This window comes from Pseudomonas viridiflava (genome assembly GCF_900602065.1).
Classification (GTDB): Bacteria; Pseudomonadota; Gammaproteobacteria; order Pseudomonadales; family Pseudomonadaceae; genus Aquipseudomonas.
Genome location: NZ_UWFN01000350.1, coordinates 343,803 through 401,473, shown reverse-complemented (window position 1 = coordinate 401,473; position 57,671 = coordinate 343,803). Strand labels below are relative to the sequence as shown.

The following is a 57,671-nucleotide window of genomic DNA, read 5'->3' as shown; positions in this document are numbered from 1 at the left end:
CTGCCGTAAGCAGAATCGGCCGACGGCGATGCTGGGTGGCTTCGGCCACGGCATCCCACGGCAAGTATCCATCACGCTCATAGGCATCGATCTGCGTCACCAGAATCACCGAGTTACGGATGATGATGCCAATCAGCGCCAGTATCCCGAGGATCGCCACAAAGCCCATGGGCGTACCGGTCGGGATCAGCGCCAACACCACGCCAATCAAACCCAAAGGCGCGACGCTGGCGACCAGGAACATCTTCTGCACACTGTGCAGTTGAATCATCAGGAACGTCGCCATCAGGAAGATCATCAGCGGCACGACACTGGCAATCGGTCCTTGAGCCTTGCCGCTTTCTTCAACGGTGCCGCCAGTAGCAACCTTGTAGCCAGCCGGCAAACCGGCAGCAAACTTGTCGATCTCAGGTTTGAGCTGCTTGACCAGATCCGTCGGCTGCATGTCATCCGCTACCGCTGCTTTAACCGTGATAGTCGGCTTGCGGTCACGACGCCACACCAGCGGCTGCTCCAGCTCGTAACGTACCGTCGCAAACGCCAGCAACGGAATGGACGTGCCGCCCGGCGTCACAATCTGCAGGTTCTGCAGGGTTTCCGGCGAGCCTCGTTCAGCGTCTTCAGCGCGCCCAACCACATCGATCAGGTAAATATCATCGCGCACCTGAGTCACCGGCGAGCCGCTGACGATGCTGTTCATCAGCTTGGCCACGTCCTCGGATGACAAGCCTAACTGACGCGCCTTGTCCTGATTGATGTCGATACGCAGGACTTTGCCCGGCTCGTTCCAGTCATAAATCATCTCGCCGACATGCGGATTGGCGTCCAGCAGCGTAGCCAGTTCGATGGCGTGCTGGCGGACCTTGTCGATGTTTTCGCCACTCACCCGATACTGCAGCGGACGCCCCACCGGCGGCCCCATTTCCAGTGCCTGCACGAAGCTGCCGATGCCGACGAAGTCTTCACGCAGACGCTTGGTCAAGCGCTCACTTAACGCGGCGCGCTGCTCCAGGCTTTTGCTGACGATGACCAACTGCGCGTAGTACGGATTTTCCAGTTGCTGGTCTAGCGGCAGGTAGAAGCGCAGAGCGCCCTGACCGATGTAAGTGCTCCAGCGCTCGATGTCCGGATCGTCCTTGAGGGTTGCTTCAAAGCGATCGACTGCCTTGCGGGTTTCGTTGATCGAAGCGTTTTGCGGCAAGTTCAGGTCAACGAGGATTTCCGGGCGGTCCGAGGAAGGAAAGAACTGGTTCTGCACGAACTGCATGGCGAACACCGCCGCCACAAACATCAGGATGGTGAAAATAATGGTGATCCAGCGGTGCCGCATCGCCCAGAACATGCTGTTGTTGAAACCGCGGGCAATGCGCCCTTCCTTTTCTTTTTCGTCCTTTTTCTTGATGTTGGCGCTCAGGATATGCACACCAATGACCGGCGCAAACAGCACCGCTACCACCCACGACACCAGCATCGCCACGGCAATCACAGCAAACAGCGTGAAGGTGTACTCCCCCGCCGAACTGGCGTTGAGACCGATGGGCACAAACCCGGCGACAGTGACCAGCGTACCGGTCAGCATCGGGAAGGCCGTCGAGGTATACGCGTAAGTCGCCGCCTGCTCTTTGGTTTCGCCCATCTCCAGGCGCGTGACCATCATTTCCACGGTGATCATCGCGTCGTCCACCAGCAAGCCGAGGGCGATGATCAATGCTCCGAGGGAGATCCGCTGCATGGTGATGCCGCTGTATTCCATGAACACAAAGACCATGGCCAACACCAGCGGGATCGAACAGGCGACCACCAGCCCGGCGCGCACGCCAAGGCTGACAAAGCTGACGATCAACACAATCACCACCGCCTCGAACAACGCGCTGGTGAAGCCGCCGACCGCCTTCTCAACCACTTCAGCCTGATCCGAGACGTTGTGTACGCCCACGCCGACCGGCAGGTTGGACGTCGCAGCATCCATGCGCCCGTGCAGGGCCTTGCCGAACTCCTGAATGTTGCCGCCCTTCTTCATCGCGATAGCCAGGCCAATGGCTGGCTTGCCGTTGAAGCGGAACAGCGGTTTGGGCGGGTCAACATAGCCACGCGTGATGTCGGCAATGTCACTCAAGCGGTAGAAGCGATCGTTGAGGCGCAGATTGACCTCAGCCAGATCCTTCTCCGACACAAACTGACCTGAGGTCCGCACCGAAATACGCTCCGGCCCGGCCTCGATGACACCCGCTGGCGTGACCGCGTTCTGCGATTGCAGGCTTTGCACCACCTGGCTTTGATCCAGGCCCAGCGCCGCCAGCTTGCGGGTCGAGAAGTTCAGGTACAGCACTTCGTCCTGCTGGCCGATCATCTCGACCTTGCCCAGCCCTGGCACTTCGCGGATTTCCGTGCGCACCTGCTCGACGTAATCACGCAGCTGACGCATGGAAAAACCATCCGCCGTGAACGCGTAAATCGACCCGTAAACATCACCGAATTCGTCGTTATAAAACGGCCCTTGGGTGCCTTGCGGGAATTGCGCGCGGATGTCGTCTATCTTCTTGCGCACTTGATACCAGATCTCCGGAATGTCCTTCGCGGAGGTGGTGTCGTGCAGGAAAATCATGATCGTTGACTCACCCGGACGCGTGTAGCTTTTCACGTAGTCCAGCGAGTCCAGTTCTTCGAGTTTCTTCTCGATGCGGTCGGTGACTTGCTCAAGGGTTTCGTCCACCGTCGCGCCCGGCCAGCGGGTTTGTACGACCATGGTTTTGATCGTGAAGGACGGGTCTTCTTCACGCCCAAGATTCATGTAGGAAAACACGCCCATCAACAGCGCGACGAACATCAGGTACCAGACAAATGACTGATGCTTGATGGCCCATTCGGACAGGTTAAAACTCCCTTTCATCGCGGGCTTTCCTCATCGACTTTAACTTTCTGGCCCGGCTTGAGGCTGTTGACCCCGGCACTCACCACCCACTCGCCGGGTTTGATCCCGTTGCTCAATACAAAACTGTCGTTGCTGCGGCTGATGACGTTCACGGTCCGCGGATTAACTGTCTGGTTTTGCCGGTCGATGATCCACACCTGCGCCTTGCCATCCACTTCCTGCAGCGCATTGATCGGTAGCTCAGTGCGCGAAGCAATAGCCGAACTGAGGCTGACGCTGATCGCGGTGCCCAGGCGGAACGCTTCAGGCGTCTCTTTCAGGGTCAGTCGAGCACGGCGTGTACGCGTGGTGCGCTCGGCTTGCGGCTCGATTTCGCGCAGCGTTGCGGTGGTGTTGATCTGCGGGTCGAGTTGGCTGGCGACTTTGAACTCGACGCCTTCGGGCAACTGGTCCGCCAAGGTGCCAGGCAAATCGATCACCGCTTCTTTGACGTCCGGACGAGCCAGCGTCACGACCTCTTGCCCGGCGGTGACCACCTGACCGGCTTCAGCCTGCCAGCGCGTAACGATGGCGGCGTGATCAGCGCGCAATTCGCTGTAACCCAACTGATCCTGGGCCTGGCTTAGCGCTGCGCGTGCTTGTTCCAGCGATGAGTTGGTGGTTTTAAGATCGGTCTGCGCGACGTCCAGGTTCGCCTGAGCACCCACGCCCCGATCAAACAACTCCTGCTGACGCCGGGCATTGGCTTGCGCGTTGATCCACTGCGCCTGAATGCGTGCCAGATCGCCCTGACGAGCGCGCACATTGTTCTGCTGATCAGTGGGATCCAGCGTGGCTAGCAATGCGCCTTTGGCGACTTCACTGCCGACGTCGACGCTGCGTTGAGCAATTCGCCCGGCCACCCGGAAACCCAGGGTGCTTTCATAACGCGCTTCGATGTTGCCGGCAAAACGGCCGAGACTTTCTTCAGAAATCGCGTTGGCTTCGACATGCAGCACGGGGCGTACCGGCTCCGGCGCAGGCTCTTCCTTGCTGCACGCGGTCAAGAATGGCAGCAACAGTAACCACGACAAACGCTTCATGGCTGCACCTTCGCGGTTTTCTGTTTCTCGCTGGCGGCGATTTCCACCTGCATGTCCGGGTGCAGCAACTGCCCACCGGCCACCACCACTTTCTCACCGGGTTTCAAGCCATCGGTGATGATCACTTTGGCGGTCAGGTAACGGCCAACCGTGACGGCCCTGAGATTGGCCTTGCCCTGATCGTCCACCACCCACACTGCGGGCTTGCCCAAGTGATCGCCCAAACCTTTGGTCAGGGCGGCCCATGGCAGTTCGATGCTGGCTTTGCCCGGCGTGGTCAGCGCGCCGCTGACCACCGAGCCAAGGTCCATGCCATCGGGTAATTTCTCGAGGGCGATTTTGACTTGCACGGTGCCGGTTTCAGCTGACACGGCCGGGGTCACTTCACGGACTCTGCCGATCGTTTTGATTTGCGGGTTATCAAGCAGCGTCACCACCACCGGCTCATCACCGGACGCCTGGGCGAACAGTGACTCATAGACGTTGAACACCGCGTCACGCTCACCATCCCGGGCAAGGCCGAAAATCGGCACGGTAGCCTGGACCACTTGCCCGACTTCCGCCTGACGCTCAGTAATCACACCCGGTGCATCAGCCACCAACGCGGTGTAGCTCAATTGCTCGCGGGCGTTCGCCAACTGAGCCTGCGCGGCGTTAAGCGCACTTTGACTGCTGCGTAATGCGGCCTGCGCGGAATCGTATTCGCTGCGGCTGGTGTAACCTTTGGGCAGCAGTTTTTCCTGTCGCACAAAGGCTGCTCGGGTCTGCGTCACACGGGCCTGTTCTGCAGCAACAGCGGCCACGGCGGAATCGACGTTGGTCTGCAAGTCTTTAGGGTCTAGCCGGGCCAGCACTTGCCTGGCCGTGACCCGATCACCCACATCCACCGTGCGCTGGATAATCTTGCCGCCTACGCGGAATGAAAGCTGAGTCTGTACGCGGGCCTGAACGTCACCGGTCAAGGCGACCTGAGCGGCGTAATCAGCGGTTGCGACTTCCTGCACATAGACTCTAGGCAGGTTGGCGTCAGCAGGTTTTTCCTCGCCGCAGCCGGTGAGAATCGCCAGGGACAACGTCAGGCCAAACAACGCCAATCTTGGGGGGAAAGCGGGCATGCAGACTCCTTATGCGGATGCCGTGCGCGTGCCTCGCTGTAAACAGTGGGTGGCACCGTGACTATGCGACTCTAAGCGTAGATCAGGGTTCCTTGAGGTGCGTGATTGGTTGTGCAGAACACGGTGGATTCTATGTTGGCCTGCAAACACAATTCCCGTGGGAGCGAATTCATTCGCGAAGAGGCCGGTGCATCCGCAGCCTTTGTATTGCCTGAACTACAGCTTTCCCGAATGAATTCGGTCCCACCGGATGGCGAAAAACCTGTGGGAGCCGGGCTTGGCGGCGATAAGGCTGGACGCGGTTGACCTGATAACTGCGGTGCCTGTATCGCGGGCAAGCACCGCTCCCACAGAGATAGCGTTTCAGCCTCAGAATTGAGTTGATATGCGGGCTTCAGTTGGGTTCGACGCGTTCCAGTGAGCGGTCGAGTTCGGCTTTGGCCATGGCGATCAGGTGGACAACCGAGAAGGCCAGGTCGCGTTTGGGGCCGTTGAGGGTGTCGCCGGTTTCATAAGCGGTGGCGGCTGCGCAGCGCAGTAGGTCGCTGACGTGCAGCAGCGATTCTTCGAGGGTTGGCAGCGGTGGATCTGGTGTTAATTTTTTCATCGTTGATTCCTTTTGTTGAAGGAGCCACCGAATGTTCGCTGCTAAACAAATAGAAGGTGGCGGCTTTGTCGCGGGTTAGCAGACCGGTGGAATCAACAAGACCGGCGCACCCGAAGATGCCCCACGCAAAGCCGCCATAACGCGGTACTTGCGCTGTCAATTCACGAAGCAGGCTGCTAAACCCGATCACTGATGAGTCAGTGACGGACGCAGCCTAGTGTCCGAAATTGGCACGCGCAAGGGCTCAGGATTTTCTAGGAAAGTTCGCACAGAAGAAAGGGAAACAGCCGCAGGAAACAGCCTTCAAAGGTGGGTTTTTCGTGAGGTGAAGTTACAAAACAGCCGCGCCCCCCTCTCCCCGTGGGAGCGAATTCATTCGCGAAGGCTGAATAACAGACGACGAATTTCTGTCGGCTGTACAGGCCTCTTCGCGAATGAATTCGCTCCCACGGGGAGAGTAACTCTGGTTTGGTATCGCTTAGCTACCCGCACCACCATGCGCTTCTTCGAAGAAGTAATCCTTCCAGCTCGCCGCTTTGTTTTTCAGCACGCCCAACTCTTGCAGTTTTTCTGCATAAATAAAGGTGCGCTGCGGGGTGATGGTGAAGTCGATTTCCGGATCGGAAACGATTTTCTCTACAAATGGCAGCGCCAGCTTGGATTGCTCTACACGGATGTAAGTCTGTGCAGCGGCAGGCTTATCGGCTTTGATGATTTTCTCCGCTTCAGCCAGTGCGTCGTAGAACGCTTTGTAGGTTTTCGGGTTTTCGTCGTGGAATTTCTCGGTGGTGTACAGCACGTTGAACGTCGCCTGACCGCCCAGCACGTCGTAAGAACTCAGCACTTTATGCACGCTCTTGTTTTCCAGCGCCTGGTACTGGAACGGCGGGCTGGAGAAGTGCGAATTGATTTCGGAGCCGCCCGAGATCAACGCAGAGGTCGCGTCCGGGTGTGGCAGGCTCACCGAGATGTTGTCGAATTTCTTGAAGTTCTCGTTACCGAACTCTTTGGCGGTCTCGATCTGCAAGGTGCGCGACTGGAAGCCCACGCCAGCGGCTGGCACGGCGATGCGGTCTTTGTCGGTGAAGTCCTTGAGGGTTTTCACGTTCGGGTTGTTGGTCAGCAGGTAGTTGGGCATCGAGCCCAGCGACGCGATAGCTTTGACGTTCTGTTTGCCTTTGGTGCGGTCCCAGATGGTCAGCATCGGCGGCACGCCTGCGGACACCACGTCCAGCGCGCCAGCCAGCAGCGCTTCGTTCATGGCGGTCGCGCCGGAAATGCTGTTCCAGTCGACCTTGATGTCGAGGCCCTGCTCTTTACCGTGCTTTTCGATCAGTTTTTGATCACGGACCACGTCCAGAATCAGGTAACCGATACCGAATTGCTGAGCGATGCTGATCTTGCCTTCGGCCTGTGCGCCGCCGCTGAGTAGCCCGATGGTTGCGGCGAGCGCGACGATGGCTGAGCGCTTGAAAGGAATTGCCATTTGAAACCTCACGAGAGTTCGAATGTTTGTTTTTGATCTTGTGGGAGCGGTGCTTGGTCTGGGCGGCATTCCGACGATAAGGTCTACGCGATCTAAAGTGAACCGCGCTCAGCCTTATCGTCGGAATGCCGCCCAGACCAAGCACCGCTCCCACAGGGGAATTGCATTTCAGCGCTGCATACCCCAGCGCTTGACGGTCAGGCGCTCGACGTTGGCGAACAGCAGGTTTTCCACCAGCAGGCCGATCAGGATGACGGCAGCCAGGCCAGCAAAAACTTTGTCGGTGTACAGCTCGTTGCGGTTCTGGAAGATGTACCAGCCCAGACCACCCTTGCCGGACGATGCGCCGAAGACCAACTCGGCCGCGATCAGGGTCCGCCAGGCGAACGCCCAGCCGATTTTCAGACCCGCCAGAATCGACGGCAGCGCCGCAGGGATCAGGATGTGCCAGACAAAGCGCAGACCTTTGAGGCCATAGTTGCGACCGGCCATGCGCTGGGTTTCCGAAACGCCGAGAAAGCCCGCATAGGTATTGAGCGCCAGCGCCCACAGCACCGAATGCACCAGCACAAAAATCAGGCTGTTCTGCCCCAGCCCAAACCACAGCAGCGCCAGTGGCAGCAGCGCAATGGCAGGCAATGGGTTGAACATCGCGGTCAGGGTGCCGAGCAGGTCACGACCCAGTTGGGTAGAGACCGCCAGAGTGGTCAGGGCAAAGGCCAGCACAATGCCGATCAAGTAGCCCTGAATCAGTACCGTCAGGGAAATCCACACCTTGCTGATCAGCTCACCAGAAAGAATGCCGTCGTAAAAAGCAGCAGCAGTCTGCAGAAAGCTGGGCAGTAACAGGTCGTTGTTCTGAATCCGCGCGGCGACTTCCCAAAGGATGGCCAGCACGATCAGGATCACGGTTTTACGGACCCAGCTGACTTGCCAGATGCGTTGCACCAGCGGGATGTCACGGGCCAGGTCTTCCTGAGTGAAAGGCTCCAGCGTGACTTCGTATTCTTGACGGATGTTCATGGTGTGGCTCTCTCGGTATCTGTTCGCGCCAGATCCCTGTGGGAGCCGGGCTTGCCCGCGATGAGGCTGGATGCGGTTCACTTTAGATCGCGTCCAGCCTTATCCCGGGCAAGCACCGCTCCCACAGGGGATCAGCGCCAGCAGGCAGAAATTAATAAGCGATCCGGATGTCCTGGAAATTCAGCTCGCGGTCAACCGACTGCTCTTCGCCTTCGTCGAACAACAACCGGTGAATACGCTGGGCGGTGTGCTGGAAGCCAACGCCGCCGAGGCTCTTCAGGTCGTATTGATGGCTGTTGATTTCAGCGCGAACGCGGCCCGGATGCGGCGACAGCAACAGGATGCGATTACCCACCACCAACGCCTCTTCGATGGAGTGAGTGACAAACAGCAGGGTGAAGCGCACTTCTTCCCACAGCTCCAGCAGCTCTTCCTGCATCTTGCGACGGGTCAAAGCGTCGAGAGCGGCGAACGGTTCGTCCATGAGCAGGATTTTCGGCTGCATCGCCAAGGCACGGGCAATCGCTACACGGGCTTTCATACCGCCAGACAAGGTATGCGGATAGGCATCGGCGAACGCGCTCAAGCCAACTTTCGCCAAGTAATAGTGGGCGCGCTCCAGTGCTTCCTTGCGCTTCAAAGTACGCGAGGCGAGCAAAGGGAAAATCACGTTTTCAATGACGGTTTTCCAGGGCGGCAGTTGGTCGAACTCCTGGAACACCACGATGCGGTCCGGGCCTGGCTCATGGACTTCGGTGCCCGCCAGACGGATCTGCCCTTCGCTGGGTTTGATGAAACCCGCCACAGCCTTGAGCAAGGTGGATTTGCCGCACCCCGAAGGGCCGAGCAATACGAAGCGATCCGCAGGATCGACTTCAAAACTGACTTGATGAGTCGCCCGCACCACACGCTCGGGCGTGCGGTATTCAAGGCTTACATTCTGGACTTGCAGCAGGGCTTCAGCAGCGGGCTGGTCGACCTGTTGCGCAATCGAGTTTGCGCTAGCCGTGTGGCTTTGCAGAACAGTCATTAAAAGCTCCCGGTATTAAAACGGCGCATCGCCCTGGATGGTGGTGCGGTGCAGGCGGCGACGCAGATGGTCTGGGGTGCCGCCCGCCAGATGGATCAGCGAGCGGTTGTCCCAGAAGACCATGTCGTTCGGTGCCCACTTATGGCGATAAACCCCTTCTGGTCGAACGCTGTGGGCATACAGCTCGTTGAGAATCTGCTGACTCTCGTCTTCCGGCAGGCCGACGATGTGCGTGGTGAAACCTTCGCTGACAAACAGCGCCTTACGACCGTTTTCCGGGTGCGTGCGCACGATCGGATGGCTGACCACCACGACTTGCGCCAACTGCTCGGCAGTCAGGGTCGGGCGCCAGTTTTGCGCGTTGTGCCCGTCGCGATAACGCGAGGTGTAGCTGTGCACGGCTGAGCGGCCTTCAACGGCTTTGCGCAGATGCTCCGGCAGGGTGTCCCAGGCCTGGTGCATGTCGGCGAACAAGGTGTCGCCGCCTTCGCTTGGCAGTTCTTGCGCGTAGAGCATCGAGCCCAGGCTCGGCAGTTCTTTATAGGAAAGATCGGAGTGCCAATACTTGCCCGCGTCGCCCAGGCCCAGCGGCTGACCGTTTTCCACAATGTTGGAAACGATGAGGATTTCCGGGTGGTTGGCCAGCAGGAATTGCTTGAGCACGTGGATCTGCAGCACGCCAAAACGGCGGCTGAAGTCAATCTGCTGTTGCGGGGTGATCTGCTGATCGCGGAACACCACGACGTGGTAATCCAGATGCGCGCGGTAAACACGGGCGAAGTCTGCGTCATTCAGCGGTCGGGACAGGTCGAGCCCAACGATTTCAGCGCCCACTTTCTCGGCGAAAGGACGCACCTCAAACTGTTGAGATGCAGCTTGAACAGATGATGAGGCGAGGGACGCTGCTGACATGGCTCGGACTCCAGAAGACTGGTGGTAATGAGCCATGACTTTATAGGTATAAGAACTTAAATTTAAATATCGTTATTGCATATAGATAGTTCGGTTTGAGCTAGGGGCTTGTGAAAGGCTCAACCCTGCCACAGGAGTTTGCGCCAGGCGCGATTGAAGCAACTGGATAGCCCGGATGGAGCTGGGGGTTAGTGAAAAACTCAACCCTGCCGCTGATCCTGTGGGAGCGAATTCATTCGCGAAGGCGATTTTCAAGATCCATAAAGATGCAGCGGATTTACTGGCCTCTTCGCGAATGAATTCGCTCCCACAGGATTTGTGCCAGGCGCGTTTAAACCACACACAAAAACGCCGACGCTGTTACCAGCGTCGGCGTTGGGTATTACGTGTTCAACTCAGCAATCAGAACGCTGGCAGTACTGCGCCTTCGTACTTCTTGTTGATGAAGTCTTTCACTTTCTGGCTGGTCAGCGCCTTGGACAGTTTCTCGATCGCGTCGGTGTGAGCGTTATCGGAACGTGTCACCAGGAAGTTCACGTAAGGCGAATCAGCACCTTCGATGATCAGCGCGTCTTTAGTCGGGTTCAGCTTGGCTTCCAGCGCGTAGTTAGTGTTGATCAAAGCCAGGTCAACCTGCTTCAACGTACGCGGCAATACAGCTGATTCCAGCTCCTGGAACTTGAATTTTTTCGGGTTGGTAGCGATGTCTTTAGGCGTCGCCAGTGCATTGGTCGGATCTTTCAGCGTGATCAGGCCATTCTTCTGCAACAGCAGCAGGGCACGACCGGCGTTACTGCCTTCGTTAGGGATGGCGATTTTTGCGCCTTCAGGCAGCTCGGAGATCTTCTTCCACTTGCTGGAGTAGCCACCGAACGGTTCAACGTGAACGCCAACACCGGTGACCAGCGTCGCGCCTTTACCTTTGTTGAAGCCATCCAGATAAGGCTTGGTCTGGAAGTAGTTGGCGTCCAGACGTTTTTCATTGAGTTGTACGTTTGGCTGCACGTAGTCGGTGAACACCTTGATTTCCAGATCCACGCCTTCTTTAGCGAGGTCTGGCTTGATCAGCTCAAGGATTTCCGCGTGAGGAACTGGCGTAGCACCGACCACCAGTTTCTCGGCTGCTTGAGCCACGCTTACCGAAAATACGGCCGCCAGAGCGGTCAACAGCAATGTCTTTTTCATGCAATGTCCTTAGAGAAAATTGAGGTCGGTCTTTACGACAGCTCTTCAATGAGTTGCCCCTGACGCAGGGATGCAGTCGGGGGCGTGGAGCGGACATTACCGATATTTTTTATTCCAAGACAATACTTTTTTAGCAATTGCTTATGCTTTTTTGTCGATTGGAATTAAACCAACGCTCTCTGAGTTCCGCGTCAAGGCAACGCGCGAATGCTCCCTTCGTGCTCTCCTGATGAAACATAGCTGTCCGCATTTCCACTCATATGGGGCTGCCAAGTCTCGCTGCCACCCGTATTTGGGGGGCTCAGGTAAGGAATGACATAATCGCGCGCCACATCCAGCCCGCTCATCGCGTATTTGGCGTATTTGAGTCCCGACAGAGCATCGGATGCATCATTCAGATGGCTGACAGCCTTCAGCGATTTACGAGCTGATCGATAAAACTCAGAAACCTCGGATGCGCTTTTCACAATCCGCGTATTAGCAATCCTGGAAATATTTCTTCGCACCAGCTTGGTAGGCGATAGTACTTTGCTCTTGCCTAATAGCCCACGCCCCAGGACGAAAGATACTGCACCGAACCCAAGACTGAATTTGTCTAGCGCATCACCTGTCGGAGAGTCCGGTGCGAGGTTTTTCACAACCTCGCTACCAATACCAAGTACATTGGACGCGATGTCAGTGATGGCAGCAAAAGCCACCGGGGCGGAAAAAGGAACAATGGCGAGGGTTGCGACAGCGACTGCAATTGCAGCAACAGCCGTGATGATTCTGAAAATCGATTTAAACGAAAAATGCCCTGTTGGATCGCTCAGGTTAATGGGATCTCCTACGCAGTACGCATAAGGATTAACACCACCTGCTCCGAAAGGGCTCATGTTGTCCGGACTTTGAAAACGCATAAGCCGCGGGTTGTACGCACGATAGCCATTACCCAATAGATAGCAGCCCGTTACAGGATCAGGCTGTTCGCCGTTTAAACCGATCAGGCTATCGAAGCCGACATTACTGGAGCGGTGGCCGTACGGTGTGTACCCAAACGGCTGCGGTACTTTACGAGTATGTGCTTCTAAGACAGTCCCTTGCTGATTGCTCGCAAACAGGGTGCCGGAATAGCTGTTGCCCACTCGTCGGCAGTAGCCGAAAGTCTGGTCGTCATGTTCAAGAAAAACGGTGGTCTGATCACCCTGAGTCTCTGAGGAAACATGCCCATGGCTATAGAGTCTGTTCGTGTTGCCCGTGCCGGGCATGTCGAACCCGATTAAACGATCCATGGCGTCATAGTGATAATTTATTAAAGCGTCCCTGCTCATTATTATGCTCCTGTTACAGTGGTGAGACGACCGAGTTCGTCATAAATCATCTTGCGGCCGCGATCATCATTGAGCTGATTGCCGTCCGCATCATAGGTGAAGTCAGCGTTCTGGCTAGCGTAGTCTGGATGAGTATTAGACACTCGGGTCAACTGGGTTTCGTCCTCATTAAGATAATGATAGCGTGCGTCATTGAAACCCGAACGGCCACTCGCAAAGACAGTCCTTACCCGGGTGATATTATCCAGTTCGTTATAGAAGTAGAGTTGGCTCGTTATTGTTTTACCCGCCGCATCTACGGGTGCTCTCGGCCCTGAACACTCGTAGCCCCAGAGCCGACCACGAGGGTCGTACTCAAAGGTTTCCTTCAGCAAGAGCCCCTGCTCGTTCGATAGAACCCTTTCAAGCAACTTGTCCACCGGACTGTATGTTTGCGTCAACTCTCGCCAGCCGTTGGTAAACACTGTGATGCGCCGTTTTATTTCCCGGTCAAAATCATCGTACTCTAGCTGGCTGGTCACTATTTGTTGGCCGACCGACTCCCGAGCCGAAATCCTGCTGACTCGACCGTGACGGTCGTATTGGTAATCGACTTTCATGGGGTTGCGAACGACATCTCGAATCCGCAGCGCACTATCGTAGCTGATCGTCTTGGTAAAACCGTCCGTGGTTTCATACTCTAACTCAAGCCCGTTTAGAGAATGACGATAGTGACCACCCGCCTGCACGCCAGACTGGTGAACGTTATTATCCTTCAACTGCCCTGACGAGAAATATTCCTGTGACTGCTGACTACTGCCACTAGAGGCCTGGACCAAGCCAGCGTGCACGTTATCGTATTGAAACCTGGAAGCGGGTATGGCGCTTCCCGACACTTCGCGCTTCACTAGTTGGTTATCAAGTGCAGGTTCATATTTGTATTCAATAACTTTTCCACTGGCCTTGGTGTGGCTTGCGGGCCAGGTCTGCGCGCCTTCATAACTGAAGGTTTCTGTGCGGCCACCGACCGTCAGGCTAGTCACGCGGAGTAAACCGTCATATTCACGCTCGCCAGCCATATAATCGTTTACCCAAATCTGGGTCGCTAGATCATCCAGGCTGTGCTCCACGTACTCTTTCTCGACAACAGTTCCATCGGGTAACGTCGTGGATGACAATCGACCTGCAAAATCGTAGCTGAAAGTCGTAACCAACCCCACTGCATCGTTTTTTTCAGTGCACCGACCCAGGCCGTCATAGGTATAGCTCGTTACACCATGAGACTCTCCATGTCTATCGAACCGTTCGACCTGGCTGTCCTTTGCAAACAGATTTTTGGTCGTGACGATTTTGCCGCTTCCCTCGCGCCATTCGCTGTGCTTTAGAGAAACAGGGTCCTGCTGGGCGTAGCGAGTAACGTTGTCAGGGCCAGTCGTCGCCATGCGCTGCCCCCAGTCGTCATAAGTATGGCGGGTGACCAGTGGGTAGGCTTTACCGTCGAGCCAGTCAGTATGGGTTTCCTCGACTAGTTGCCCAAAGCTGTCATATTTCGCGTTGTAGACCACGCGCATCGGCTGTTTGTCTGCGTCCATATCCTGACGCTGCACCCGCACCTCTCGGCCCAAGCCATCCATCTGCGTCTCCGATCGCGCACCATTGGCGTGAGTGACTGTGCGCTCAACCGGATCCAGATGAATGTCATGTAACTTGTAGCTATAACCGCGCGTGGCTTCCTGTGGGGTTTCAGGCGAAACAGTCTCTTGAGTGATACGCCCCAGTTGATCAAACGTCCGGGTTGTCACGACTCCCAGACTATCAACAGACCGAACCTCATTACCGCTTACGATATCCTGCCAGGAAACGCTCTCACTGCTCGCCTCGCCTTTGCCTTTTACAGTGGTCGTGCTAATCAGAATATTATCCTCGATCGCGTAAGTGTATGTGGTGGTGTTAGGAACACCTCCGACACGCTCGACCCTCTCGGACAATCGGCCCGCAAAGGCATTGAAGTTGGCTTCGTATTTAAAGTTGACGGTCATCCTTGAGTTACGCTCCGTCCCCACGTACGTACTCTCTTGATCCAGTACATGAAACCGTGCCGGTCTACGTCGCACATTAGGTTCGGTGACGTAGCGATAACGCGTAATCAACGTTGGTTCGGTCCCGTCTCCAGGTGCTGGGGATACGGTCTTCTGCTTAAGCCAGCGCTCAATTCGCACAAAATCAGCAGGGCAACCGTCAGAGCTGGTAATCGGGTAATACTCAAACGTTTCTGTCACACCTGATGCGGATACCTGCTTCAAGAGATTGCCATTGAGATCGTATTCGGTAAGGGTGGTTTCCTTACGCTTCTCGGTGGGTTTGGCAGTATCGAAGTACGTGGTATCGACCTGCGTGGGCAGCTGGAAATTTCTGGGCTGGCCAGAAAACTGGACATCTTTGAGCACGGGATACTGGATCTCACGCTCATTAGTTTTACCGGACTGTGTGGTCACTTCTTTGATTAACAAGTGAAACCGATTGTAGGTGCGCTTGATCGAGCGCCCCGCCCCGCTGCCACGAGTCATGATCTCCGTTGTGTCGTACTCGTAGTTGGCGTGAGTAGAATAAAGGTTATCCCGGCCGGGTGCCCAAGTCACACCGCCGCCGCCCAAATAATTATTGGAGGAGTAATGGTATTCCCTTCGAATGGTTGGCTGGCTCAGACCGGGAAGAATCAAGTAGCTTTCCACTGCCGGTACCGTTGCAATGGGAGCGCCTTGCGGGAGACTTAAACCGTTGCGCCGATAGTTGATTTGTTCCGTCGCCCCTGTGGGCAAGCGCACAACAGTCAGCACGGCATGGTGACTGATCGCTTCATAGGTAAATCTCCATGAAGCAATGGGCTTTATGCCTCTATTCGCCTCCGTGCGGATTGATACCGCTCTCAACCATCCATTATTGTCCAAATCGTAGATAAGTTTCTTGGCGGGATCGTCTGGCCAAAACACTATTGAGTAGCCTGTTCGCCCTTTCCACTCGGTCGCCATAAGGCGCCCGTTTTCGTCTCGAATCTCATTCAACCTGACCTTGCCGTACAGGACTTGGCAGTTGACACTTACCTCTCGCCCTTCTGGCGAGTTGATCCTGGAAACGACCCAAAGATCCGACTTGATTTCAGTCAGGGTCTCAATGATCCCCGTCTTGTGAATGATTCGGATGGTTTTGTGAGCATTTGAAACTTCGCCTCTAAAATCAGCAAGCTTATTCCTGAGCAGTTGAAGGGACGTGCCGGTACTTCTTGCCTGAAAGGTTTCCCCGGTGGACAGCTTGAGTAAGCCAGCCTGGGTATCAAACTGAGTCAACGGAAGATCCCAGTTAATTCCAAAGCCGATATCTTCACCCCCGGCAAGCGGGTCGTAATGAATGCCCAGCCTTATTACTGGGCCCATCAAGTTGTTAGCATTCAATTCCGGAAAAGGAATTCTACAGCTATAAGTACCTGTACGAGGATCAACGCCAGATTCTATAAAGCTCAATTGATTTCGGGCATCAGAATAGGTGCCCATCATGGGGGAAAATGTCATAAAAATAGCCTACATAAATGAAAGGTAATATCAATTTGTAATGAAGAGTTTATTAACTTAACAATAACGCGACGCCTAAAAACAACAGGTCTTACATAACGTTGAAACCAGCGTGGACTAAAGTTTTTACCCTGTCTAGCAGTTGAAATCAGCGGTAATAAACAGCAGCTGGAATTTGCACTCCTAGAAGAAAAATAATAGGCAAGGCAACCTCACCATGTAAGAAACTTCCCCGTTCCATGTAAGCTATCTTGAAGGCATTAAATTTGGAGCAAAAAAAAGCTGCGACCCAAGTGAAGGTCGCAGCTGCCGAATCTTGAAGCGTTAAGCCTGAATGAAGGTGTAAATTGACTAGAAATGAATCCCCTCAACCAAACGCCTCAATGCAAAGAGTTGTTCAACCTTTGCATCAACAAGAACTTTTCCTACAAGGCGTTCAATTTCTACCAACGGATCGACGCTGACAGGCAGGTTCAGATGCTCCGGCAAAATCTCGTCACCACTGCTGACCAGCAGCGCAAAGTGGATGACGTTCTCCAGTTCCCGGGTGTTGCCCGACCAGATGTGGGCTTCGAGGACCTGCTGCGCCGCTTCACTGATCAGCGGCACAGCCAGGTTCAAGCGCTGGCTATAGATGCCAAGAAAATATTCCGCCAGCGGCAGGATATTGCCTGGTTGCTCGCGCAAGGGCGGTAGCTCCAGATTGCCTTCGCTAAGGTAATGAAAAAGCCGCTCGTGGAATTTGCCAGCGGCTACGGCTTGCGCCAGATCAATGCTGGTAGCGGCAACCAGCCGCACGTCTACCGGGCTCGGTTGATGCGCGCCGACGCGGGTAACTTCGTGATTCTCCAGAGCAGCCAGTAACTTGATCTGGATCGGTAACGGCAAGTCGCCTATCTCATCCAGATAAAGCGTGCCGCCATTGGCTGAACCAAACCATCCCGCGCGACTGCTGGCCGAACCACTGTGGGCACCGGCGGCATAGCCAAACAGCTCGGCGTCAGCATAGGTCGGGCTGATCGCGCCGCAGTTGACCGAGACGAACAACCCCGTGCGGTCGCTGCCACGATGGATATGTCGCGCCAACAGCTCTTTACCGGTGCCGGACTCGCCACGAATCAATACCGGCAGCGCCCGGGGCGCCAGCTGTTCCATTTCCTCACGAAGCTGACGCGAACGCGGATCGATAAATACCAGCGCCTTGGCACGGATGCTCAGCGGGCTTTTTTCTGCATCGGGGAAGGTCAATAACGGCTGACCGAAGGTTTCATTAAGGCTCATGACAAACTCCCGCCTGAGCCCTTGCGACGGCTCAAACGTTAAAAAATAAAATGGATCGTGGAAGCAAGCGCGATACGTTTCGCGCTGCATAGGTTCATGCGCGACGCCGTGCGTGATGTTCCATTCGGCTCTGCAGGCGATACAGGTAAGCGAAGCCTTGTTCCCAGCGGCGATGCCCTGACTTGACGTTGATGTGCCCGGCCTGGCTGAGAATGCCGGTTTCGGCGCCCCAGTCCCGGGCCATCTCAAGGGCCCGCTGAGTGCTGACCGCAGCGTCGTTATCCGAGGTGACGATCTGGGTCGGGAATGGCAGCAGATCCTTGGGGATCGGCGCGAAGTTGCGCAACGCAGGCGAGCAGGCAGGCCGCTCGACATCAGCAGGCGCGACCAGCAGAGCGCCCTGCACCTGACGCAGCGACTCCAATGGAGCCAGCCGCGCCCAATGCGCGACGGTGATGCACCCCAGACTGTGAGCAATCAGAATCACCGGCGTGCTGTCCGCCGAGATACTGCGTTGCAGCTCTCCGACCCAGTCTTCGCGACGCGGCTTGAGCCAATCGGCTTGTTCGACGCGAGCGCTATTAGGCAGGCTGTTTTGCCAATGGGTTTGCCAATGCTCATCGCCTGACCCTTGCCAGCCTGGCACGATCAAATAGCGGATCGATTCTTTATGCATAGGGTCGGCCTCCTGCATGGATGCATTCATTGAGCGCAGTATAAGGAGGCGACATATATCCGTTAAGGAATAAGAAGCTATCAAGCAATAGCTAAAAAGAATATACAAGGCAAAAAAAGGGGTCGTCCCCTGCCTAAGGAACAACCCCGATAAAAACTGCTGTGTGATGCCCTCCATCAGTGGGCACGGTTGAAGGTACTCAAAGTTTGTTACAGATAGGCGACGGAGGCTTATCTGTAGGAGCTGCCGCAGGCTGCGATGGTAGCGGGACAGATACATCGCCATCGCAGCCTGCGGCAGCTCCTACAGCGATTGGGTTTACAGAAGGACGGATCAAGCCGTCGGCAAAAGCGGCGCACCTTCCGGATGAACGGTTTCAGCTGGCTGCGGTTGCTTCGGCAGTTCCCGGGCCACATTCCAGACCACGATGGCCGCTACGATGTCGAAGATGGCCAGCACTACAAACAGAGGGCTGTAGCCGATTTTGGTGACGAGCACGCCGAATACCAGGGTAAACGCCGCCGCGCCGAGATAGCCGAACATGCCACCCATGCCGGTAGCCGTCGCGACTTCGTTTTTGCCAAACGAGTCCGAAGTAATGGAGTAAAGCGCGCCGGACAGCGTTTGATGCGCGAAGCCCCCGATGCAGAGCAGAGCAATAGCCGTGTAAGGGCTTTCAACCAGACCAATACATGCAGGGCCGATCATGCAGGACGCGCCGAACAGCAACACCAGTTTGCGCGAGGTGAACAGCGAAACCTTGAGATGCTTATGGAAAAACGGGCTCAGGTAGCCGCCCAGCACACAACCGATATCGGCTGCGAGGAATGGCAGCCAGGCGAACATGGCGATTTCTTTGATGTTCATGTGCCGCTCAGTCATCAAGTACAAGGGGATCCACGCGTTGAAGGTCTGCCAGGCTGGCTCGGACAGGATCCGTGCCGAAGCGATCGCATAAAAATTACGGCTGGTGATGATCTTTTTCCAGCTGCCCTTCTGCGTCGGTACATCTTTGAAGTGTGATTCCTGGCCACTGAGGATGTAGTCGCGCTCGGTTTCACTCAAACGCTTCTGATCACGCGGGTGCTTATAAAGCACCAGCCACAGGCCGCTCCAGACAATACCCAGCCCGCCAACGATCAGGAACGCCAGTTCCCAGCCGCTTTGCAGAATCGCCCAGACCACGAGAGGCGGCGCCAGCAGCGCACCAATGGAAGAACCGATGTTGAACCAGCCGATGGCTACCGAACGCTCTTTGGCCGGAAACCACTCAGTGGTGGCTTTGACACCCGCAGGTAAGCCCGCCGCTTCGGTAAGACCGAGCATGCCGCGGAAAATCGCCAGGCTCTGCCAGCCTGTGGCGAAAGCGGCGGCAGCACAGGCGGCCGACCAGGCGACGGCAAAAATCGCGAAGCCCATTTTGGTACCAATGGCGTCGATGATGTACCCGGCAACCGGCTGCATCAGCGCGTAACACACTTGCCAGGCAACGACGATGTGCGAGTACTGCTCGGTGCTGATGCTGAGCTCGCTCATTAGCGTCGGCGCAGCCACGGACAGCGTGTTACGGGCCAGGTAGTTAACGATCAGGCCGGCTGTGACCAGCCCGACCATCCACCAGCGAATTCCTTTTATTTTCATCTCTTCACCTTTGTTATTGGAGTGGCGGCGAGTCAGCGTGCGAGAAACGGGTTTACGACAAAGCAGCCGTGAGTGAGGTGCGCAGCGACACCCTTTGCGCGCATGCGCAGGGTCGTCGGGACACGGTGGGGGCAGCGAAGTGCGGGATCGGATGTCCACATGGAGGCGAAACAGGAGTGCTCATCGGGCTGTTACTCTTTGTATTATTTTTATAGTTGCGAAAATCGAGATTTCGCCTAGTCATCGTATAACTAAGCGATTTATAGACACACCTTGTAACACTGTCAATGGGATGACGAGGGGGGTTAGACCATTGGATATGGGCTATTGGGGCGTCGTTTGGGAGATGGGTGTATTTCACGGCGTCATATGACGACTAATGACTTGGCGGTCATTTTCGGGGCTATGACCGGCGCCGATGCCGCAAATCACTTCCCGCGCTTGAAACTCGAACCCTGTGGGACCGAATTCATTCGGGAAGCGGTATTTCAGGCGATACGGAAGCCGCGGATGTACCGGCCCCTTCGCGAATGAATTCGCTCCCACAGTTCCGCGCTTGAAACTCAAACCCTGTGGGACCGAATTCATTCGGGAAGCGGTATTTCAGGCGATACGGAAGCTGCGGATGTACCGGCCCCTTCGCGAATGAATTCGCTCCCACAGGGCGGGCGTTTGCAGGCCAACATAGAATTGCTCACAGGACTGCGTTCCACATCCAGCCAGCGGCTCACCGCAAATCAAACGCCTCGACATCCAGCAATGCCAGTTGATAGTCTTCATCGCCCACGGCATGAATCAGTTTGGGAAGGTAGCGCTCGTCGATTTTGGAGCGCAGGCGCTGGATGGCAACAGTGACCGGCCGCAGGTCGTTGTCGAAGATTTCTGCTGCGATGTGGGTCCGGGAGATGACTTCACCCTGACGGCGGGCAAGCAACTGCAATAAGGCAAACTCTTTCTCGCCCATGGAAATGCGCTGACCGCCACGGCTGACGCGTTGCAGTGCCATGTCTATTTCCAGATCGGCAATGCTGATACTGGCGGCATCGCCCATTGGGCCGCGACGCAGCAGTTTGCGCACACGGGTCTGCAGTTCTTCGTAACTGAAGGGTTTAAGCAGGTAATCGTCGACGCCGAGCTCCAGGCCACGCAGGCGATCTTCGATGGCATCCGGAGCGGTCAGGAACAGCACCGGCGTTGCACCACGCTGGCGGATCAGTTGCAACAGCTGCCAGCCGTTGAGGCCTGGCAGCATCACATCAAGAATGATCAGGTCGTAGCATTGCTCTTCTACGAAGTGGCGACCGTCCAGGCCATTGAGCGCCACATCCAGCGTAAAGCCCGACTCGGCAAAGCCTTCAGCCAGCTCGTTCGCCGTCCTGGCATCGTATTCCACTAACAGCAGCCGCATGACTCACCTCGATCATTAAGGCGTCAAGCATAACGACTTGGCGCGCTGGGTGTTGGCCGCCTTGCGCAGTTTGATCACATCGAAGATCTCTACCTGCTCGTCGCCCATGCGCAAAATCTTGCGTTGATGCAGGTCCTGCAGCACGTCAAGCAACTCTGACGGTGACAGATCTGCCGTGCGTTGCGCGTCTATTTCATCAAAACCGATCAGACGCCGCGCATGACTGAGATGACCATAGCCTTCGGCAAGCATCAACAAGCGCCACGCCACCCGCGCCTTGGGAGTCAGCAATTTGATGCAATCAGGACGCAGCAGATTGACGCCCATTTTCTGGCTGAGAAGGTCAGCGAAGGGACGCCAGTGAGCCGGGTTTTCCTCCAGCAGTTCGTTGAGGACCGACTGGGGCACATGAAGAAAGATGCTCTGCTCCATGGAATAGACATCGAACCGGCGCGGCATGCCGTCAAACAACGAGACCTCTCCAAACCAATAAGGTGTGCGGACGTGCTCAAGACGTGGCACCAGACGTTGATCAAGGGCGCCGCCAACGCGCACCGAACCCTCTACAAGCGCATATAAACCACAGGGTTCATCGCCCTTTTCGAACAAAAATTTGCCCGGCGTTTTTCGCGTCTGGCGAGCCGCGCCCAACAAGCTATCCTGCAAAGCGGCAGGCAGATGACCGAACCAAGGGTCGTTCATCAGGCGCGAGTGCCATCCAGCTCCATTTGTCATCTAGTGCTCCCTGTTATTACTGATCGCATCGCGTTAAAGACGAAACCGTAGCAGAATCGTTTATCGCTAAAAGAGGAATAATAATGAAAAACCTCACAGACCATCTCAGTCAATACGCCGCCTACCACCGCGACTCGCGGAATATTGCGACACACTTTGTAGGAATTCCGCTGATCGTCATCGCGGTGGCGGTCCTGCTCTCACGCCCCGGCTGGATGATCGGCGGCGTGTGGATGTCACCCGCCGCGCTGGTCGCCCTGGCATCGACCGTCTTCTATCTGCGCCTTGATCGGCCGTTCGGTGTGTTAATGGGCGTATTGCTGGGGCTGTGCCTGTGGGCTGGAGCCGGTCTTGCGCAGCAAGCGACCATGATCTGGCTCAGCGCCGGAGTGGGCTTGTTCGTGGCGGGCTGGATCATCCAGTTTGTCGGTCACTATTACGAAGGCCGCAAACCAGCGTTCATCGATGACGTGAGCGGCCTGATCATAGGCCCGTTGTTTGTGGTGGCTGAGTTGGCGTTTCTGATGGGGATACGCAAGCCGTTGCAGCATGCGATTGAAGAAAGAGTCGGGCCGGTGCGCAAGCGGGATTTGAAGCAGGCGGTTTAAACACATCGAATATCTGTAGGAGCTGCCGAAGGCTGCGAAAGCTGTGGGTCAGACACACCGCTCTTCGCAGCCTTCGGCAGCTCCTACAGGTGGCTTAGTCCTTAGATATTCGCGACCTTCTGCCAGACCTTCGGCTTGAAGAACAGCGTTTCACCCCGCGCCAGACCGGTCAGGCTGTCGTGATCTTTCACCACTTCGGCTTCGATCAGTTCGCTCTGCCCTTCCACTCTCAGCGTGATACGGGTGGTTGCGCCCAGTGGCCGAATGTCCCGGACTTCGGCTGCGTGGTGGCCTTCCAGCTCGGAGCGTGACAGCGACACTTCATGCGGACGGAACAGCACATGCTCTTCGCCCACATGCAGACGGTTGGAGTCCCCCAGGAAGTGGTAAACGAAATCGCTGGCCGGGTTTTCGTACACTTCGCCCGGCGAGCCGATCTGCTCGATCACCCCTTTGTTCATGACCACAATGCGGTCGGCCACTTCCATGGCTTCTTCCTGGTCGTGGGTCACGAAAACCGAGGTCAGGTTGATGTCTTCGTGCAGACGCGCCAACCAGCGACGCAGCTCTTTACGCACCTTGGCATCCAGCGCACCAAACGGCTCATCCAGCAGCAGCACTTTGGGCTCTACCGCCAAGGCACGGGCCAGGGCGATACGCTGACGCTGGCCACCGGACAGTTGCTCCGGATAGCGATCAGCCAGCCAGTCCAGTTGAACCATGTTCAGCAGTTCGTGAACCTTGACCGCGATCTGGCTTTCATTCGGGCGCTGATTCTTGGGTTTCATACGCAGACCGAATGCGACGTTGTCAAACACGGTCATGTGGCGGAACAGCGCGTAGTGCTGGAACACGAAACCGACGTTGCGATCACGCACGTCATGGCCGGAAACGTCTTCACCGTGGAAAACGATGCTGCCGTCGTCGGGTGTTTCCAGGCCGGCAATAATGCGCAGCAAGGTAGTCTTGCCGCAGCCGGACGGGCCTAACAACGCCACCAGCTCGCCACTCTGGATGTCCAGATTGATGCTGTTCAGGGCCTTGAAGGCATTGAAGTTCTTGCTGACATTACGGACTTCGATCGACATGAATTATTCCTCCGCCGCACTTTGGCGCAGACGGTTAATGCGCGCTTCGCTCCACTGCTTGAGCAGCAGGATAAACAGCGCAAGGATCAGCAACAGGCTCGCCACGGCAAAGGCTGCAACGTGGTTGTACTCGTTGTAGAGAATTTCGACGTGTAGCGGCAGGGTATTGGTGACGCCGCGAATGTGCCCGGAAACCACCGACACCGCCCCGAACTCACCCATGGCTCGTGCGGTACAGAGCACCACGCCATAGATCAGGCCCCATTTGATGTTCGGCACGGTCACATGCCAGAACATCTGCCAGCCATTCGCACCCAGCAGCCGGGCCGCTTCTTCTTCCTGCGTGCCCTGCTCCTGCATCAGCGGGATCAGTTCACGGGCCACGAAAGGCACGGTAACAAAGATGGTCGCCAGGATAATGCCTGGCAAGGCGAACACGATCTGGATGTCGTGATCCTGCAGCCACGGTCCAAAAAAGCCTTGAGCACCGAACATCAGCACGTAGACCAGACCGGCAATGACCGGCGAGACCGAGAACGGCAGGTCGATCAGCGTCACCAGGATGCTTTTGCCACGGAACGAGTACTTGCTCACGCACCAGGCGGCACTGACGCCGAACACCAGATTGAGCGGGACCGAGATCAACACGGCGATAACCGTCAGCTTGAGGGCTGACAGAGCGTCTGGTTCCAGGATCGCCGTAAAGAACGCTCCGAGGCCGTTTTTCAGCCCCTGAGACACCACAATGAATAGCGGCAAACCCAGGAACAGTAGAAACACCAGCCAGCACAGGATGATCAGAATCCGGCGCGACACCGCGCTACCACGACGGGCGGCGTTGGCTGAGGCGGCGGCTGAAACAGATGAATGGGACATGTTCTGCGCCTCCTCAGGATGGGGTTTCGATACGCCGCTGCAGCAAGTTGATCAGCAGCAACAGAATGAAAGAAACCACCAGCATCATTACGCCGATCGCCGTGGCGCCGGTGTAATCGTACTGGTCGAGCTTGACCATGATCAGCAACGGCAGGATTTCGGTTTTCATCGGCATGTTGCCCGCGATGAAAATCACCGAACCGTACTCGCCCACACCTCGGGCAAACGCCAATGCAAAACCGGTCAGCCACGCAGGCAACAGTGCTGGCACAAGGATGTGTCGAAACACTTGCAGCGGACGCGCGCCCAGGCAGGCAGCAGCCTCTTCGACCTCACGCGGGATATCGGCCAGCACGGGCTGCACGGTACGCACCACGAAGGGTAACGTGACGAAGGTCAGCGCGAGGGTGATACCCAGCGGCGTGTAAGCGATCTTGAAGCCCAGGTCCGTGGCGAATTGCCCGACCAGACCGTTAGGCGCATACAGCGCGGTCAAGGCGATACCGGCAACAGCGGTGGGCAGGGCGAACGGCAGGTCGATCATTGCATCGATGATCTTGCGACCGGGGAAGGTGTAACGCACCAGCACCCAAGCCAGCAAAACACCGATCACACCATTGATAACAGCGGCGTAGAACGCCGTACTGAAGCTCAGCTTGAGAGCCGCCAGCACGCGCGGTGCAGTGATGATTGCCCAGAATTGATCCCAGGTCAGCTGCGCGGCATGGATGAACATCGCCGCCAGCGGGATTAACACAATAAGACTGAGGTACACCAAGGTGTAGCCCAGCGTCAGCCCGAAGCCGGGTATGACGGGGGAAATACGTCGCGACATAAAAGTCCTTGGTTAACACACCGAACCCGCAAACGAGTGCGGGTCCGATAGTTCAGCTACATGCATCTCTGAATTGAAATGCTTTACCTGCGCGGGCCCTCGTGTGGGAGCGGATTCATCCGCGAAGAGGCCAGTACATTCGACCGATCTCTTGCGCCTTGAAATGCCTTCGCGGATGAATCCGCTCCCACAGGTCCCAGGTTTTTTGACGATTACTGCGCCTGGTAGATCTGGTCGAAGATGCCGCCGTCATTAAAGAATTTCGGTTGCGCAGTTTTCCAGCCGCCGAAGTCTTTGTCGATAGTCAGCAGATCCAGTTTAGGGAACTGTTTTTCGTACTTGGCAGCGACTTCAGCGTTACGTGGACGGTAGAAGTTTTTCGCGGCGATTTCCTGACCTTCTTTGCTGTACAGGTGCTTCAGGTATTCAGTCGCAATCTCGGTATTGCCCTTCTTCTCGGCGTTCTTGTCGACAACAGCGACAGGGGGCTCAGCCAGGATCGACAGCGAAGGTACGACGATGTCGAACTTGTCCGCGCCGCCGTCTTCTTTCAGTGCCAGGAACGCTTCGTTTTCCCACGCCAGCAACACGTCGCCCTGACCGTTGTTGACGAAAGTAATGGTCGAACCGCGAGCGCCGGTGTCCAGAATCGGCACGTGCTTGAACAGCTCTTTGACATATTCGTTGGCTTTGGCTTCGCTGCCACCGGTTTTCAGACCGTAGCCGTACGCCGCCAGGAAGTTCCAGCGAGCACCGCCGGAGGTTTTCGGGTTGGGCGTGATGACCGAAACGTCTTTCTTGATCAGGTCGCCCCAATCCTTGATGCCTTTCGGGTTGCCCTTACGCACCAGGAACACGATGGTGGAGGTGTAAGGCGTGCTGGCGTCCGGCAGGCGGGTCTGCCAGTTCTCCGGCAGGGTTTTGCCCAGTTTGGCGATTTCGTCGATGTCACCGGCCAGCGCCAGGGTCACCACGTCAGCACGCAGACCGTCGATTACCGAACGGCCCTGCTTGCCCGAACCACCGTGGGACTGTTTGATTTCAACTTTGTCGTCCGGATGGGACTTCTTCCAGAAGTTGATGAACTCGGCGTTGTACTCCTGATACAGCTCACGCGTCGGATCATACGAGACGTTCAACAGCTCGTAATCCTTGGCAACAGCGGAACCGGCAAACACGGCACTGGCGAGTGCGGCCAGCGCATAACGGCGAATGGACATGGGTCAAGCTCCTGGAAAATCTGGTTATGTTGTTGGCTTTTTCTAATTTTTGGTTTGAAGCTTTTCTGTAGGAGCTGCCGAAGGCTGCGAACAGATCTGAAGGCCATTCGCAGCCTTCGGCAGCTCCTACAAGGATCGAGGTGAATCAGCTCGGTTTGTTACCCGGGTTCTGCAAACGAAACTTTTCCTTGCGCTCGATCTGGACGACCTGCGCGTTGTGCACAGTGATTTCCACCGCCCCGAAACGCAGATCGCGCAGCGCGCTCTGAATCTCGCGCAGAATCGCTGCTTCGTCCTGACCGTCAACGCTACGCAGAGATGCGCTCATGATCGTGCTCCTTGAAATAGATTGGCCTGAAGAACCCGTTCGCGAGGTTTCTACTTGTGGCGTGGAGGCAATCTTAGAGACGCACGGATATTCTTAAAAATACTATTTAAGAATCTACATATAACCAAAATGAATTTACTGCCTCACCAGGTCCTACGGGCGTTGATGAGCCGTGACGTTTGTCGAGTGATTGATTCCCCCCTGTAGGAGCGAGCTTGCTCGCGATAGCGGCCTTGCAGTCACAAGATATTTGCTTGGCAGACCGCTATCGCGAGCAAGCTCATTCCGGAGGGCTTACTTCGATTGGCTAAAACCCCGGCGCATGGGACCAATCAATCTGCTCAGCCGGCATCGGCCGCGCAAACCAATAGCCTTGGCCCATCGCGCACTCGTTGGCCAGCAAGAACGCCGCCTGATCGACCGTCTCGATGCCTTCAGCCAGCACCCGCATGCCCATGCTCTGCGCCAGCGCAATAATCACTCGTACGATCGCGATGTCATCCTCATCGCCAGGTAGCCCGGCCACAAAGCCCTGATCGATCTTCAGCTTCTGCACCGGCATGCGCTTCAGACGCAGCAACGACGAGTAACCTGTGCCGAAATCGTCGATGGCCAGGCTCAATCCCAGATCACGCAACCGGTGCATTTGCTCGATGGCCTGATCAGGGTCTTCCATCACCGCGCTTTCGGTCACCTCCAACTCCAGATGCGCTGGATTCAGTCCGGTGTCGCGCAACACTTTGGCGACCTGCTCAACCAGATGACCGCTGCCAAACAGACGGCTGGAGATGTTGACCGCCACAAAGGAAATATCCACGCCCGCGGCCAGCCAGTCGCACATCTGCTGGCAGGATGTGCTCAATACCCAGGCATCGATATCGCCAATCAGGCCGCTTTGCTCGGCGATGGGAATGAATTCTCCCGGCGGCACCAGCCCACGTTCGGGGTGCTCCCATCGCACCAGAGCCTCAACACCCAGAATGCGGCTGGTGTGCAGGTTATGAATCGGTTGATAAAAAACCCGCAGCTCGTGACGCTCGATAGCGCGACGCAATTCACTGGCCAGATGCACCCGCTGCTGAGCGTGCGCGGTGAGTTCCTCGGTGTACAACGCATACGCTTCGCGCCCGTCGCCCTTGGCTTTGAACAAGGCCGAGTCGGCATTGCGCAGCAACTGTGCAGGGTTGGAGGCGTCACCAGGGAACAGGCTGATGCCGACACTGGCACTGATGAACAGTTGCTGGTTGCCCAGTAAAAACGGCGCTTTGAAGCCATCCAGAATTCGTTGTGCATAACCGGCCACCTGCACCACTTGCTGGCAGTTTTCGATCAGCAGCGCAAACTCATCACCGCCCAGCCTCGCCAGGGTCATATCAGCATCGAACAACGATTTAAGGCGCTCGGCCACCGCCTTGAGCACTTCGTCGCCGACGTTATGCCCGAGGCTGTCATTGATGTTCTTGAAATGATCCAGATCGATCAGCAATAGCGCGCAGCCGCGTTTGTTCGCGCGGGCATTGCTCAGCGCTTGAGTCGTCCGGTCGATGAACAGCAGGCGGTTGGGCAAATCCGTCAGGGGATCGTAATGCGCCAGTTGCAGCAAATCCTGCTCCGAGCGTTTGATGGCGGTGATATCGGAAAACACCGCGACGAAGTGCTTTATCTCGCCAGTGTCACCCTTCACGCTGCGAATACTTTGCCACTGCGGGTATATCTCACCGCTTTTGCGGCGGTTCCAGATTTCGCCGCTCCACTGCCCCGCGCTAAGAATCGAGCGGTACATCTGTCGGTAGAACTCTGGCCCATGACGGCCGGATTTGAACTTGCTCGGGTTCACGCCCAGAACCTCGTCCAGCTGATAGCCGGTGATCTCCATAAAGGCACGGTTGACGTGAACAATCTGTCCCTGGCTATCGGTGACGACTACACCTTCAAGGGTGCTATCGAATACCGCTGCCGCCAGACGCAGACGGTCGTGATCCTCGCGTTGCTGACGCAGGGTGATGTCGACCCCCATGAAACGCAGTAACTGGCCGCGAACGATGAAGATGAAAACGGCACTGATCGCCACCCAGAGGTAACCGCTCATCTGCTGGGCAAACGCCAATCGAGCCGGATTTTCGATCATCTCAGGCAGCCAGTGATCACACACGACAAGCCATAAAATCGACAAAACCCCATAAAACAGGGCTGTTCGCAGTGCGTCACGAGAGGAGTCGGTCATAAGAAAGCTAAAAACCTTATGAAATGGGGGATTAAAGATTAGGAAACATCTGGCGACTCTTATCTCTAAGCCCGACTGGTTTTATCTGGTGGCTCAGTGATAATGCGCACTGTTGTTTTTTTATTCAAAGCGTCTTTTCGAGGGCCATATAGCCTATGTGGTACAACGGTTTGCTCGACCTTTCAGTCTGGCAGTTAGTGGCAGTTACTCTTGCCATGACCCATGTGACGATTGTCGCCGTCACTATTTACCTTCACCGCTACTCCGCTCACCGCTCGCTGGAGCTGAATGCGGGCCTCAAACACTTCTTCCGTTTCTGGCTGTGGCTGACCACTGCGCAGAACACTCGCGAATGGACCGCTATCCATCGCAAACACCACGCAAAATGCGAAACCGTCGATGACCCGCACAGCCCGGTTGTAAAAGGGCTTTCTACTGTACTGCGCAAGGGCGCAGAACTGTACCGGGCCGAGGCGGAAAATCCGGACACATTGCGCATTTACGGCAAAAACTGCCCGGAAGACTGGATCGAACGCAAAATCTATACGCCTTATCCGTTGCTGGGCGTGGCGATCATGGCGGTCATTGACCTGCTGTTGTTCGGCGCGCTGGGCATCACCGTCTGGGCGATTCAGATGATGTGGATTCCTTTCTGGGCGGCGGGCGTCGTCAATGGTTTGGGCCATGCCGTCGGTTATCGCAACTTCGAATGCCGTGATGCGGCAACCAATCTGGTGCCATGGGGCATCATCATTGGCGGCGAAGAGCTGCATAACAACCACCACACCTACCCGAACTCGGCCAAGCTGTCGGTCAAGAAGTGGGAGTTCGACATGGGCTGGGCGTGGATCAAAGTGTTCAGTGCCCTGCGTCTGGCCAAAGTACAGCGGGTTGCGCCTATCGCCCACCGCGTCGAAGGCAAAGGCCACATCGACATGGACACCGCCATGGCGATCCTCAACAACCGTTTCCAGATCATGGCCCAGTACCGCAAGCTGGTGATCGGTCCACTGGTTGCTCAGGAACTGGCCAAGGCAGACGCTTCGGTACGCCATCAATTCCATCGCGCCAAACGGCTGTTGTCCCGTGAAACCAGCCTGCTGGATGACAAGCACCACCTGCGCATCCAGACCATGCTGGAACACAGCCACGCGTTGAAAGTGATCTACGAAAAACGCCTGGCCCTGCAGCAGATCTGGGTCAAGACCAGCAGCAATGGTCACGACATGCTGGCCGCCATGAAAGACTGGATCCACGAAGCGGAGGCCAGCGGTATTCAGTCCCTGCGCGATTTCGCAGACCAGCTCAAAACCTACTCGCTGCGCCCTGCGCACGCCTGAAGCCTTTGATCAGCGCGCCCGGATTCGGGCGCAGCTGATTTGAACTTCATCCCCTAAATCCACTCAGAACAACAGCCCGCGACCCCGTGCGGGGAATGTTGTGGCTGTGCGCCGCACCTTATTCTGAGATGCAGTGCCATGGACAACAAAAATCTACTGACACCCCATACTGACAATCCCGCCGCTGCCGAGACGCTACTGGCGCTGATGCACGCCCAGGCAGAAGTCGCACGCCTGAGTGAGCGTGAGCAACTGTTCAGCTCGCTGCTGGTCAGCGTCAATGCTGTGCTCTGGGCCTTCGACTGGGCCACCCAACGGATGATCTACGTCAGCCCGGCTTACGAACGCATCTTCGGCCGCTCTGCGGGTTTGTTGCTGGCCGACTACGGCGAATGGCGCGACAGCATTTATCCCGATGACCTCAACTACGCTGAGCGCAGCCTCAACGAAGTTATCGAGAAAGGCGCTGTGGAAGATCGCGAATACCGCATCATCCGCGCCGATGGCGAAGTCCGCTGGATCAGCGACAAATGCTTCGTGAGTCACCAGACCGACGCCGAGCAGCGTCTCGTCGTGGTGGGCATCGCAGAAGACATCACCGAAAAGAAAGAGCTGGAAAGCGAACTGCAGCGCCTGGCGACCACTGATGTTCTGACTCAGAGCAGCAACCGTCGACACTTCTTCGAATGCGCCCAGCGCGAGTTTGAATTGGCGCGTCTGCATGGCACCCCATTGGCATTCCTGCTGCTGGACATCGATGACTTCAAGCTGGTCAACGACACCTACGGGCACCAGGAAGGCGATCTGGTGCTGCAGAAAATCGCTGAGTGCGGCCGAACCACGTTAAGACGCGGGGATTTGTTCGGGCGGATTGGCGGTGAGGAGTTTGCTGCGGTGTTCCCGGGTTGTGCGCCAGACATGGCCAAGCAGATTGCCGAACGCCTGCAGCGGGAAATTCAGCGATTGAGCTTCCAGCGCGGCGACAAAACCTTCGGCATCACGGCTAGCCAAGGACTGACCAACATGGGCGAGGACGACCAGAGCCTGGAAATCCTCTACGCCCGCGCTGACGCGGCGATGTACCAGGCCAAGCGTCAGGGCAAGAATCAGATCGTATTGGTGTAGGTGATTTGCGCAGCCTTCGTTTGTAGGAGCCGAGCTTGCTCGCGATGAACGATCACACGCCATAACTGACACACCGCAGCGCCTATATCGCGGGCAAGCCCAGCTCCCACAAACTTGCGCCGCCTCTGTAGGAGCCGAGCTTGCTCGCGATGAACGATAACGCGCCATGACTGACACACCGCAGCGCCTATATCGCGGGCAAGCCCAGCTCCCACAGTAAACCTCGGTCCTGTGGGAGCGAGGCTTGCCCGCGATGAACGAAAACGCGGTTTGACTGACAAACCGCTATCGCGGCCTCGCGGTGCTCGTGCGCTCCTACAGGTCGGTGTTTGCTTCAGGTTCAACCTCCGGCGCGCCATCCAGCAAATCCGGGCCTTCGTCCGCTTCCGCCTCGGACAGCGTCTCAACCGCCAATGCCACCGGTGGCGCCAGCAGACTCGGGTCAGTGACGCCCGTCAGCTTCTTGCGCAACCGCTGCAAATCAGCAACGGTCAGCTTCAACAATCGGGCAGGTTTGGTTTTGAGCAGCGTCGTCACACTGTCTTCATCCCCCAGACGCGCCATGTGCCCGGCCAGGTTCATGACCAACACCTCGCGGGTATAAACCCCGGTGTTGTACTGGTAGACCGATGAAGTCAACTCACGCAGTTCAAGCGGCAAACGCCAGCGCACGCGCAATGCTGAGCCGTAGGCGGCGGAATACTGTTCCAGCGCCTTGCCTATCTGCTCGTCATCCAGCTTGCCACCGGCCAGCAGCCACTCCTGCAAACTGCCCAGCACGGCAAGGTCCCCCAGAGACAGCAGCAGCCCCGCGCAGAAGCAACGCTCCGGATCCACATCCAGCATGCCCGCCAGCACTCGTGCGTATTCGGCCGTGCGTTGCGACATCTCCCAGAACTCGCTGGCCTTTGCCTGTAACGCACTGCTGCTCAGGATCGACATGCGCTTCTTCGTCAGCCCGGAAACAATATTGGCGCACTGCGCAGCCCCCAAAAGCGAGATCGCTGCGCCCAGTGTCTGCACGGGTTTGACCAGATGTTTCGCGGCGGTGTTGGCTGCCGCAATCAGCACCGCAGTAATGTGCGGGTCGGCACGGAGTTCTTGCTCAAGCAATACAGCGTCAGTGCCGGAACCGACCTGGCTAAGCTTGAGCGCAGTGGCGACGTCCACGAACAAAGGCGCTCCGTCAGCGGTGTCACGGCGTTTTTCGAGGTATTTGTTCAGGGTCTGGCCGGGAGTCAGCGCTGGCGTAGCACCCGGTACCGGGCACGCCAGCAATACGCTCTCGAGACGCGAGCGAAGCTTTTCGGTGTCCAGCGGTTTGGTGAGGTAAGCAGTAGGCGCAAGTGGCACTACCTCGCGGACACTGGCAGTGTCTCCGCGATTACTGATCAGAATAAAGGGCACCGGAGGCTGACGACGCAACCCGCGCACACCCCGAAGCAAACTCAGGCCGTCAACGACAGGCAGTTCTCTGGCGGCCACGATCAGATCAGGGACGTGCTTCTTCAAGAATTCAACGGCCTGTTTGCCTTCGTTGCAAATCTCGAGCACGACATCATCACGCACGCTCAGAATCAACTCACTGAGCGTTTCACGAACCCATGGATCGGATTCAGCAATCAATACCCGAGGTCCCGCGGGTGAATCTACAGCTGTCATCAGAACTCTCTCGTCGAGCAACTCATAACCAATGATCTGAAATGTATTTTCTGCAGGAGCTGCCGAAGGCTGCGACGCGGTGTATCAGACCCACCGCCATTCGCAGCCTTCGGCAGCTCCTACACGTTCACGTCTTGCAGCACGAACGTACTGTTTCAGGAGCATGGCGAAATCTTCAAAATCAATGCACCCACCTTAGCCAAAGCAAACGACGGGATATAGCCAAAAAGCCTCATTTACCCCTTTTAGACGCAAAAAAACCCGCCGAAGCGGGTCTTTTTTGTCTGTTTGGTCACATTTTAATCAATTGCGACCCTGGCATTTTCACGCCAGCTCAGCGAAACATTCTTCGATGATTGCCAGACCTTTGTCCAACTGCTCGTCAGGCGAGGTCAACGGCACCAGAACTCGCAGCACATTGCCGTAAGTACCGCACGACAGCAGGATCAGCCCCTTGTCGCGAGCCTTGGCCACAACCTGCGCAACAGCAGCAGCGTTTGGCTTGTGGGTATCGCCGTTTTCGAACAGCTCAACTGCGATCATCGCGCCCAGCGCACGGACTTCGCCGATCACCGGGTACTTGGCCTGAATAGCCTTGAGGCCAGTTACCAGACGCTCGCCAACCGCTTTGCAGCGATCCAGCAGATGCTCTTCTTCAAACACCTGCAACACCGCCAACGCAGCAGCACAGGCCACCGGGCTACCGGCATACGTGCCGCCCAGACCGCCTGGGGCAATGGCGTCCATGTATTCAGCTTTACCGCACACACCGGCAAGCGGGAAACCGCCAGCGATGGATTTGGCGAAAGTCGTCAGGTCAGCCGTCACGCCCATCTGTTCCATGGCGAAGAACGTACCGGTACGACCCGCGCCCGTCTGCACTTCGTCAGCGATCAACAGGATGCCGTGCTTGTCGCACAGTTCGCGCAGGCGAGCCATGAACGCCTTCGGCGCCACGTAGAAACCACCTTCGCCCTGAACCGGCTCGATGATGATTGCTGCGATGTCTTTAGGCTCGGCGTCGTTCTTGAAGATACGCTCGATGCTGGCGATGGAATCGTCAACGCTGATGCCATGCAGTTCGCACGGGTACAGCGCACGGAAGATACCGCCCGGCATCAGGCCCATGCCTGCCGAGTAAGGCACGACTTTACCGGTCAGGCCCAGGGTCATCATGGTGCGACCGTGGTAAGCGCCAGTGAACGCGATCACGCCAGCACGGCCAGTGGCAGCACGCGCGATTTTCACGGCATTCTCTACCGCTTCGGAACCGGTGGTGACCAGCAGGGTTTTCTTGGCGAAATCACCTGGCACCTTGGCGTTGATTTTCTCGCACAGCTCAACGTACGGCTCGTAGGCCAATACCTGGAAGCAGGTGTGAGTCAGCTTGGTCAGTTGCTCTTGCACAGCAGCAATGATTTTCGGGTGCAGGTGACCGGTGTTCAGTACGGCGATACCGCCCGCGAAGTCGATGAACTCACGACCTTCAACGTCGGTAACGGTAGCGTTCTTAGCCGATTCAGCGAAGATCGGGTGAATCTGGCCAACACCGCGTGGAACAGCGGCTTCGCGGCGTTGCATCAATTCTGCGTTTGTCTGGGACATGTTTCCTCATTCGCCGCTCATCGGTCGGCGTGGTTCAAGGATCAAGTGGCGGATCAACGCGCGACAGCATTCGATGATCGACTGTCACGGCCTCCGGCCACCAAAAAGGTTTGGGGTGCCACTAAAAACCGCCGAAACGTCGCTCTCGCGCCCCGGCGGCTGCAATCCTCTGCGTTAAACCGACAGGCAGAGGTATTTGATTTCCAGATAATCTTCGATGCCGTACTTCGAGCCTTCACGGCCCAGACCCGAGGCCTTGATACCGCCAAACGGCGCGACTTCGTTGGAGATCAACCCGGTGTTGATACCCACCATGCCGTACTCCAGCGCTTCAGCAACGCGGAACACGCGGCTCATGTTCTGAGCGTAGAAGTACGACGCCAGACCAAACTCGGTGTCGTTGGCCATGGCGATCACTTCAGCTTCGTCTTTAAAGCGGAACAGCGGCGCCAGCGGGCCAAAAGTCTCTTCTTTGGCTACGGCTGCATCTTTGGACACGTTGACCAGAATAGTCGGCTCAAAGAAGTTGCCTTCAATGCTGTTGCCACCGAACAGCACTTTCGCGCCTTTGCTCACGGCGTCGGCAATGTGTTCTTTGACCTTGGCCACAGCTTTGCCGTCGATCAACGGGCCGGTGGTGGTGCCCTCTTCCAGACCGTTACCGATCTTCAGCTTGGCCACTGCGACCTTGAGCTTTTCAGCGAACGCATCGTAAACCGCGTCCTGCACGTAGATCCGGTTGGCGCAGACGCAGGTCTGACCGTTGTTGCGGTACTTGGAGATAATCGCGCCTTCGACGGCCTTATCCAGGTCCGCGTCGTCGAACACGATGAACGGCGCGTTGCCGCCCAGTTCCAACGACACCTTCTTGATGTCCTTGGAGCATTCAGCCATCAACTGGCGACCGATCTCGGTCGAGCCGGTGAAGGACAGCTTGCGCACGATCGGGTTGCCAGTCAGCTCGCTGCCGATATCGCCAGCGCTGCCAGTCACGACGCTGAACACGCCCGCAGGGATGCCAGCACGCTCGGCCAGTTCAGCCAGCGCCAGTGCGGAGTAAGGAGTTTGCGAAGCAGGCTTGAGCACCATGGTGCAACCGGCAGCCAGCGCCGGGCCTGCTTTACGGGTGATCATCGCAGCCGGGAAGTTCCACGGCGTGATCGCAGCGGTCACACCAATCGGCTGCTTGAGCACGATCAGGCGCTTGTCCGGCTGATGGCCCGGAATCACGTCGCCATACACGCGCTTGGCTTCTTCAGCGAACCACTCAATAAAGGAAGCGGCATAACCGATCTCGCCTTTGGCCTCGGCCAGCGGCTTGCCCTGCTCCAGGGTCATCAAGCGAGCCAGGTCGTCCTGATTCTCGATCATCAGCTCAAACCAGCGACGCAGCTTGTTGCCACGATCCTTGGCGGTCAGTGCACGCCAGGCTGGCAGCGCCTTGTCAGCCGCTTCAATAGCACGACGGGTTTCAGCAGCGCCCATCTTCGGCACAGTGCCCAGAGTTTCATCTGTTGCAGGGTTGTTAACCTTGATGGTCTGGCCATTGTCCGCATCCAGCCAGGTGCCATTGATGTAGGCTTGCTGGCGGAACAACTTGGAATCTTTGAGCTGCATGTCGGCCTCCGCTTTGATATACCGAAAATGCGCCGCACACCGGCGGAGCAGGTTTTTGATCGTACAAAAGGCGCCTCGAACAAGGCTGCCATCAGGAAATCATCCGCCGGCCCCCGCCACGAAAGGTCAAAAGTGCAGGAAAACCGGGCAAGAGCGTTTGAAATCTCAAACGAATCCTAGGCACTGCTAGGGCAAAGGACAATAGGCCGTTCGAAAAAAAGAACGCAATTGCCAACATCCGCCCGATTTTCTGATCAGCGTCATCCAAATACCTTGAAACGTGCAAAATCAACAACAGCACTCACCAGCATGGACGCCCGCCAACCAGATGAGTATCATGGCGCCCGCATTGCACCAGTAGCTCAGCTGGATAGAGTACTGCCCTCCGAAGGCAGGGGTCATGGGTTCGAATCCCGTCTGGTGCACCATATTCGATTTCAGAGCTGGATTAGCAAATCTGAAATTACCCAAAGCCCGCCTTGTGCGGGCTTTGTTGTTTTTGGTGGCGGGATTTGCGGAATCCCCCTACATCCTCCGTCCGCTTCACATCCTTGTCGCTCCAAACCAACAACCCTAGAGTCCACGCCGTCGCTGCAAACGTAGCGACCGGGCTTGGCGGTCCGAACAGATATAGGCGAAAACAGCGCCCCGATTTAAGATGGCAGGCGCTGTTTTTTCGCGTGTGACCTGGCTTTATGACGGGTTGCGCAGGGACTCTTTCGGGAGTGCCGGGTTCCTATATCTCCGGTCCGCCAACCTTGTGCAATCCGTCACCCTTCTTTGCTTGGCGGCAGAGATGACGGTTCATCAAGATATAGGAGCGCGATCCATGACTACCTCCGACGAAATAAAACCAATCAAAACCATCGGCACCACCACCTTCTCCACCTGCGGCCCATCCCGTCAGCCGCTGTTTCGCATCAATCCCGACATACCTATCGAATCCGCACTGGAACACGCTTCCAGCTTATTGGCGTGTATCCATGAATTGAGCCTCGACGCCGCGATGAATGATGCAAGCAAGCAGAGTGTCTGGGCTGTTCATTATTTGAGCGATATGGCGAAGGCGATTCTGGATGATGCGTTGTCGGCGGGCGCAGCAAAAGGTCAAATGATCTATGCTTTCGCTGGCGTCAGTCAGAGTGAGCACCACCCCAACAGGTGCCACAAACAGCACAACATTGAGGAGCGGACGATGGGCAGAACATCGAATGATGACCGTAGCGACAGCCTGAACCCAAACAACGATGCTTACCAATCGAGCATGGATAATCACTCAGACCAGCTCAACCCGAACAATGAACGTTACCAAGGGACCAGTGACGATGAAGATATGGATCAGGGAGACTGCTTCGAGCACGGCGAGTGACGGATATGTGAGCAGATAATAAGCAGTTCAGATCACAGGGTGACGTGTTGCATTTTAATGGGCAAAACAGGCCGGATTAAGAGACATTAACCAGCTCCACTTGGTGTGACACTGCCTCTGCAACCTGGCTTGAAGCCCCCCCTGAAAATAGTCGCCCCGCAGTTCATGGGTTCGAAATCCCGTCTGATGCACCATATTTGATTTCAGAGCTAGATTGATGGCCTCATATTACCCAAAGCCCGCCTTGTAAGGGCTTTGTTGTTTTTGGTCGGAGAGTACTTCGCTGAGAACCCAGCCATATCGACAAGCACTGTGGACTGAAACCCCGCCCCACAATCCCCACCTTCATCAAGCCGCGCGTCCCCTCTGTTAGAATGCCAACCCTTTACACACAGAGTGGCATCCCATGAGCGCAACGGTCCGTTTGACCCAATACAGCCACGGCGCCGGCTGCGGTTGCAAGATCTCGCCCCAGGTGCTGGAGGTGATCCTCGCTGGCAGCGGCGCACAAAATCTCGATCCAAAACTTTGGGTGGGTAATGCTTCGCGGGACGACGCGGCGGTGTATGCCATTGATGAAGAGCGCGGGGTGGTCTCAACGACCGATTTCTTCATGCCCATTGTCGATGACCCCTACGATTTCGGGCGCATTGCCGCTACCAACGCGATCAGCGATATCTATGCCATGGGTGGCGATCCGATCATGGCGATCGCCATTCTGGGCTGGCCGGTCAACGTGCTTGCTCCGGAAATCGCTCGCGAGGTGATTCGCGGCGGCCGTGCGGTTTGTGATGCTGCGGGCATCCCGCTGGCCGGCGGACACTCCATTGACGCGCCAGAGCCGATCTTTGGCCTGGCGGTCACGGGCTTGGTCGAAAAACGCTTCATGAAACGCAACGACACCGCCACCGTGGGCTGTACGCTTTATCTGACCAAACCATTGGGGATCGGTGTACTCACCACCGCCGAGAAACAAGGCCTGCTGCGCGACGCTGACATTGGTGTGGCACGCGACCAGATGTGCACGCTCAATACCGTCGGCAGCCGTTTCGGTAAGCTCGCCGGGGTCACGGCGATGACTGACGTTACGGGTTTCGGCCTGCTAGGTCACTTGGTGGAAATGGCTGACGGCAGCCAACTGACCGCACGTATCGAGGCCAACGCCGTGCCGCGCCTGGCCAGTGTTGATTATTACCTTGAGCGAGGGTGCATACCGGGCGGCACGCTGCGCAACTTTGACAGCTACGGGGGGCGCATCGGCCAGTTGACCGACTCGCAGAAACATCTGTTATGCGATCCGCAAACAAGTGGCGGCCTGCTCGTCGCGGTCACGCCAGAGGGCCAGGCGCAATTTCTGCAGACCGCCGCCCACTCGGGCCTGAGCTTGCACCCGATTGGCACACTCATCGAGCGCCAGGCCGACGCCGTCGAGGTGTTCTGATGCGCGACAACAGCGACGATTTGCGCCATATCTTTCTAAACGATATCCCGCTGATGGACGTCCGCGCGCCCGTGGAATTCGCGAAGGGTGCCTTTGGTCAGTCCATTAACTTGCCACTGATGAATGATGCCGAGCGCGAGGCCGTAGGCACGGCCTATAAACAACACGGGCAGCAAGCCGCCATCGAGTTAGGGCATCGGCTGGTGTTTGGCGATACCCAGCAGGCCCGCATTGAGGGCTGGGCTCAGTTCGTTCGGAATCAACCCGAAGGCTATCTGTATTGCTTTCGCGGGGGCCTGCGGTCGCAGATCACCCAGCAGTGGCTGAAGGACATTGCGGGTATCCCTTATCCGCGAGTGCTGGGCGGTTACAAGGCGATGCGTACTTTCCTTATCGAAACCATCGAATACGCCGTTCAGGAGTGCGAGTTGGTGGTAGTGGGTGGCTTGACCGGGTCCGGCAAGACTGAAGTGCTGGCGGCGTTAAGCAACGGCCTCGACCTCGAAGGCCACGCTAACCATCGGGGCTCCAGCTTCGGCAAACGTGTCAGTGGCCAGCCTGGGCAGATCGACTTTGAAAACGCTCTGGCCGTGGACATCCTTAAGAAGCGCCATCACGGCGCTGATCATCTGATACTCGAGGACGAAGGTCGCACCGTCGGCAGCCGCGCGGTGCCGCTGTCGCTGTTTCGGCAGATGCAATCCGCGCCTTTGGTGTGGCTACAAGATAGCGTTGAGAGTCGGGTGGAGCGGATTCTCAAGGATTACGTGATCGACCTGTGCGCAGATTTCGTCGCCGCGTATGGACAGGACGAAGGATTCAATGCGTTTGCTGAGCGCCTGCGCCAGAGTCTGGCGAGCAATCTCAAGCGCTTGGGGGGCGAGCGCTATCAGCGCCTGGCAGCAATTATGGATGGCGCTCTGCAGACGCAGCAGACCACCGGGCAAGTGGACGCGCATCGGCAATGGATCGAGCAGTTACTCAACGAATACTACGACCCTATGTACGCTTACCAGCGCGACAGCAAGTCCAAGCGTATTGAGTTTGCCGGTGACCAAGCCGCAGTCATCGACTATTTACGGCAACGCCGCAACGGGTGAGCCCAGCGGCGCCTGCGCCTTTTCTAGAAAATCAGCGCGCCGATGACGCCGCTGACAATGCCCACCAGCATGGTCAGCAACGCGACGGCCACCAGCACCCGACGATCAAAAGATTTACGCAGCATTAATAGCGACGGCAGGCTGACGCTTGGCAGCGTCATCAATAGCGCGACGGCGGGGGCTGTACCCAAGCCCAGACCCATCAGGGCCTGCACAATAGGGATTTCTGCCGCGGTAGGAATCACAAACAAGGTGCCCACGACAGCGAGTGGCACCAGCCATAGCCAGCTATTGGCCATTGCTCCGTCGACGTGAGGGAAGAGCCATACCCTTGCCGCTCCGAGGATCAGCACCGCCAGCACGTAGATCGGGATGGTGGTCCAGAATAACTGCCACATCGTGCGTAACCACTGCAAAGGGAGGCTGCGGGTATCTGCGGTTGTGGCTACCTCAACGGCATCCACGGCCGCTTGCGGCAGCGCCTCTGGTCGCGACAAGCGCTGGCCGAGTAAAGCCGCGCCCAGCACAAGTGCGACGCCAGCCACCAAACGCAGGCCAGTGAACTGCCAACCGAGTACGAAGCCCATGAATATCAATGTGGCGGGGTTGAGCACCGGGTTTGCGATCCAGAACGCCAACGCCGCACCTTCCGATACATTCTGCCGCCGTAGCCCCGCCGCAACGGGGGCCGCGCAGCAGCTGCACATCATACCCGGCAGGGCGAACAGTCCTCCCCGCAGCGTCGAACCGAAGCCGGCTTTTCCGAACGCTCGCAGCAACCAGTCGCGGGGGATAAGTACCTGTACCAATGAGCCAAGGATGATCGCCAGCACGGCGGCCTTCCAGATCGCCAGGAAATACACCTGGGCGTAACTCAGTGCAGCAAGCCAGGGCGACGCCGAATGATCGTTGAGGATCGAGCCGCCAATGCTATGCGTGTCGGCAGCGACGAATGACTTGAGGTAATAAGGTGACCATTTGACGTAGTACAGGCCGATCACGGCCACCAGCAGGAACAACGCCGGTTTCCACCAGAATGCCCAAGAGCGGGTTGTGGAGGGATGAGGCTGGGTAATCATGATGAGATCCGTGCAGAAGCGTCCCCTATCATACGTCACAGGCCGCGTAGATGCGGGAGTGTGAAGTTTCCGGGTTCTTTTAGCCTTGTGCGCAACTGTGCGGGCTGTGTTGTTTCTCGTGGTTGGTCCCTATGCCCCGATGACTTCCCTGCCGTGTATACCTTTGACTGCGGGCCGCAATGACAGGAATGCTGCATGGCGTTCCGTCTATTGCATTGAGCCAGGCATTTACCGATAGAAGTGAGGATTAACGGGATCAGACTGATGGATTCCCTGCGAGGAAAGTGCCGGGAGGCGCGCGAGGGTTGAGCGAGGGCCACAGATAGCGCGGCGGCGGTTGCGGCCAGTTCTGCGCATTGATCGGTGCCGACGCCATGACGGGGATGTAATCAAACGCCCAGCCATCGGAGTTGAGCGCAACAGTTTGCCCGGTCTGATCCGAACTACCCAGATCAATGCGCGTGCCGCCCCCGCCTTCCAGCGAGCAAAAGCCACCATTCAGCCCGCTCAGGGCCAGGCCACTCATTTGCCCGTGATGAATACCGCAACCGAACAGACTGAACAGGACGCTGAATACAGCACCCAGGCAATCATCGACCGGTCATCACGAGAGATTTTCATGGGCGCGACTCTAGCACCGCTCGTCGGGTTGAGACAGTTGAGGGCCGTGGGCTAATTGCCGCATGCCAATCATCACTCCTGACGCTCACCTTCAATCACACGCCCCTGCCCTTCGACGTTGCCGTGCAGCATCGAGTACGTGGTCAGTTGCCCTAATCGGCGCTCCAGTTCCAGCAGCAAACGGTTACGCGTGGTCAGCACTTCGTTGCCGTTGAACAGGCCCGGCTCGACGGTGTAGAGGTTAAACATCTGGTTGATCGCGGCAGGCCCGGCGATGCTGTAGTTCTCTTGCGAACTGTGGTTGTACAGCGCGACCATCTGCCCGGTCTGGCTATCAGCGCGGCGTGCGAACAGCATGCTGACGGTTTGCCCTTCACGGATGCGCACAGTGCTATCGGAAAACTGGAAGCAAGCCTCCTTGCCATCACGCAGCTTGACCCAGAACTCGTGCTCTTGAACGTTGTGGCTGCTGACGTGCATCGATGAAGAGCTGCCGCCGATGGAGCCGGTTCCGTCGATCAAAAAGCCGCCACCCGAGCGGTGCGAATGACTGGCGCTGAGGTGAGTCTGGTTGCGCTTCTGGGTGTCGAGGATCTGCCCCGTCACCACGAAAAAGTGCAGCTGGCGGTCGTAGTGATTAAACGGCTCGTCGATGAAGTTGACGTCTTCCGGCGACAGGCTGATGTCGTACATGGTGCGGATCATTTCTGCGCGAGCGGCCTTGTCGTGCTTGGCGCGCTCTTTGAGCTCGGCACGACGCAGCTTGGCATCGTCAATCGCCTTGAGCGCCTGAGCCTTGAGAATCGGGGTTTTCTCCTGAGCATAGGCCGCCGCCTTTTCGCTCGCTTCCTTGAGGATCGGCGCGGCCTTCTGACCGGCCTCGACGGCCATGTCCTTAGCCTTGTTCATCGCCTGAGCCGCCTTGGCTGCCAGTTCAGGGTTAGCGTCGACAGCTTTCTTTTTCAGGTCATCCCAGAGACTCATTCCCTATCCTCAACGCTTGATCAATAAACGGGCCGCGTACCTGCGGGCGTGAGGAGTTTACAGGCTCTTTTGGCCTTTATGCGCGGCCGTCAGGGCCTGTTTCATCGCGTTTAAATGGGAGGTGGAATTACCGCGCACCTGAAATGCCCGGTTACCGAGTGTTTATTGACCCTCATCAGGCTGATCGACACCCTGCACGCCCCGACATTAAGGAAAGTCTCGGTCGCGTTATGAGAGAGGACGATCTGAAAAAAGATCCATTTGAGGAGCCATGGTATGCCCAGTATTTTGGTGGCGGCAGCTCATGGGGTGGACGGGTAAGGCCTGCTCAGCCTCCGGAGCCGGTTTACATCGAAAAAGACTACTGGCCAGCGCCCAAACCCCGCACAGATTTGATCTTCGCCAAGTCGTGTACGAGTGCAAACTGGCGCCTGACCGAAGCAGGCACTTGCACCGAACCTGTGTCCAACTTCGGAGCCGTGATGGTTGTCGGTTCTATGGCGGTGCCTGCAGCCAATGCTGCTGTTGCAACTGCGCTCGGTGCCGACCTTGCGCTGGGCCGAGTGGCTGGCGGCGGGATCATGCAACAGGGTCTGACCTGGGCAATCCGCGGCGCGAGTTTGCCTGCCAGTGTATTCATCCTCGGCATGCTCCCGACCAAGATGGGCGACGGCACGCTGTACACCGACGAACAACTGCGCAATATGACTCGCGCGCCCAGTCGCGTGCGCTTCCAGTTTCGTCAGGATGCAGAAGGCGTTTTGCAGGTTTACGGCATTCACACTGGACCGACGGGCGATGATTCAGTCCGCACGGTGCAAGCAGCCTGGAACGCCGACCAGACCGCACTGGAAGCCAAGCTCAACGGCATCACGATTCTCTGGACACCCAAGCGCGGCCCGCTGGGCGAAATGCCGCCCCTGATCTACCCCGACAACAGCGGCGAGCAACTGGGCACCATCCTCGTCCACCCGATCCCGGAAAACACCGACAGCCAGATCGAAGGCTTCCCCGGCGAAGACATCACTACCGACGACTGCATCGTGGTGTTCCCGGCGGATACTGGGTTGAGGTCGATGTATGTGGTGTTTGCTCGCCAGTTTGGTGGAGATCATAGTTACCACAGAGCACCAAAGAAGCTTGCGAAATTCCCGGACGCGATCAAAGTGCGTCATAAAGGACATCGACATCGATGGGAGAGCAAGACGCGTATATATGAATGGGATTACCAACACGGAAAAGTAGAGGTATACGACAAGCAGGGAAATCATTTAGGTGAGTACGACCCAGATACTGGCGAAAAAACTGGTGACGCCAAACCCGAAAGACGAATAACGACGAAATGAGAAGGAGCATCACACGTGACATTTCTCTCAATCAGTGGCTTTTACCCAGAGCCGAATCCAGACAACTCGTTGTACTACGAAAAAGATGTACCACCAGAGTTAGAGGAGGCAGTCCTGGCAGCCATGGGGTGGGCCTCCCAGGAGGATGTTCCGCCTGGCGAGACTGACCTCAGCCAAGATCAAGCATCTGCGGTAATGGGGCTGCTTGGTGACCAGGCCAATGACGGGTTGACGTACAGCATTGGGGTTTTTAGATAGAGCTCAACAACCTGCGTAGAAAGCGGAGACTATAGATCGGGCTAATAATCCGGGACTGGAAATGGATGCAAATTTCTATAACCGTATTTGCTAGGTCTAGTGAGTGAGCCGGAAAGGAATAGAAAGATGTTGACCATGTTTCTATGGATCTCCGGTTTTTTGAAAAATGACGCTGAGGACGACGCGTTGAAATTTGACCTCGTCGTAAAGCCAGAATATGAAGATGCTGTATTGAATATTCTCGGATGGGAAAGCTTGGAGAAAAGTCCTGATGGTGAATGGCTGCTATCCATGGAACAGGTGGGTGAAGTATCCACAGCGGTCAACGAGCCATTGCCAAGCAATCTAGACGTGTTTATCGGGGTTCGGGCGTAGCGACGAAGAGGTGGCTGAAAGACATCGAAATACAGTAGAGGTTATATTCCTCTCAATCAGTGGTTTTTACTCAGACTCTTGGGACGACTCATTACAGTACGAGGGGGACATAACGCAGGAACTTGAGCCGGGAGTGCTCGCCGCAATGGGCTGGGCCTCAATGCAACATGTGCCCCCGGATGAGCACATTCTGACGGCGGATCAAGTGAAGGCTGTGATGAAGATACTTGGTGATCCCGTCAGAAATGACTTGGTTTACTACATAGGTGCCAGTGTAAAACGCATTCCGCTGCCAAGCTAGTTTACAGAATCCCCCTACACTTCCCGTCCGCTTCACGTCCTTGTCGCTCCCGCCCGCCAACCCCAGAGTCCACACCATCGCTGCAAACGTAGCGACCGGGCTTGGCGGTCCGAACACTAGTGGATTTGCCCTTAAGCTCAGATCCCGATGGTTGAATCTTGCCCAAGAATCAGCCGCCTCGGCCCGTCAGGTATATCGCGTTATCGTTCATCGCGAGCAAGCTCAGCTCCCACAGGTTAACCCTGACACAGCGGCGAGCGCTGTGGGAGCCGGGCTTGCCCGCGATACATGAGACGCGGATAGACGACATACCGCGCAATCGTTTATCGCTGGCAGGTGGAGCGCCACCCCGCGTACACGAGTTCAACGGGGCTAATCCATCTGGAGGTGAAACCTCCGCGCTTTTTTGTTCTGATGGCGGGACTTCATGACTGTCCGGATCCCCCATGCGCATCGAACCTCTGCCGCCGCTGCAAACCCTTATCGCCTTTGAGGCGGCGGTACGCCATGGCAGTTTCACTCGCGCGGCCACTGAGCTGCATTTGACGCAAAGTGCGATCAGTCGTCAGGTGCAGCAGCTTGAGGAGTTTCTGGGGCGGGCGTTGTTTCGGCGTGAGCACAAGCGCATTCATCTCACGGTGGCTGGGCAGGTGTATGCCGAACAGGTGCATCGGGTGCTTGCCCAGTGCGCTGAAGCGACGGCGCAGGTCATGACGCACAGCGGCGAGCAGGAACTGACGCTGGCGTGTTCCAGCGGTGTCGCGGCGTTGTGGTTGGGGCCGTTGGTGGGGCGTTATGCCGATGAGTTTCCCAATGTCGACGTGCGACTGCGGGTGGTGGACGGGCTGGATTCCCTGGTGCGTGCGGAGTTTGATCTGGCGGTGTATTTCCTGCGCTCGGGTTCGCCGCCGGGGCTGGACAGTCGGCTGTTGTTTGCAGAGTCGGTGGGGGCATATTGCGCGCCGGGCTATCTGCAAGGTCAGGTGCTCAAGCCACAACAGTTGTTCGAACATCGGCTGTTGATGCTTGAGGATGGTCAGCGTCAGTGGCTGTCCTGGACTGACTGGTTTACACGTCAGGGTATCGATGCCTCGGCGATTTCCAAACGTCTGACCGTGAATAACTATCCCGTGATGGTGGACCTGGCCATTGATGGACGCGGCATTGTGCTGGGCTGGAAACCGATGATTGATGGGCACGTTAAGTCCGGGGCGTTGGTGCCGGCTTGTGATGTCCATGTGGGCGAGATCGGTGGTTATTATTTGCTCAATCCGTCGGGGCAGTTTCCGAGCCGTGCGGCGCGGTCTTTTGAGCAGTGGTTGACGGTTCAGAGCGGGGACTGAATCACGTTTTCTGTAGGAGCTGTCGGGCACCGCGAGGCTGCGATAGCGATTTGTCGGACGCACCGATATCGCAGCCTCGCGGTGCCCGACAGCTCCTACAGATCCACGTCCTCTTGCATGCATCCAGCGCATGCATATCTTCCCAATGAGCGTTTTCCCGCATCCAATTACGCGAGTTATTCTCGGTCCTACAAGGGCATAAGACCCTGACGATGTTTCACCCGATTGCTTCTCTGCCCCACTCGTGCGCGGGACAAATCCCTGCGTAATCTGCATGCAGGAGTTCAACGTGAACGCTATAAAAAACAGTTCCACGGCAACCCATAACCAGAAAGCACGCAAAGCCGTGATCGCGACAGTGATCGGCAACGGGCTTGAATGGTTCGACTTCACGGTCTATAGCTTTTTCTCAGTCATCATCGCCAAGGTGTTTTTCCCCACCGACAGCGAACTCACCTCTTATCTACTGGCACTGGCGACGTTCGGCGTAGGCTTTTTCATGCGTCCGGTCGGCGGCATTGTGCTGGGCGTTTATGGTGACAAACACGGGCGTAAAGCCGCGCTTTCGCTGACCATCCTGTTGATGGCGCTGGGCACGCTGATCATTGCGATCACCCCGAGTTACGCGCAAATCGGCATGATCGCGCCGGTGTTGATTGTGCTCGCACGGCTGCTGCAAGGCTTCTCCGCGGGCGGTGAAATGGGCAGCGCGACGGCCTTTCTGACCGAGCACGCGCCGGACGGCAAGAAGGCGTTTTACTCCAGCTGGATTCAGGCCAGTATCGGCGTCGCCGTGCTGCTGGGTTCCACGCTGGGCGCTATCCTTTCGAACTACCTGACTCAGGCTCAGCTGGAAAGCTGGGGCTGGCGGATCCCGTTTATCATCGGCACGCTGATTGGTCCGGTCGGTTTCTACATCCGTAGCCGCATCGACGAGACGCCGGTCTATAAAGAGTCCAAAACCACCGAGTCCCCACTGCGCGAAGTCTTCCGCACCTACCCACGGGAAACCCTGATCAGCTTCTCGCTGGTCGTGCTATGGACGGTCTGCACCTACGCAATTCTGTTCTACATCCCATCCTATTCGACCCGCGTTCTGGGTCTGCCAAGCGGCGTGGGTTTCAGCGCCGGGATGATGGGCGGTGCTGTATTGATCGTCGCCACTCCGATTGTCGGCATGCTGGCGGATAAGCACGGTCGCCGCCCTTGGTTACTGGGTTCGGCAGCTGCCATTTTCGTCGCAGCGTATCCGATGTTCCTGTTCATCAACCAAATGCCAGGGCTGGCCTCGCTGCTGATTTTTGAAGTGGTGATGGGCCTGTTGATCGCCGGTTACATCGGCTCGATTCTGGCCGCGTTCAGCGAACTACTGCCGACTCATGTGCTGTCCACCGGCCTGTCCGTGGCCTACAACTTTGCGGTCACGATCTTCGGCGGTTTCGCCACCTTCACCATTACCTGGCTGATCGCCAACACCGGCAGCAACGTCGCGCCGGCCTTTTACATCATGTTCGCCGCGGTGGTCAGCGGTTGCGGCGCATTTCTGTATCGCGACCGCAAGACCAGCGCCAATGCCACCTTCAAGGGAGCCGCTCTGCAATGAGTACTGAAAAAACGACACGCCTGATTCTGCGCAACGGCCAATTGCTCGACCTGAATAAAGGCGAGTTGCTGGGCGGTCTGGAAGTTGTGATCGAGGGTGGACGCATCAGCGCGGTTCGCCCGCAAGGTGATGCAGCAGAAACCGATGCCCAGGTGATCGATCTGGATGGCCGCACGCTGATGCCCGGCCTGATCGACTGCCACGTTCACGTGCTGGCCTCCAACGCCAATCTGGGCATGAATGCGCTGCAACCCAACGCGATCATCATGTACCGCGCCTTGCCGATTCTTGAGGCGATGCTCAATCGTGGTTTCACCACCGTGCGTGACGCGGGCGGTGCGGACTGGGCGCTGGCTCGCTCTATCGCGCTGGGCCTCGTGCCGGGGCCGCGTATTTTTGCAGCCGGTAAAGCGCTGTCCCAAACCGGTGGTCACGGCGACATGCGCGCACGTGGCGAGCTCCTACTGAGCGAACCGTGTTCGTGCTGCTTCCGCGCTGGCGCTATCGCCCGCGTCGTGGACGGCGTCGACAACGTGCGTCTGGCCGTGCGTGAAGAACTGCAACAAGGCGCCAACCAGATCAAGATCATGGCCTCGGGCGGCGTGTCTTCACCGACAGACCCGATTGCCAACACGCAGTACAGCGAAGCGGAAATCCGCGCCATCGTCGATGAAGCCGAAGCTGCCAATACCTATGTGATGGCTCACGCGTATACCGCCCGCGCGATTCGTCGCGCTATCGAGTGCGGCGTGCGCACCATCGAGCACGGCAATCTGGTCGACGCCGACACTGCAAAACTGATGGCTGAAAAAGGCGCGTTCGCTGTACCGACCCAAGTCACCTACGAAATGCTCGCCAAACACGGCGCCGAAGCCGGTCTGCCGCCTGATTCGGTGGCCAAGATTGAAGACGTCCGGCTGGCCGGTCGTAACGCGCTCAAGCTATTCGCCGAAGCGGGCGTGGAAATGGGTTACGGCTCAGACTTGCTGGGCGACATGCATCAGTACCAAAGCCATGAGTTGCAGATCCGCGCCGAAGTATTGGGCAACCTCGCCGCCCTGCGAAGCGCCACCACCGTCGCGGCCAAAATCCTGCAACGCGAGGGTCAATTGGGCTGCATCGCCGAAGGCGCTATCGCCGACCTGCTGGTGGTCGACGGCAACCCGCTGGAATCCATCGAGTGTCTGGTGGGCCAAGGGGAAAACCTGGCGATGATCATTCAGGAAGGCAGCATCAAGAAAAACACCTTGGTGTAACGCTGAAGTGCCTCAGAGCCCGCCTTGTGCGGGCTTTGTTGTTTCTGGGAGTGGCGCAAACCATGTGCAACCGCAAGACTCTGTAGGAGCGCAGCTTGCTCGCGATGAGGCCCGTACATCCGCCGCATATGTGTTGCCTGCAAACCCTCCATCGCGAGCAAGCTCGGCTCCTACAGGTGCTATGCATATGTAAAGCCTTGGCTAGCCTGGTGGGGCCGACTTTAGCCGGGAAGAGACCAGTGTAGACGCAGCGTCTGTGTCGTCCGATATACGTCCTTCCCGGCTAAAGTCGGTACCAGAGCAATGAATCTCGGCGCGTTCAAAAAAACTCAATCCAGTTGGTGTCGATGGAGGAGTTTTCAGGGCTCATTTTCGTGCTCTTCAAGGGAGACTTCAAAGGGACTAATCGTATGCGCAACAGGTCTCGTGCATCGTCCGAAAATACCTTTCTCAAGCGCATGACCTTTCATCCAACCTTGTCAGTCTTGTCCTTCTTCATTTCTTCCATCAGCCCTGTTTGCAGTTGCTGATCTCTCGATTTACATCCCCCTCACCAAAAAACAGCACAAACGTTCCAAAGCCCTCCCCTCCAAAGTCATACAGTTGTCGTACATCTAGCCCATACGGGCCGGGGCCTGTAGGCGAGATACCCGATCTAGAGCCTTCGACGATTCAAAAATAGCATGGCACTTTGCCTTTTTGGATGTTGCAAGATGTTACTGATCGTGAAACATTCCCCTCGTTTTTGTGCGACAACTTGTCGCTAGCGCTGAATTGACGCCTTCCGTGAGCGTCGTTTCCGACCAAGCGCACCACTAGCCTCCGAACCTGAAAAAGCCACGGCTGCAGTTGCCTAAGGTAGACAAATACATGTCTTGTTTTATTCGAGAAAGACAGCGGATCAGGGGTGCCTGTCTGGGCCTGATGACGCTGATGTTTTGCCTGGCGGGCTCCGCCAATGGCGAAGAGCTGGAGGCCAATGCGTCGGCCGGTAAACGTCTGGCAATTGCGTCGGACTGCGTTGCGTGTCACACCACGCCTGGCGGCAAACCCTTCGCGGGTGGCTACCCGCTCAACTCGCCAATGGGTGTGATTTATTCGACCAACATCACCCCGTCGAAAACCGCCGGTATCGGTAACTACACCCAAGAGCAATTTGCTCGAGCGGTGCGCGACGGCGTGACACCCGATGGCACGCACTTGTACCCCGCGATGCCGTACACCTCGTATTCGAAAATCACCGACAGCGATATCGCGGCGCTCTACGACTACTTCATGCACGAGGTCCCGGCCGTAGAAACGCCATCGCCGAAAACTGAACTGGCATTCCCGTTCAACATTCGCGCATCGATGATTGGCTGGAACCTGCTGTTCCACGACACCACTCGTTTCACGCCGGACGCCAGCAAAATCGCAGAGGTGAACCGCGGTGATTACCTGGTCAACGCTCTGGCCCACTGCGATACCTGCCACACCCCGCGTAACTTCCTGATGGCTGCTGACAACAGCAAACCACTGGGCGGCGGTGCGTTGGGGCCTTGGTATGCGCCCAACATCAGCTCCGACAAAGTCAGCGGTATTGGCGCCTGGTCCAGCGATGAAATCGTCGCTTACCTGCGCACCGGTCACGTGGAAGGTAAAGCACAAGCGGCAGGTCCGATGGCTGAAGCGGTCGAGCACAGCCTGCAATACCTGCCGGATACAGACCTGAAGGCTATTGCTGCGTATCTGCAGCAAACCCAGCCAGTCAAATCGGGCGAAACCAAGGCACGCCACGAATTTGGCCAGGCTTCGACTGATGAGCTGACCCTGCGTGGCGGCAAGCCGGAAGACAATCCGGGCTGGCATGTTTTCAGTGGCACTTGCGCCAACTGCCACCAGGCAAATGGCCAGGGCAACAAAGAATATCCGTCGCTGTTCAACAACACGGCCACCAGCCGTGCGGACAACCTGATCGCGACCATCGTCTACGGCGTGCATCGCACCGTCGATGGTGTGGCTGTGGACATGCCGGGCTTTGGTCCTGACGCATTCTTCACTGACCGCCTGACCGACCAGCAGATCGCCGACGTCAGCAACTATGTGCTGTCGCACTACGGCAACGCGGCCGAGAAAGTCACCGCCGCCGACGTCGCCCAAACTCGCGCAGGCGGCCCAACGGCTCCGCTGGCGACACTGGCCAGGTTCACGATTCCGGCAATCATCCTCGTGGTTCTGCTGATCGGCCTCGTGGTGTGGCTGATCGCACGCCGCCGCAAGGGGGCCTGAGCAATGGATAACTCAATGAATCACAAGCAAGCACCGACTCAAGCTGAATCACCAACCGGTTTCTCTCGCCGCAACCTGCTGCGCGGCTCCGTTGCACTGGGCCTGATGGGCCTGGTGGGTGGCATGCTGCCGTGGCAATCAGTCCTGGCCGCTGATCAGTCGACCGCTGACTTTATCGCGCTGTCGCAGTTTCTGGTCAGCCGTCCGGTCAATCCGGTATTGGCTGCGCGTTACTACACGGCATTGGCCAAACGCGCGCCGAACTTCGCCGGAAACGCTGCTGCTTTGAAGCAACTGATTGCCGACAACAACCTCAAGCATGTCGATGAGTACCTGAAGCTGGCCAACCCTGACGCGTCCCTCAAGGCGACCGCGACCAGCATCATTGCCGCCTGGTACCTGGGCATTGTCGGCGAAGCAGCCGACGCGGAACTCGTCGCCTTCTCCGAAGCGATGATGTACCTCCCGACCCACGGCACCCTCATCGTCCCAACATACGGCAGCGGCCCGGCTACATGGGGTCCCAAGCCAGCAGATACCAAGGATTCCAGAATATGAGCAGCGGTGATTTCGACGCCGATGTGGTGATCATCGGCTCCGGCGTAATGGGCGGCCTGATCGCCAGCGAACTGGCCAAAGCCAATAAATCAGTGATCGTGCTGGAAGCGGGCCCACGGGTTAACCGACGCGATATCGTTGAAACCTTCCGCAACGCGCCGATCAAACTGTCGTTGGCCAACGCCAAGCTGCAAGGCGCTGGCTCGCCATACCCAAGCCTGCCGCACGCGCCGTCCACTTATGGCGACTATCTGCAGCAAGTCGGGCCGGTAAAATACAACACGTCGTACCTGCGCGTAGTGGGCGGTACTACCTGGCACTTCGGTTCGTCGCTGTGGCGCATGTTGCCCAACGACTTCCGCCTCAAGTCCCTGTACGGGCGTGGTCGCGACTGGCCGATCAGCTACGACGAGCTGGAACCCTTCTACGCTCGCGCCGAAACAGAGCTGGGCGTCTCTGGCGTCGACGGTCAGGATGAAAGCGGCCAGGGCGGCGAAGCATTCCCGCCCCGCTCCATTCCCTACCCGATGGAAGGCCTCAAGCCGAGCTACATGTTCAAGCGTCTGTCCGAGCTACTGAGCAAGGGCGGCTACAACCCGATTCTGGAACCCAACGGCCGCGCCACTCGCCCTTACGGCAAGCGTCCACCGTGTGCAGGCAACAACAACTGCAACCCGGTGTGCCCGATTGCCGCCAAGTACGACGGCTCGATGCACATCGACGAAGCCGAGAAGCATGGCGCCAAGGTCATGGACAACTCGGTGGTGTACAAGATTGAGGCCGACGATAGCGGCAAGATCACCTCGATCTGGTACATGAAGCCTGACAAGTCCAAGCATCAGCTCAAGGCCAAGTACTTCGTGCTCGCGGCTTACGGCATCGAGTCACCGAAGTTGCTGCTGATGTCCACATCGGAGAAATACCCGAACGGTATCGCCAACTCGTCTGACCAGGTCGGCCGCAACCTGATGGACCACACCGGCATCAGCATGAACGTGATGACCAAGGAAGACATGTGGCCGGGCGAAGGTCCGACACAGTTGCTGGTTTATCTGAACAGCCGCGACGGTGCGTTCCGCAAGGATTATCCGAGCTACAAGATCAAGGTGCGTAACACCGTGCCGACCTCGCAGATCACTTCAAACCTGATCGCTAAAGGCGTGCTCGGCTCCAAGCTGGACGAGGGCATTCGCCTGCAATCGGCTCGCTCGCTGAACTGGGCGGTGGACTTCGAAACCTTGCCGCTGCCTGAAAACCGCGTCACGCCAAGCAAGACCAAGTTCGACGCCATTGGCCTGCCGGTTCCGGAAATCTATTACAGCGTGCCGGAGTACTGGCATGCCGGTAAGGAAAAGGCGCTGGAGGACTTCAAACAGTTCGCCAAACTGCTCGATGCCGACATCCTCAGCACCGACGTGGGTTTCCAGAACCGCCAGCACATCATGGGCACAACCATCATGGGCGACGATCCGAAGGATTCGGTGGTCGACCGCGATTGCCGCACCCACGATCACCCGAACCTGTTCATCGCAGGCACCAGCGTCATGGCGTCCTCGTCCAGCGTTAACCCAACGCTGACAGGCGCGGCACTGAGCCTGCGGATTGCGGATGAGTTGCTGAAAGAGGTTTAAAAAACCTGGCGATCCATCACTGGATCGCCAACCCTCTGTAGGAGCTGCCGAAGGCTGCGATTGCGGTCCGTCTGACATACCGCTTCGCGACCGTCGTAACCTCCGATGGCTCCTACAGGGAATCGGTGTAGCTGGAAGTAAGCGCTTTTACCTTGTAGGAGCTGCCGAAGGCTGCGAAGCGCTTATCCTGACATACCACCATCGCAGCCTTCGGCAGCTCCTACAGGGGTTAAACACAAAACCTGTAACGCTGGCGAAACAGTTTCAATCGGTTTACCCTCGCCTCACCCAAGCGCAATGGATGCGCAGCCGACATCAAGGAAGAGCGCATGGAGCCCAGCGAGAGCCAGTCTCGGGACAAATACCATCCATTTGAGCACCTGAGCGCTCCGGCTGATGACGCGCCAAAGGCGTACAGACGCCACCCTTCCAGGCCTTCACGCCTCTATCGCCGCCTCTTTGTACCGTTGATTTTTATCGCTGCTGCTGGCTATCTGCTGATGCATTTCAGTGATCGTCTGCAAAGCGTTATTCAACAAGTCACTGCCCACCGCAACCCGCCGCCTGCGCTGCCTGCCAGCTCGAATCCCGTGCCACCGATGTACACACGTGACGCCCTGGCCAGTCCGAAGCCGCTGGCCGATTGCATAAAACCCGACAACATCATCGACGAAGCGGTTGCCACCTGCCGCTACGGCCAATTCCCACGCGCATCCGAAGACACAAAAGCACAGGGCATGGTGAGTGCTTCCTACATGGCAAAGTACAAAAGCGAACAGCAACAACCCCCGGCTCGAACCAAACGCGTCACCGCTTTCAACATTGAGCGCGCAACGGTCTGGCAGTGGGACGGCAAACGCACCTACGCCGCCGAGTGGGCGATCAATAACAATCGAATCGACGGCAGCAGCGTCTGCGCAAACTATCGACGCGGTTCCATCGAGTACCGCGAATGCCGCAAAGGCGCCAAAGTTTACTTCCGGGAAAAATGCCGCGAATGGGGCAAACGTCGGGACAGAGATGGCAGCGACGCCAGCCAGGCTATCGAGGAGCGCTTTTGCTCAGCGGGCGAAGGTTTCAATCCACTGGGCTGAGCCCTCATCAAATGGCGTAAATGCCGTCATACCGCCAGTTGATTGCTAGCAATCTGGCCATCAGCAGTTTTTTTGCCATTTTTTTCGACATCTTTTGTAACGCCTTACGCCCCCTGAAACTGGGCGCGTTGCGCGATATGGTGCGTCATCCCGCCACAGGTGGCCCCGGCTAGAGCGGTTGCCATCATCGGCCTCAGATGGGATAAACAAAAAGCAAACGGGCTCGAAAATCTATAAAAAACGTAGATTCATGGGTCATTGAAGTCGTATAGCGGCGATCCTGCATCAGCTAAAAGTCCACACGTACTGTGTTCGCGCATTTTGCCCACAGCGTGCTGGCCACCCCTGCCTTTCAACCTCATTGAGGCCATTCATACGGCGTCACCAAACGCTGTGCTGTACCTAAAAGAAGGACCGGAAAATTGAGCGATCAATCCACTCCGAACACTGCACTCGCCAGATTCTGCGAGAAAACCGGCATCCCCTATCCCATGTTCTGGGGCTTTGTTGGCCTCTTGATTTTCATGATCGGCGATGGCGTCGAATTGGGTTATCTCTCCCCTTTCCTTAGCGAACGCGGCATGCCTGCCGATGAAATCGCCATGGTCTTTACCGTCTACGGCGTCACCGTCGGTATCTCTTCCTGGTTGGCCGGCGCGCTCTCGAACATCTGGGGTCCCAAGCGCGTGATGATGATCGGCTTGCTGATCTGGAGCGCCTTCGAGGTGCTATTCCTGATCTACGGCCTGCAAAAGCTCAGCTACTCGATGATCCTGCTCACTTACGGTTTGCGTGGTTTCGGTTACCCGCTGTTCGCTTACGGGTTTCTGGTGTGGATTGCCGCCGCAACGCCATCGCGCAAAATGGGCATGGCCGTCGGCTGGTTCTGGGTGGCTTACGCAGCCGGGTTGCCGACCCTTGGCTCGCTGGTCGCCAGCGTCAGCATCCCGCTGATAGGTGCCATGGCTACTTTCTGGTTGTCTTTCGCCTTGGTAGTCGTTGGCGGAGTCATTGGCCTGGTGGGCATGCGCGACGCACACGGCATGAAACGTCTGGCACCCGAAGGCGAAAAACCGCTGGTGTCGATGGCCAAGAACATCACCATCATGTGGGAAATGCCCAAGGTGTCGCTCGCAGGTCTGGTGCGTGTGATCAACACATCATCGATGTTCGGCTTTCTGGTCATCATGCCCGGGTTCTTCATGCATACCGTGGGCTTCAGCCTTGAAGAATGGCTGCGACTGCTGACCATCGTGTTCGTGTTCAACATCATCGGCAACCTTGCTTCGAGCATCATCAGTACCCGGATCGGCTATCGCAACACCATCCTGTGGCTGGGTGCCGTGGGCAGCACGATCAGCACGCCGCTGTTCTTCTTCATGCCGCAGGCATTCCCGAACGACTTCCTGATTGCCTCGATCTTCGGTGCGTTCTACGGCCTGACGCTGGCCTGCTTCGTACCGCTTTCGGCACTGGCACCCGCCCTCGCCCCGCAGAACAAAGCGGCCGCCCTGTCGGTATTAAGCCTTGGTGCAGGCGCGTCGACCTGGGTTGGCCCTGCCGTAGTCGCCACCTTCCAGGACAGCTTCGGCCTGGCCGGCGTGGTCTGGGCATTCACCGGCCTCTATGCCCTGAGCGCGGTCATGACCGCCTTCCTGCGTGACCCTGAACCCGTGTTCGAACCGACACTGACCAAGACCAAACGGAAAATCAAAATCCGTGCGCCGCGTCTTGATTACCGTTGGGCGCATGCCGAGCAGAAGTAGGTAAGAGTTATCGCAATCTTTGTGGGAGCCGGGCTTGCCCGCGATGCAGACGACGCGGATTTCAGGCTCACCGCGTCACCTTCATCGCGGGCAAGCCCGGCTCCCACAAAAGCCACTCAGACACGCCGCAAGACGTAAAACTTGCTGTCCACCTTCATCACCGGAAAGCTCGCTGGTAAATCGTCCTTCGCCACTTCGGCAAATCCGTGTTTTTCGTAAAACCGGTGCGCAGCAAGAAACTTGTCGGTGGTGCCCAGGTAGATGTCTTTCACGCCGCGCCGCCAGGCCTCCTCAAGCAAAGTGCTGAGCAACTTCGCTGCAACCCCGAACTCACGTCCGCGAAAAGGCGCCGCCACGAACATTTTGCGCAAGGCTGTTTGCTGTGCGCCGATGTCTTTGAGGCCGATGGTGCCGATCACACGCCCGTCCTGTTTAGCAACCCAGAAATCACCGTTGCCGACCTGATAGAAGTCCGGAATGGCTTGCAGGTCCGGCTGGTCTTCGGCGGTTATTGCTATGCCGAATTCTTCGCGCTGGATGGGCAGGATCACGTCGACAACGCCCTGCTGATCAGCGTGCTCGAAGCGGTCAATCTGGATGCTGCTGGCGGTTGAGGTTGGCAAAACACAGGTCTCCTTCTATTGGGGCAAGCGCCGAAAGCAGCTGATATTTGCATAGCTGTGCCGCTCGCATAACCCTGTCAGTGATGAAAATTTGCGGCGTAAGAAGAGAGATTCGTGTGAGGCAGTTCTCCTCACAGGCGTAGGAATCTGCCTAAAAGCTTGTGAGCCATCAAAAAGCCATTGTCAGGATGAGAATGCCGCTTATAATCCCGCGCCCTG

The 57,671-nt window shown here is 57.1% G+C and carries 47 protein-coding genes and 1 tRNA gene (1 of these 48 only partly in view); 19 read left to right on the top strand and 29 right to left on the bottom strand.

The annotated features are described in order from the left end of the window. The 16 genes from EE949_RS28840 to EE949_RS28765 all read right to left on the bottom strand — a co-directional run. Positions 1–2,890, bottom strand: partial view of an efflux RND transporter permease subunit gene (locus tag EE949_RS28840; RefSeq protein WP_122667390.1) — the 5' portion only. Its footprint begins 209 nt before the window's first position; the window shows 2,890 of its 3,099 coding nt (coding positions 1–2,890); it begins with the start codon at positions 2,888–2,890; its stop codon lies beyond the left edge, outside the window. Further along, on the bottom strand, positions 2,887–3,954 hold the full coding sequence (locus EE949_RS28835) for an efflux RND transporter periplasmic adaptor subunit (protein ID WP_122667389.1): 1,068 nt from the start codon (positions 3,952–3,954) through the stop codon (positions 2,887–2,889). The genes EE949_RS28840 and EE949_RS28835 overlap by 4 nt, the downstream gene beginning before the upstream one ends. Then, complete coding sequence (locus tag EE949_RS28830; RefSeq protein WP_122667388.1) at positions 3,951–5,069, bottom strand: efflux RND transporter periplasmic adaptor subunit; 1,119 nt, start codon at positions 5,067–5,069, stop codon at positions 3,951–3,953. Before EE949_RS28830 ends, EE949_RS28835 begins: the two co-directional genes overlap by 4 nt. 394 nt (positions 5,070–5,463) lie before the next feature. Beyond that, on the bottom strand, positions 5,464–5,676 hold the full coding sequence (locus tag EE949_RS28825) for a DUF6124 family protein (protein WP_122667387.1): 213 nt from the start codon (positions 5,674–5,676) through the stop codon (positions 5,464–5,466). A gap of 478 nt (positions 5,677–6,154) precedes the next feature. Continuing rightward, on the bottom strand, positions 6,155–7,162 hold the full coding sequence (locus EE949_RS28820) for an ABC transporter substrate-binding protein (RefSeq protein WP_122667386.1): 1,008 nt from the start codon (positions 7,160–7,162) through the stop codon (positions 6,155–6,157). Between the two features lie 168 nt (positions 7,163–7,330). Further along, complete coding sequence (locus EE949_RS28815; RefSeq protein WP_122667385.1) at positions 7,331–8,185, bottom strand: ABC transporter permease; 855 nt, start codon at positions 8,183–8,185, stop codon at positions 7,331–7,333. Between the two features lie 151 nt (positions 8,186–8,336). Then, a complete protein-coding gene (locus tag EE949_RS28810; protein ID WP_240350470.1) occupies positions 8,337–9,215 on the bottom strand; it encodes an ABC transporter ATP-binding protein in 879 nt (292 codons plus the stop codon). Positions 9,216–9,230: 15 nt separating this feature from the next. Beyond that, positions 9,231–10,127, bottom strand: a complete 897-nt coding sequence (locus EE949_RS28805) for a TauD/TfdA dioxygenase family protein (RefSeq protein ID WP_122667384.1) — start codon at positions 10,125–10,127, stop codon at positions 9,231–9,233. 402 nt (positions 10,128–10,529) lie between these two features. Next, positions 10,530–11,312 (bottom strand): MetQ/NlpA family ABC transporter substrate-binding protein, encoded by a 783-nt coding sequence (locus EE949_RS28800; RefSeq protein WP_122667383.1) that lies wholly within the window; start codon positions 11,310–11,312, stop codon positions 10,530–10,532. Between the two features lie 191 nt (positions 11,313–11,503). Next, entirely contained in the window at positions 11,504–12,622 is a 1,119-nt protein-coding gene (locus EE949_RS28795) for an RHS repeat-associated core domain-containing protein (protein WP_122667382.1), read from the bottom strand. Between the two features lie 2 nt (positions 12,623–12,624). Further along, a complete protein-coding gene (locus EE949_RS28790; protein WP_122667381.1) occupies positions 12,625–16,167 on the bottom strand; it encodes an RHS repeat protein in 3,543 nt (1,180 codons plus the stop codon). A gap of 351 nt (positions 16,168–16,518) precedes the next feature. Continuing rightward, on the bottom strand, positions 16,519–17,448 hold the full coding sequence (locus EE949_RS28785; protein ID WP_122667380.1) for a sigma 54-interacting transcriptional regulator: 930 nt from the start codon (positions 17,446–17,448) through the stop codon (positions 16,519–16,521). A 94-nt stretch (positions 17,449–17,542) separates the two neighbouring features. Next, on the bottom strand, positions 17,543–18,124 hold the full coding sequence (locus tag EE949_RS28780; RefSeq protein WP_122667379.1) for an alpha/beta hydrolase: 582 nt from the start codon (positions 18,122–18,124) through the stop codon (positions 17,543–17,545). Between the two features lie 333 nt (positions 18,125–18,457). Then, entirely contained in the window at positions 18,458–19,738 is a 1,281-nt protein-coding gene (locus EE949_RS28775; protein WP_162873977.1) for an MFS transporter, read from the bottom strand. Positions 19,739–20,492: 754 nt separating this feature from the next. Next, a complete protein-coding gene (locus EE949_RS28770) occupies positions 20,493–21,173 on the bottom strand; it encodes a response regulator (protein ID WP_122667377.1) in 681 nt (226 codons plus the stop codon). A gap of 15 nt (positions 21,174–21,188) precedes the next feature. Then, complete coding sequence (locus EE949_RS28765; protein WP_122667376.1) at positions 21,189–21,908, bottom strand: Crp/Fnr family transcriptional regulator; 720 nt, start codon at positions 21,906–21,908, stop codon at positions 21,189–21,191. A gap of 83 nt (positions 21,909–21,991) precedes the next feature. Between EE949_RS28765 and EE949_RS28760 the strand changes: the two genes are divergently transcribed. Then, positions 21,992–22,516 (top strand): DUF962 domain-containing protein, encoded by a 525-nt coding sequence (locus EE949_RS28760; RefSeq protein ID WP_122667375.1) that lies wholly within the window; start codon positions 21,992–21,994, stop codon positions 22,514–22,516. A 101-nt stretch (positions 22,517–22,617) separates the two neighbouring features. Here EE949_RS28760 and EE949_RS28755 read toward each other — a convergent pair whose 3' ends face one another. From EE949_RS28755 to dibA, 6 genes are all read right to left on the bottom strand, one after another. After that, complete coding sequence (locus EE949_RS28755) at positions 22,618–23,604, bottom strand: sulfate/molybdate ABC transporter ATP-binding protein (protein ID WP_122667374.1); 987 nt, start codon at positions 23,602–23,604, stop codon at positions 22,618–22,620. Between the two features lie 3 nt (positions 23,605–23,607). Further along, positions 23,608–24,480 (bottom strand): sulfate ABC transporter permease subunit CysW, encoded by an 873-nt coding sequence (cysW, locus tag EE949_RS28750; protein WP_122667373.1) that lies wholly within the window; start codon positions 24,478–24,480, stop codon positions 23,608–23,610. Positions 24,481–24,493: 13 nt separating this feature from the next. Then, complete coding sequence (gene cysT / locus EE949_RS28745) at positions 24,494–25,315, bottom strand: sulfate ABC transporter permease subunit CysT (protein WP_122667372.1); 822 nt, start codon at positions 25,313–25,315, stop codon at positions 24,494–24,496. A 212-nt stretch (positions 25,316–25,527) separates the two neighbouring features. After that, positions 25,528–26,535, bottom strand: coding sequence for a sulfate ABC transporter substrate-binding protein (locus EE949_RS28740; protein WP_122667371.1), 1,008 nt, complete (start codon positions 26,533–26,535; stop codon positions 25,528–25,530). A 145-nt stretch (positions 26,536–26,680) separates the two neighbouring features. After that, positions 26,681–26,863 (bottom strand): sulfur starvation response protein OscA, encoded by a 183-nt coding sequence (oscA, locus tag EE949_RS28735; RefSeq protein ID WP_003170956.1) that lies wholly within the window; start codon positions 26,861–26,863, stop codon positions 26,681–26,683. 307 nt (positions 26,864–27,170) lie between these two features. Next, positions 27,171–29,087 carry a phosphodiesterase DibA gene (dibA, locus tag EE949_RS28730; RefSeq protein WP_122667370.1) on the bottom strand — a complete coding sequence of 639 codons (1,917 nt, stop codon included), beginning with the start codon at positions 29,085–29,087 and terminating at the stop codon, positions 27,171–27,173. A 155-nt stretch (positions 29,088–29,242) separates the two neighbouring features. Here dibA and desA point away from each other — a divergent pair, with 155 nt between their 5' ends. Then, the gene (desA, locus tag EE949_RS28725) at positions 29,243–30,427 is read left to right on the top strand and encodes a delta-9 fatty acid desaturase DesA (protein WP_122667369.1); all 1,185 of its coding nucleotides are present in this window, start codon (positions 29,243–29,245) and stop codon (positions 30,425–30,427) included. A 138-nt stretch (positions 30,428–30,565) separates the two neighbouring features. Then, positions 30,566–31,552, top strand: coding sequence for a GGDEF domain-containing protein (locus tag EE949_RS28720; RefSeq protein WP_122667368.1), 987 nt, complete (start codon positions 30,566–30,568; stop codon positions 31,550–31,552). A 315-nt stretch (positions 31,553–31,867) separates the two neighbouring features. Here EE949_RS28720 and EE949_RS28715 read toward each other — a convergent pair whose 3' ends face one another. The 3 genes from EE949_RS28715 to gabD all read right to left on the bottom strand — a co-directional run bounded on the left by EE949_RS28715 (position 31,868) and on the right by gabD (position 36,436). Continuing rightward, positions 31,868–33,214, bottom strand: a complete 1,347-nt coding sequence (locus EE949_RS28715; RefSeq protein ID WP_162873971.1) for an HDOD domain-containing protein — start codon at positions 33,212–33,214, stop codon at positions 31,868–31,870. Positions 33,215–33,538: 324 nt separating this feature from the next. Then, complete coding sequence (gene gabT, locus EE949_RS28710; protein WP_027901286.1) at positions 33,539–34,819, bottom strand: 4-aminobutyrate--2-oxoglutarate transaminase; 1,281 nt, start codon at positions 34,817–34,819, stop codon at positions 33,539–33,541. Positions 34,820–34,993: 174 nt separating this feature from the next. Further along, the gene (gene gabD, locus EE949_RS28705) at positions 34,994–36,436 is read right to left on the bottom strand and encodes an NADP-dependent succinate-semialdehyde dehydrogenase (RefSeq protein ID WP_122667367.1); all 1,443 of its coding nucleotides are present in this window, start codon (positions 36,434–36,436) and stop codon (positions 34,994–34,996) included. Between the two features lie 351 nt (positions 36,437–36,787). On the opposite strand from gabD, the gene EE949_RS28700 reads away from it, so the two are divergent. From EE949_RS28700 to mnmH, 4 genes are all read left to right on the top strand, one after another. Next, positions 36,788–36,864, top strand: a tRNA-Arg gene (locus EE949_RS28700). Positions 36,865–37,265: 401 nt separating this feature from the next. Beyond that, the gene (locus EE949_RS30060; RefSeq protein ID WP_346010018.1) at positions 37,266–37,805 is read left to right on the top strand and encodes a DUF3077 domain-containing protein; all 540 of its coding nucleotides are present in this window, start codon (positions 37,266–37,268) and stop codon (positions 37,803–37,805) included. 406 nt (positions 37,806–38,211) lie between these two features. Further along, positions 38,212–39,246 carry a selenide, water dikinase SelD gene (gene selD / locus EE949_RS28690; protein WP_122667366.1) on the top strand — a complete coding sequence of 345 codons (1,035 nt, stop codon included), beginning with the start codon at positions 38,212–38,214 and terminating at the stop codon, positions 39,244–39,246. Then, complete coding sequence (gene mnmH, locus EE949_RS28685) at positions 39,246–40,346, top strand: tRNA 2-selenouridine(34) synthase MnmH (protein ID WP_122667365.1); 1,101 nt, start codon at positions 39,246–39,248, stop codon at positions 40,344–40,346. The genes selD and mnmH overlap by 1 nt, the downstream gene beginning before the upstream one ends. 23 nt (positions 40,347–40,369) lie before the next feature. On the opposite strand, the gene EE949_RS28680 is transcribed toward mnmH, so the two are convergent. The 3 genes from EE949_RS28680 to EE949_RS28670 form a co-directional block, all read right to left on the bottom strand. Beyond that, positions 40,370–41,425, bottom strand: a complete 1,056-nt coding sequence (locus tag EE949_RS28680; protein ID WP_122667364.1) for a permease — start codon at positions 41,423–41,425, stop codon at positions 40,370–40,372. A 256-nt stretch (positions 41,426–41,681) separates the two neighbouring features. After that, positions 41,682–41,951 carry a hypothetical protein gene (locus EE949_RS28675; RefSeq protein WP_346010017.1) on the bottom strand — a complete coding sequence of 90 codons (270 nt, stop codon included), beginning with the start codon at positions 41,949–41,951 and terminating at the stop codon, positions 41,682–41,684. Positions 41,952–42,118: 167 nt separating this feature from the next. Then, entirely contained in the window at positions 42,119–43,030 is a 912-nt protein-coding gene (locus tag EE949_RS28670; RefSeq protein WP_122667363.1) for a hypothetical protein, read from the bottom strand. A gap of 230 nt (positions 43,031–43,260) precedes the next feature. On the opposite strand from EE949_RS28670, the gene EE949_RS28665 reads away from it, so the two are divergent. The 12 genes from EE949_RS28665 (at position 43,261) to EE949_RS28610 (ending at position 56,829) form a co-directional block, all read left to right on the top strand. Further along, positions 43,261–44,376 carry an S-type pyocin domain-containing protein gene (locus EE949_RS28665; protein ID WP_122667362.1) on the top strand — a complete coding sequence of 372 codons (1,116 nt, stop codon included), beginning with the start codon at positions 43,261–43,263 and terminating at the stop codon, positions 44,374–44,376. Between the two features lie 15 nt (positions 44,377–44,391). Next, complete coding sequence (locus EE949_RS29935; RefSeq protein ID WP_122667361.1) at positions 44,392–44,634, top strand: pyocin S6 family toxin immunity protein; 243 nt, start codon at positions 44,392–44,394, stop codon at positions 44,632–44,634. A gap of 126 nt (positions 44,635–44,760) precedes the next feature. Further along, on the top strand, positions 44,761–45,009 hold the full coding sequence (locus EE949_RS28655; RefSeq protein ID WP_430735907.1) for a pyocin S6 family toxin immunity protein: 249 nt from the start codon (positions 44,761–44,763) through the stop codon (positions 45,007–45,009). A gap of 10 nt (positions 45,010–45,019) precedes the next feature. Beyond that, the gene (locus tag EE949_RS29930) at positions 45,020–45,310 is read left to right on the top strand and encodes a pyocin S6 family toxin immunity protein (RefSeq protein ID WP_122667360.1); all 291 of its coding nucleotides are present in this window, start codon (positions 45,020–45,022) and stop codon (positions 45,308–45,310) included. Positions 45,311–45,756: 446 nt separating this feature from the next. Further along, complete coding sequence (locus EE949_RS28645) at positions 45,757–46,653, top strand: LysR substrate-binding domain-containing protein (RefSeq protein ID WP_122667359.1); 897 nt, start codon at positions 45,757–45,759, stop codon at positions 46,651–46,653. 298 nt (positions 46,654–46,951) lie between these two features. After that, on the top strand, positions 46,952–48,256 hold the full coding sequence (locus EE949_RS28640; RefSeq protein ID WP_430735911.1) for an MFS transporter: 1,305 nt from the start codon (positions 46,952–46,954) through the stop codon (positions 48,254–48,256). Next, positions 48,253–49,512 carry a metal-dependent hydrolase family protein gene (locus tag EE949_RS28635; RefSeq protein ID WP_122667358.1) on the top strand — a complete coding sequence of 420 codons (1,260 nt, stop codon included), beginning with the start codon at positions 48,253–48,255 and terminating at the stop codon, positions 49,510–49,512. The genes EE949_RS28640 and EE949_RS28635 overlap by 4 nt, the downstream gene beginning before the upstream one ends. A 924-nt stretch (positions 49,513–50,436) precedes the next feature. Next, complete coding sequence (locus EE949_RS28630) at positions 50,437–51,780, top strand: cytochrome c (protein ID WP_240350469.1); 1,344 nt, start codon at positions 50,437–50,439, stop codon at positions 51,778–51,780. Between the two features lie 15 nt (positions 51,781–51,795). Continuing rightward, a complete protein-coding gene (locus EE949_RS28625) occupies positions 51,796–52,338 on the top strand; it encodes a sorbitol dehydrogenase family protein (protein WP_240350468.1) in 543 nt (180 codons plus the stop codon). After that, positions 52,335–53,969 (top strand): GMC family oxidoreductase, encoded by a 1,635-nt coding sequence (locus tag EE949_RS28620; RefSeq protein WP_122667355.1) that lies wholly within the window; start codon positions 52,335–52,337, stop codon positions 53,967–53,969. Before EE949_RS28625 ends, EE949_RS28620 begins: the two co-directional genes overlap by 4 nt. A 329-nt stretch (positions 53,970–54,298) precedes the next feature. Continuing rightward, complete coding sequence (locus tag EE949_RS28615) at positions 54,299–55,063, top strand: hypothetical protein (protein ID WP_240350467.1); 765 nt, start codon at positions 54,299–54,301, stop codon at positions 55,061–55,063. Positions 55,064–55,485: 422 nt separating this feature from the next. Then, the gene (locus EE949_RS28610) at positions 55,486–56,829 is read left to right on the top strand and encodes an MFS transporter (protein ID WP_122667354.1); all 1,344 of its coding nucleotides are present in this window, start codon (positions 55,486–55,488) and stop codon (positions 56,827–56,829) included. Positions 56,830–56,945: 116 nt separating this feature from the next. Here the strand turns inward: EE949_RS28610 and EE949_RS28605 are convergent, their stop codons facing one another. Beyond that, the gene (locus EE949_RS28605) at positions 56,946–57,452 is read right to left on the bottom strand and encodes a GNAT family N-acetyltransferase (protein ID WP_162873970.1); all 507 of its coding nucleotides are present in this window, start codon (positions 57,450–57,452) and stop codon (positions 56,946–56,948) included. Between the last annotated feature and the right edge of the window lie 219 nt (positions 57,453–57,671).

What these genes read in the sequence shown, in the direction of transcription:
- EE949_RS30060 (WP_346010018.1), top strand. Translation starts at nt 37,266, where the DNA reads ATGACTACCTCCGACGAAATAAAACCAATCAAAACCATCGGCACCACC.
- EE949_RS28815 (WP_122667385.1), bottom strand. Translation starts at nt 8,185, where the DNA reads ATGAACATCCGTCAAGAATACGAAGTCACGCTGGAGCCTTTCACTCAG.
- EE949_RS28720 (WP_122667368.1), top strand. Translation starts at nt 30,566, where the DNA reads ATGGACAACAAAAATCTACTGACACCCCATACTGACAATCCCGCCGCT.
- EE949_RS28765 (WP_122667376.1), bottom strand. Translation starts at nt 21,908, where the DNA reads ATGACAAATGGAGCTGGATGGCACTCGCGCCTGATGAACGACCCTTGG.
- EE949_RS28785 (WP_122667380.1), bottom strand. Translation starts at nt 17,448, where the DNA reads ATGAGCCTTAATGAAACCTTCGGTCAGCCGTTATTGACCTTCCCCGAT.
- EE949_RS28770 (WP_122667377.1), bottom strand. Translation starts at nt 21,173, where the DNA reads ATGCGGCTGCTGTTAGTGGAATACGATGCCAGGACGGCGAACGAGCTG.
- dibA (WP_122667370.1), bottom strand. Translation starts at nt 29,087, where the DNA reads ATGACCGACTCCTCTCGTGACGCACTGCGAACAGCCCTGTTTTATGGG.
- EE949_RS28715 (WP_162873971.1), bottom strand. Translation starts at nt 33,214, where the DNA reads ATGACAGCTGTAGATTCACCCGCGGGACCTCGGGTATTGATTGCTGAA.
- EE949_RS28795 (WP_122667382.1), bottom strand. Translation starts at nt 12,622, where the DNA reads ATGAGCAGGGACGCTTTAATAAATTATCACTATGACGCCATGGATCGT.
- EE949_RS28780 (WP_122667379.1), bottom strand. Translation starts at nt 18,124, where the DNA reads ATGCATAAAGAATCGATCCGCTATTTGATCGTGCCAGGCTGGCAAGGG.
- gabD (WP_122667367.1), bottom strand. Translation starts at nt 36,436, where the DNA reads ATGCAGCTCAAAGATTCCAAGTTGTTCCGCCAGCAAGCCTACATCAAT.
- EE949_RS28670 (WP_122667363.1), bottom strand. Translation starts at nt 43,030, where the DNA reads ATGAGTCTCTGGGATGACCTGAAAAAGAAAGCTGTCGACGCTAACCCT.
- EE949_RS28835 (WP_122667389.1), bottom strand. Translation starts at nt 3,954, where the DNA reads ATGAAGCGTTTGTCGTGGTTACTGTTGCTGCCATTCTTGACCGCGTGC.
- selD (WP_122667366.1), top strand. Translation starts at nt 38,212, where the DNA reads ATGAGCGCAACGGTCCGTTTGACCCAATACAGCCACGGCGCCGGCTGC.
- EE949_RS28755 (WP_122667374.1), bottom strand. Translation starts at nt 23,604, where the DNA reads ATGTCGATCGAAGTCCGTAATGTCAGCAAGAACTTCAATGCCTTCAAG.
- cysW (WP_122667373.1), bottom strand. Translation starts at nt 24,480, where the DNA reads ATGTCCCATTCATCTGTTTCAGCCGCCGCCTCAGCCAACGCCGCCCGT.
- EE949_RS28620 (WP_122667355.1), top strand. Translation starts at nt 52,335, where the DNA reads ATGAGCAGCGGTGATTTCGACGCCGATGTGGTGATCATCGGCTCCGGC.
- EE949_RS28655 (WP_430735907.1), top strand. Translation starts at nt 44,761, where the DNA reads ATGTTGACCATGTTTCTATGGATCTCCGGTTTTTTGAAAAATGACGCT.
- EE949_RS28775 (WP_162873977.1), bottom strand. Translation starts at nt 19,738, where the DNA reads ATGGTCGGGCTGGTCACAGCCGGCCTGATCGTTAACTACCTGGCCCGT.
- EE949_RS28760 (WP_122667375.1), top strand. Translation starts at nt 21,992, where the DNA reads ATGAAAAACCTCACAGACCATCTCAGTCAATACGCCGCCTACCACCGC.
- EE949_RS28830 (WP_122667388.1), bottom strand. Translation starts at nt 5,069, where the DNA reads ATGCCCGCTTTCCCCCCAAGATTGGCGTTGTTTGGCCTGACGTTGTCC.
- gabT (WP_027901286.1), bottom strand. Translation starts at nt 34,819, where the DNA reads ATGTCCCAGACAAACGCAGAATTGATGCAACGCCGCGAAGCCGCTGTT.
- EE949_RS28635 (WP_122667358.1), top strand. Translation starts at nt 48,253, where the DNA reads ATGAGTACTGAAAAAACGACACGCCTGATTCTGCGCAACGGCCAATTG.
- cysT (WP_122667372.1), bottom strand. Translation starts at nt 25,315, where the DNA reads ATGTCGCGACGTATTTCCCCCGTCATACCCGGCTTCGGGCTGACGCTG.
- EE949_RS28675 (WP_346010017.1), bottom strand. Translation starts at nt 41,951, where the DNA reads ATGAGTGGCCTGGCCCTGAGCGGGCTGAATGGTGGCTTTTGCTCGCTG.
- EE949_RS28645 (WP_122667359.1), top strand. Translation starts at nt 45,757, where the DNA reads ATGCGCATCGAACCTCTGCCGCCGCTGCAAACCCTTATCGCCTTTGAG.
- mnmH (WP_122667365.1), top strand. Translation starts at nt 39,246, where the DNA reads ATGCGCGACAACAGCGACGATTTGCGCCATATCTTTCTAAACGATATC.
- EE949_RS28820 (WP_122667386.1), bottom strand. Translation starts at nt 7,162, where the DNA reads ATGGCAATTCCTTTCAAGCGCTCAGCCATCGTCGCGCTCGCCGCAACC.
- EE949_RS28805 (WP_122667384.1), bottom strand. Translation starts at nt 10,127, where the DNA reads ATGTCAGCAGCGTCCCTCGCCTCATCATCTGTTCAAGCTGCATCTCAA.
- EE949_RS28680 (WP_122667364.1), bottom strand. Translation starts at nt 41,425, where the DNA reads ATGATTACCCAGCCTCATCCCTCCACAACCCGCTCTTGGGCATTCTGG.
- EE949_RS28740 (WP_122667371.1), bottom strand. Translation starts at nt 26,535, where the DNA reads ATGTCCATTCGCCGTTATGCGCTGGCCGCACTCGCCAGTGCCGTGTTT.
- oscA (WP_003170956.1), bottom strand. Translation starts at nt 26,863, where the DNA reads ATGAGCGCATCTCTGCGTAGCGTTGACGGTCAGGACGAAGCAGCGATT.
- EE949_RS28810 (WP_240350470.1), bottom strand. Translation starts at nt 9,215, where the DNA reads ATGACTGTTCTGCAAAGCCACACGGCTAGCGCAAACTCGATTGCGCAA.
- EE949_RS28665 (WP_122667362.1), top strand. Translation starts at nt 43,261, where the DNA reads ATGAGAGAGGACGATCTGAAAAAAGATCCATTTGAGGAGCCATGGTAT.
- EE949_RS28825 (WP_122667387.1), bottom strand. Translation starts at nt 5,676, where the DNA reads ATGAAAAAATTAACACCAGATCCACCGCTGCCAACCCTCGAAGAATCG.
- EE949_RS28625 (WP_240350468.1), top strand. Translation starts at nt 51,796, where the DNA reads ATGAATCACAAGCAAGCACCGACTCAAGCTGAATCACCAACCGGTTTC.
- desA (WP_122667369.1), top strand. Translation starts at nt 29,243, where the DNA reads ATGTGGTACAACGGTTTGCTCGACCTTTCAGTCTGGCAGTTAGTGGCA.
- EE949_RS28615 (WP_240350467.1), top strand. Translation starts at nt 54,299, where the DNA reads ATGGAGCCCAGCGAGAGCCAGTCTCGGGACAAATACCATCCATTTGAG.
- EE949_RS28630 (WP_240350469.1), top strand. Translation starts at nt 50,437, where the DNA reads ATGACGCTGATGTTTTGCCTGGCGGGCTCCGCCAATGGCGAAGAGCTG.
- EE949_RS28790 (WP_122667381.1), bottom strand. Translation starts at nt 16,167, where the DNA reads ATGACATTTTCCCCCATGATGGGCACCTATTCTGATGCCCGAAATCAA.
- EE949_RS28800 (WP_122667383.1), bottom strand. Translation starts at nt 11,312, where the DNA reads ATGAAAAAGACATTGCTGTTGACCGCTCTGGCGGCCGTATTTTCGGTA.